Origin of the sequence: Streptomyces radicis, assembly GCF_003626575.1 — a bacterium.
Taxonomy (GTDB): domain Bacteria; phylum Actinomycetota; class Actinomycetes; order Streptomycetales; family Streptomycetaceae; genus Streptomyces; species Streptomyces radicis.
Genome location: NZ_RBDY01000014.1, coordinates 1 through 56,778 on the forward strand (window position 1 = coordinate 1; position 56,778 = coordinate 56,778).

At 72.7% G+C, this 56,778-nt stretch carries 50 protein-coding genes, 1 pseudogene and 1 riboswitch (1 of these 52 only partly in view); of the genes and pseudogenes, 28 read left to right on the forward strand and 23 right to left on the reverse strand.

The annotated features are described in order from the left end of the window. Nucleotides 1–123: 123 nt before the first annotated feature. Entirely contained in the window at nucleotides 124–915 is a 792-nt protein-coding gene (locus D7318_RS18815) for a 2-keto-4-pentenoate hydratase (RefSeq protein WP_120698282.1), read from the reverse strand. A 188-nt stretch (nucleotides 916–1,103) separates the two neighbouring features. Between D7318_RS18815 and D7318_RS32895 the strand changes: the two genes are divergently transcribed. Continuing rightward, nucleotides 1,104–2,477 (forward strand): hypothetical protein, encoded by a 1,374-nt coding sequence (locus D7318_RS32895; protein WP_183091548.1) that lies wholly within the window; start codon nucleotides 1,104–1,106, stop codon nucleotides 2,475–2,477. Nucleotides 2,478–2,479: 2 nt separating this feature from the next. Here the strand turns inward: D7318_RS32895 and D7318_RS18825 are convergent, their stop codons facing one another. Further along, the gene (locus D7318_RS18825; protein ID WP_230423876.1) at nucleotides 2,480–3,220 is read right to left on the reverse strand and encodes an NUDIX domain-containing protein; all 741 of its coding nucleotides are present in this window, start codon (nucleotides 3,218–3,220) and stop codon (nucleotides 2,480–2,482) included. Nucleotides 3,221–3,652: 432 nt separating this feature from the next. Between D7318_RS18825 and D7318_RS18830 the strand changes: the two genes are divergently transcribed. From D7318_RS18830 to D7318_RS18850, 5 genes are all read left to right on the forward strand, one after another. Beyond that, nucleotides 3,653–4,288 (forward strand): sigma-70 family RNA polymerase sigma factor, encoded by a 636-nt coding sequence (locus D7318_RS18830; protein WP_183091550.1) that lies wholly within the window; start codon nucleotides 3,653–3,655, stop codon nucleotides 4,286–4,288. After that, nucleotides 4,285–4,581 carry a mycothiol system anti-sigma-R factor gene (gene rsrA, locus D7318_RS18835; protein WP_120698286.1) on the forward strand — a complete coding sequence of 99 codons (297 nt, stop codon included), beginning with the start codon at nucleotides 4,285–4,287 and terminating at the stop codon, nucleotides 4,579–4,581. Before D7318_RS18830 ends, rsrA begins: the two co-directional genes overlap by 4 nt. Before the next feature lie 172 nt (nucleotides 4,582–4,753). After that, nucleotides 4,754–5,746: a tetratricopeptide repeat protein gene (locus D7318_RS18840; protein WP_120698287.1), complete on the forward strand. Its 993-nt coding sequence runs from the start codon at nucleotides 4,754–4,756 to the stop codon at nucleotides 5,744–5,746. A 138-nt stretch (nucleotides 5,747–5,884) separates the two neighbouring features. Next, entirely contained in the window at nucleotides 5,885–6,517 is a 633-nt protein-coding gene (gene def / locus D7318_RS18845) for a peptide deformylase (protein WP_120698288.1), read from the forward strand. 165 nt (nucleotides 6,518–6,682) lie between these two features. Next, nucleotides 6,683–7,417, forward strand: a complete 735-nt coding sequence (locus D7318_RS18850; RefSeq protein ID WP_120698289.1) for a M15 family metallopeptidase — start codon at nucleotides 6,683–6,685, stop codon at nucleotides 7,415–7,417. Nucleotides 7,418–7,517: 100 nt separating this feature from the next. Here the strand turns inward: D7318_RS18850 and D7318_RS18855 are convergent, their stop codons facing one another. The 7 genes from D7318_RS18855 to D7318_RS18885 all read right to left on the reverse strand — a co-directional run bounded on the left by D7318_RS18855 (nucleotide 7,518) and on the right by D7318_RS18885 (nucleotide 16,846). Beyond that, nucleotides 7,518–8,582, reverse strand: a complete 1,065-nt coding sequence (locus D7318_RS18855) for a ribonucleotide-diphosphate reductase subunit beta (RefSeq protein ID WP_408055508.1) — start codon at nucleotides 8,580–8,582, stop codon at nucleotides 7,518–7,520. Next, nucleotides 8,573–10,954, reverse strand: coding sequence for a ribonucleoside-diphosphate reductase subunit alpha (locus tag D7318_RS18860; RefSeq protein ID WP_120698290.1), 2,382 nt, complete (start codon nucleotides 10,952–10,954; stop codon nucleotides 8,573–8,575). The genes D7318_RS18855 and D7318_RS18860 overlap by 10 nt, the downstream gene beginning before the upstream one ends. Nucleotides 10,955–11,077: 123 nt before the next feature. Beyond that, nucleotides 11,078–11,208, reverse strand: a riboswitch (cobalamin riboswitch). A gap of 25 nt (nucleotides 11,209–11,233) precedes the next feature. Further along, the gene (locus D7318_RS18865; RefSeq protein ID WP_120698291.1) at nucleotides 11,234–11,761 is read right to left on the reverse strand and encodes a GNAT family N-acetyltransferase; all 528 of its coding nucleotides are present in this window, start codon (nucleotides 11,759–11,761) and stop codon (nucleotides 11,234–11,236) included. Nucleotides 11,762–11,920: 159 nt separating this feature from the next. Beyond that, nucleotides 11,921–13,384, reverse strand: coding sequence for a DUF2079 domain-containing protein (locus D7318_RS18870; RefSeq protein ID WP_408055509.1), 1,464 nt, complete (start codon nucleotides 13,382–13,384; stop codon nucleotides 11,921–11,923). 90 nt (nucleotides 13,385–13,474) lie between these two features. Continuing rightward, nucleotides 13,475–13,696 carry a YbdD/YjiX family protein gene (locus D7318_RS18875; RefSeq protein ID WP_120698293.1) on the reverse strand — a complete coding sequence of 74 codons (222 nt, stop codon included), beginning with the start codon at nucleotides 13,694–13,696 and terminating at the stop codon, nucleotides 13,475–13,477. Further along, the gene (locus D7318_RS18880; protein ID WP_120698294.1) at nucleotides 13,693–15,924 is read right to left on the reverse strand and encodes a carbon starvation CstA family protein; all 2,232 of its coding nucleotides are present in this window, start codon (nucleotides 15,922–15,924) and stop codon (nucleotides 13,693–13,695) included. The genes D7318_RS18875 and D7318_RS18880 overlap by 4 nt, the downstream gene beginning before the upstream one ends. A gap of 103 nt (nucleotides 15,925–16,027) precedes the next feature. Next, nucleotides 16,028–16,846, reverse strand: a complete 819-nt coding sequence (locus D7318_RS18885) for a GntR family transcriptional regulator (RefSeq protein ID WP_120698396.1) — start codon at nucleotides 16,844–16,846, stop codon at nucleotides 16,028–16,030. Nucleotides 16,847–17,119: 273 nt separating this feature from the next. Between D7318_RS18885 and D7318_RS18890 the strand changes: the two genes are divergently transcribed. The 5 genes from D7318_RS18890 to D7318_RS18910 all read left to right on the forward strand — a co-directional run bounded on the left by D7318_RS18890 (nucleotide 17,120) and on the right by D7318_RS18910 (nucleotide 22,897). Then, on the forward strand, nucleotides 17,120–18,382 hold the full coding sequence (locus D7318_RS18890; protein WP_120698295.1) for an extracellular solute-binding protein: 1,263 nt from the start codon (nucleotides 17,120–17,122) through the stop codon (nucleotides 18,380–18,382). A 66-nt stretch (nucleotides 18,383–18,448) separates the two neighbouring features. Beyond that, nucleotides 18,449–19,423, forward strand: a complete 975-nt coding sequence (locus tag D7318_RS18895) for a carbohydrate ABC transporter permease (protein ID WP_120698296.1) — start codon at nucleotides 18,449–18,451, stop codon at nucleotides 19,421–19,423. Next, on the forward strand, nucleotides 19,420–20,241 hold the full coding sequence (locus D7318_RS18900) for a carbohydrate ABC transporter permease (protein ID WP_183091547.1): 822 nt from the start codon (nucleotides 19,420–19,422) through the stop codon (nucleotides 20,239–20,241). Before D7318_RS18895 ends, D7318_RS18900 begins: the two co-directional genes overlap by 4 nt. Nucleotides 20,242–20,249: 8 nt before the next feature. After that, entirely contained in the window at nucleotides 20,250–21,800 is a 1,551-nt protein-coding gene (locus D7318_RS18905; protein WP_120698297.1) for a glycoside hydrolase family 3 protein, read from the forward strand. A gap of 35 nt (nucleotides 21,801–21,835) precedes the next feature. Further along, nucleotides 21,836–22,897, forward strand: a complete 1,062-nt coding sequence (locus D7318_RS18910; protein ID WP_120698298.1) for an SIS domain-containing protein — start codon at nucleotides 21,836–21,838, stop codon at nucleotides 22,895–22,897. Nucleotides 22,898–22,934: 37 nt separating this feature from the next. On the opposite strand, the gene D7318_RS18915 is transcribed toward D7318_RS18910, so the two are convergent. Then, nucleotides 22,935–23,693 (reverse strand): SDR family oxidoreductase, encoded by a 759-nt coding sequence (locus D7318_RS18915; RefSeq protein WP_120698299.1) that lies wholly within the window; start codon nucleotides 23,691–23,693, stop codon nucleotides 22,935–22,937. Between the two features lie 80 nt (nucleotides 23,694–23,773). On the opposite strand from D7318_RS18915, the gene D7318_RS18920 reads away from it, so the two are divergent. Further along, complete coding sequence (locus D7318_RS18920; RefSeq protein WP_120698300.1) at nucleotides 23,774–24,376, forward strand: TetR/AcrR family transcriptional regulator; 603 nt, start codon at nucleotides 23,774–23,776, stop codon at nucleotides 24,374–24,376. 290 nt (nucleotides 24,377–24,666) lie between these two features. Continuing rightward, on the forward strand, nucleotides 24,667–26,157 hold the full coding sequence (locus D7318_RS18925) for a sensor histidine kinase (protein ID WP_120698301.1): 1,491 nt from the start codon (nucleotides 24,667–24,669) through the stop codon (nucleotides 26,155–26,157). Between the two features lie 212 nt (nucleotides 26,158–26,369). On the opposite strand, the gene D7318_RS18930 is transcribed toward D7318_RS18925, so the two are convergent. Beyond that, nucleotides 26,370–26,627, reverse strand: coding sequence for a WhiB family transcriptional regulator (locus tag D7318_RS18930; RefSeq protein WP_062206726.1), 258 nt, complete (start codon nucleotides 26,625–26,627; stop codon nucleotides 26,370–26,372). Nucleotides 26,628–26,955: 328 nt separating this feature from the next. Continuing rightward, nucleotides 26,956–27,924: a diacylglycerol/lipid kinase family protein gene (locus D7318_RS18935; RefSeq protein ID WP_120698302.1), complete on the reverse strand. Its 969-nt coding sequence runs from the start codon at nucleotides 27,922–27,924 to the stop codon at nucleotides 26,956–26,958. A gap of 63 nt (nucleotides 27,925–27,987) precedes the next feature. Between D7318_RS18935 and D7318_RS18940 the strand changes: the two genes are divergently transcribed. Continuing rightward, nucleotides 27,988–28,431, forward strand: coding sequence for a hypothetical protein (locus D7318_RS18940; RefSeq protein WP_120698398.1), 444 nt, complete (start codon nucleotides 27,988–27,990; stop codon nucleotides 28,429–28,431). Between the two features lie 72 nt (nucleotides 28,432–28,503). On the opposite strand, the gene D7318_RS18945 is transcribed toward D7318_RS18940, so the two are convergent. From D7318_RS18945 to D7318_RS18955, 3 genes are all read right to left on the reverse strand, one after another. After that, nucleotides 28,504–29,517: an RNA polymerase sigma factor SigF gene (locus D7318_RS18945; RefSeq protein WP_120698399.1), complete on the reverse strand. Its 1,014-nt coding sequence runs from the start codon at nucleotides 29,515–29,517 to the stop codon at nucleotides 28,504–28,506. After that, the gene (locus D7318_RS18950) at nucleotides 29,406–29,819 is read right to left on the reverse strand and encodes an ATP-binding protein (protein WP_120698400.1); all 414 of its coding nucleotides are present in this window, start codon (nucleotides 29,817–29,819) and stop codon (nucleotides 29,406–29,408) included. The genes D7318_RS18945 and D7318_RS18950 overlap by 112 nt, the downstream gene beginning before the upstream one ends. A 290-nt stretch (nucleotides 29,820–30,109) precedes the next feature. Next, nucleotides 30,110–30,562, reverse strand: a complete 453-nt coding sequence (locus D7318_RS18955) for an NUDIX domain-containing protein (RefSeq protein WP_230423879.1) — start codon at nucleotides 30,560–30,562, stop codon at nucleotides 30,110–30,112. 124 nt (nucleotides 30,563–30,686) lie between these two features. Between D7318_RS18955 and D7318_RS18960 the strand changes: the two genes are divergently transcribed. After that, nucleotides 30,687–32,987, forward strand: a complete 2,301-nt coding sequence (locus tag D7318_RS18960; RefSeq protein ID WP_120698304.1) for a HelD family protein — start codon at nucleotides 30,687–30,689, stop codon at nucleotides 32,985–32,987. Between the two features lie 98 nt (nucleotides 32,988–33,085). On the opposite strand, the gene sodN is transcribed toward D7318_RS18960, so the two are convergent. Further along, on the reverse strand, nucleotides 33,086–33,481 hold the full coding sequence (gene sodN, locus D7318_RS18965; protein WP_120698305.1) for a superoxide dismutase, Ni: 396 nt from the start codon (nucleotides 33,479–33,481) through the stop codon (nucleotides 33,086–33,088). A gap of 172 nt (nucleotides 33,482–33,653) precedes the next feature. Between sodN and sodX the strand changes: the two genes are divergently transcribed. Next, nucleotides 33,654–34,055 (forward strand): nickel-type superoxide dismutase maturation protease, encoded by a 402-nt coding sequence (gene sodX / locus D7318_RS18970; protein WP_120698306.1) that lies wholly within the window; start codon nucleotides 33,654–33,656, stop codon nucleotides 34,053–34,055. Here the strand turns inward: sodX and D7318_RS18975 are convergent. Then, a complete protein-coding gene (locus D7318_RS18975; protein WP_120698307.1) occupies nucleotides 33,968–34,588 on the reverse strand; it encodes a CGNR zinc finger domain-containing protein in 621 nt (206 codons plus the stop codon). The two genes, sodX and D7318_RS18975, sit on opposite strands and share 88 nt — an antisense overlap. A 113-nt stretch (nucleotides 34,589–34,701) precedes the next feature. Here D7318_RS18975 and D7318_RS18980 point away from each other — a divergent pair, with 113 nt between their 5' ends. Then, nucleotides 34,702–35,460, forward strand: coding sequence for a class I SAM-dependent methyltransferase (locus tag D7318_RS18980; RefSeq protein WP_120698308.1), 759 nt, complete (start codon nucleotides 34,702–34,704; stop codon nucleotides 35,458–35,460). A 92-nt stretch (nucleotides 35,461–35,552) separates the two neighbouring features. On the opposite strand, the gene D7318_RS18985 is transcribed toward D7318_RS18980, so the two are convergent. Continuing rightward, nucleotides 35,553–36,749: an NAD(P)-dependent malic enzyme gene (locus D7318_RS18985; protein ID WP_329604618.1), complete on the reverse strand. Its 1,197-nt coding sequence runs from the start codon at nucleotides 36,747–36,749 to the stop codon at nucleotides 35,553–35,555. Nucleotides 36,750–37,255: 506 nt separating this feature from the next. Here D7318_RS18985 and D7318_RS18990 point away from each other — a divergent pair. Genes D7318_RS18990 through D7318_RS19000 form a run of 3 tightly spaced genes read left to right on the forward strand, consistent with a single transcriptional unit; the run spans nucleotide 37,256 to nucleotide 39,930 of the window. Continuing rightward, complete coding sequence (locus D7318_RS18990; protein ID WP_120698309.1) at nucleotides 37,256–38,206, forward strand: ABC transporter substrate-binding protein; 951 nt, start codon at nucleotides 37,256–37,258, stop codon at nucleotides 38,204–38,206. A gap of 6 nt (nucleotides 38,207–38,212) precedes the next feature. Next, nucleotides 38,213–39,166, forward strand: coding sequence for an amino acid ABC transporter permease (locus tag D7318_RS18995; RefSeq protein WP_183091546.1), 954 nt, complete (start codon nucleotides 38,213–38,215; stop codon nucleotides 39,164–39,166). 11 nt (nucleotides 39,167–39,177) lie between these two features. Continuing rightward, nucleotides 39,178–39,930: an amino acid ABC transporter ATP-binding protein gene (locus tag D7318_RS19000; protein WP_120698403.1), complete on the forward strand. Its 753-nt coding sequence runs from the start codon at nucleotides 39,178–39,180 to the stop codon at nucleotides 39,928–39,930. A gap of 79 nt (nucleotides 39,931–40,009) precedes the next feature. On the opposite strand, the gene D7318_RS19005 is transcribed toward D7318_RS19000, so the two are convergent. Beyond that, nucleotides 40,010–40,543, reverse strand: a complete 534-nt coding sequence (locus tag D7318_RS19005; RefSeq protein WP_120698310.1) for a hypothetical protein — start codon at nucleotides 40,541–40,543, stop codon at nucleotides 40,010–40,012. A gap of 86 nt (nucleotides 40,544–40,629) precedes the next feature. Here D7318_RS19005 and D7318_RS19010 point away from each other — a divergent pair, with 86 nt between their 5' ends. Continuing rightward, entirely contained in the window at nucleotides 40,630–41,598 is a 969-nt protein-coding gene (locus D7318_RS19010) for a zinc-binding dehydrogenase (RefSeq protein ID WP_120698311.1), read from the forward strand. 55 nt (nucleotides 41,599–41,653) lie between these two features. On the opposite strand, the gene D7318_RS19015 is transcribed toward D7318_RS19010, so the two are convergent. From D7318_RS19015 to D7318_RS19025, 3 genes and pseudogenes are all read right to left on the reverse strand, one after another. Beyond that, nucleotides 41,654–42,562, reverse strand: a complete 909-nt coding sequence (locus D7318_RS19015) for a PadR family transcriptional regulator (RefSeq protein ID WP_120698312.1) — start codon at nucleotides 42,560–42,562, stop codon at nucleotides 41,654–41,656. A 1-nt stretch (nucleotide 42,563) separates the two neighbouring features. Further along, entirely contained in the window at nucleotides 42,564–43,457 is an 894-nt protein-coding gene (locus D7318_RS19020; protein ID WP_120698313.1) for a DUF4097 family beta strand repeat-containing protein, read from the reverse strand. 141 nt (nucleotides 43,458–43,598) lie between these two features. Then, nucleotides 43,599–43,778 (reverse strand): annotated as a pseudogene (locus D7318_RS19025) (DUF6104 family protein); the annotation flags it as partial. Between the two features lie 133 nt (nucleotides 43,779–43,911). Between D7318_RS19025 and D7318_RS19030 the strand changes: the two are divergent. The 7 genes from D7318_RS19030 (at nucleotide 43,912) to fxsT (ending at nucleotide 56,493) form a co-directional block, all read left to right on the forward strand. Beyond that, complete coding sequence (locus tag D7318_RS19030) at nucleotides 43,912–45,981, forward strand: VMAP-C domain-containing protein (RefSeq protein ID WP_230423902.1); 2,070 nt, start codon at nucleotides 43,912–43,914, stop codon at nucleotides 45,979–45,981. Nucleotides 45,982–46,110: 129 nt separating this feature from the next. Beyond that, a complete protein-coding gene (locus D7318_RS19035) occupies nucleotides 46,111–47,175 on the forward strand; it encodes an AAA family ATPase (RefSeq protein WP_113685252.1) in 1,065 nt (354 codons plus the stop codon). Between the two features lie 6 nt (nucleotides 47,176–47,181). Continuing rightward, the gene (locus tag D7318_RS19040) at nucleotides 47,182–50,571 is read left to right on the forward strand and encodes an SAV_2336 N-terminal domain-related protein (RefSeq protein WP_120698316.1); all 3,390 of its coding nucleotides are present in this window, start codon (nucleotides 47,182–47,184) and stop codon (nucleotides 50,569–50,571) included. Nucleotides 50,572–50,682: 111 nt separating this feature from the next. Further along, nucleotides 50,683–50,850, forward strand: a complete 168-nt coding sequence (gene fxsA / locus D7318_RS19045; protein WP_120698317.1) for an FxSxx-COOH cyclophane-containing RiPP peptide — start codon at nucleotides 50,683–50,685, stop codon at nucleotides 50,848–50,850. A gap of 14 nt (nucleotides 50,851–50,864) precedes the next feature. Beyond that, the gene (locus D7318_RS19050; protein ID WP_329604617.1) at nucleotides 50,865–51,995 is read left to right on the forward strand and encodes an FxsB family cyclophane-forming radical SAM/SPASM peptide maturase; all 1,131 of its coding nucleotides are present in this window, start codon (nucleotides 50,865–50,867) and stop codon (nucleotides 51,993–51,995) included. Next, nucleotides 51,992–53,395 carry an aKG-HExxH-type peptide beta-hydroxylase gene (locus D7318_RS19055; protein WP_120698319.1) on the forward strand — a complete coding sequence of 468 codons (1,404 nt, stop codon included), beginning with the start codon at nucleotides 51,992–51,994 and terminating at the stop codon, nucleotides 53,393–53,395. The genes D7318_RS19050 and D7318_RS19055 overlap by 4 nt, the downstream gene beginning before the upstream one ends. A gap of 104 nt (nucleotides 53,396–53,499) precedes the next feature. Continuing rightward, nucleotides 53,500–56,493 (forward strand): FxSxx-COOH system tetratricopeptide repeat protein, encoded by a 2,994-nt coding sequence (gene fxsT / locus D7318_RS19060; RefSeq protein WP_120698320.1) that lies wholly within the window; start codon nucleotides 53,500–53,502, stop codon nucleotides 56,491–56,493. A gap of 80 nt (nucleotides 56,494–56,573) precedes the next feature. Here fxsT and D7318_RS19065 read toward each other — a convergent pair whose 3' ends face one another. After that, a protein-coding gene (locus D7318_RS19065; RefSeq protein ID WP_120698321.1) for a multifunctional oxoglutarate decarboxylase/oxoglutarate dehydrogenase thiamine pyrophosphate-binding subunit/dihydrolipoyllysine-residue succinyltransferase subunit crosses the window boundary here: on the reverse strand, nucleotides 56,574–56,778 show its 3' end. Its footprint extends 3,599 nt past the window's final position; 205 of the gene's 3,804 nt are visible here — the last part of the coding sequence; its start codon lies off the right edge, out of view — the gene reads right to left on this strand; its stop codon occupies nucleotides 56,574–56,576.

Sequence of the window (56,778 nt, forward strand, 5' to 3'; positions counted from 1 at the left end):
TACGGCCCGATGAACTCCCACTCGTCGTCCGTCAGTTGCACTCGCGTCACGCAAGAAGATCTACCGGTCCAGGCCCCACCGTGAGGGAGAATCCCGCAGATTGATCACGACTCGATACGCTCCCTAGCGCACGTGCAGCTCGACGGGCGGAAGATGCGGCGAGTGAGCGCGCACCGTGCTTCGAGCCTCGAGGGGGAGGCTGGCGTGCACGGCTCCGGCCAGGACCAGCTGCCCGGCGCGCAGGGCGTCGCCGGAGCGGTCGAGCCGTCCGGCGAGCCAGATCAGGGCACGGAGCGGGTCGCCGAGGACGGCGCGCCCTTCCCCAGTGGCGACGGCGGTGCCGTCGACGCTGACGACCAGATGCTCGGCGGCCAGGTCCAGGTCCGCGCTGAGCGGCACCATGGGCCCGGTGACGACCCAGGCGCAGGACGCGTTGTCGGCGATGCTGTCCGCGACCGTGATGCGCCAGCTGGTGAACCGGGTGTCGATCACCTCCAGAGCGAGGAACACCTCCTTGGTCGCCGCCCGTGCCTCGTCCACGCCCACGTTCGGACCCGCCACGTCGCATCCGAGCCGGAAAGCGATCTCGGCCTCCACCCGCGGCTGCATCAGCACGCACCGGGCCAGGGTGTTGCCCGTGGGCAGCACCCTGTCGTCCAGAAGGACGCCCGAGTCCGGCTCGTAGACGCCCATCTGTTCCTGCATGGCCTGAGAGGTCACCCCGGCCTTGTGGCCGACGACGCGGGCGCCGCCCACGATCCGCCGGGCCACCGCTTCCTTCTGCACCCGGTAGGCGGTCTCCACCGTGAGCCCCGCCGGCCGGACGGTCAGCGCGTCGATCGGGACGCACTCGTACTCCGCCGCCAGCAGAGCCGATGCCGTAGCGGCGATCCAGCGGTCATCCTGCTCGTCCATGACGATCCCTCCTCGGAGCACGGGGCATCACATGCGGTTCGCAGAAGCGGGCACGGGAGCAGATCCGGGGTGGCGCTGATGCCTGCCGCCGGGGCACGGACCTGATGAAGAGTCAACCGGTCAGCCCTTCACAGCGGTACGGTGGCGGGCAGGCCAAGCGGTATATCGCGTATATGGGGCAGGTGCTCATGACCGCGCGCACGCCGAACATCCAACTCCGCGCCCTTGTCGCCGAATCCGGCCTCACCTACGAGGCGCTGGCCACGTCGGTCCGCGCGGTCGCCGCCGAATGCGGCGCCCGCTTACGCACGAACAAGTCCAACGTCGAGCACTGGATCTCCGGATCCGTGCCTCGCGGCGACACATCCCGCTACCTCGCGGTCGCGCTCTCCCGGCGGCTGGGCCGCCTCCTGACTCCCGCTGACCTCGGCCTCCCCGCCCCGGCAAAGGCCGAGAGTGACACCATCGGACTGTCCCTCGGGAGCGACCCCCTGGACGTTCTGCTACCGATGTGGAGGTACGAGTTGGATCGCCGCCGTTTCCTGACGGCCTCCGCCTACTCCGTGGCAGCCGCAGCCTTACCTCTCAGCCACGTCCAGGACATCGCTGCCCGCACCGCGGCCGCCCGCACCGGCTACACCGTCGGCATGGCCGAGGTCGCCGCCGTCCGTGACATGATCCACGCGTTCTCCGAGCTGGACGAGCGCCACGGCGGACAGCACGGCCGCAGCGCCCTGGTCACCTACCTCCGCGACGATGTCGCCCCGCTGTGCCGGGCCCGGTTCCGTACCGACGAAGTCCGCCAGCACATGCTCTCCGCCGCTGGCCGAGGTGTTCACCTGCTGGGCTGGAAGAGCTACGACGCAGGTCAGCAGGGCCTGGCCCAGCGCTACTACCTCCAGTCCTACGCCTTGGCCGCCGAATCCGGCCTCCGCGGAAACGACGGATTCGTGATGCGTACGATGGCGATGCAGGGCCTCAGGCTCCACCGCCCCGAGCACTGCCTCGGCCTGGCCGAGACCGGCCTGAACCGGGCCAAGGGCCGGGTGGATGCCCAGACCGAAGCCCTCTTCCGCGCCGTTCACGCCCACACCCTGGCCAAGAGCGGCAAGCGCCGCGCGGCCCTCGCCGAGGCCGAACATGCCCGCACCCTGCTGACCAGTGCCCCCGGCGACGAGGTGCCGTTCTGGGCGCTGGCCTGGGGCCCACCAGCCGCGTCGGTGCACTCCCGCACCGCCAAGGTCCACGAGACCCTGGGAAACCATCGGGCCGCCGCCGAGCACTACGCGCTGGCTGCCGCGGCCCGCCCGGCAGACACCTATGCGCGCATCGTCGCCCTGGACCTGGTCGCGGGCGCGGAGATGCACCTCGAGCGCGGCAGCATCGAGCAGGCGTGCGCCACCTGGCACCAGGCCATCGACCACATGGGCGGAGTCCGTTCCGTCCGCATCCGGAAGGCGGTTTCCCGCATCCGCAGCGACCTCGCGCGATTCCGAGCCCGTGGCCTGCGGTGCGTGGCCGAACTCGACGAACGGGCACGCGACTTCCTCGCCGGCGCCTGACCTCAGCGGCACCCGGAGAAGCGACGGACGATCGGCTCCAGATAGTCGGCGTGTGGACCGGCCAGACCGACCAGTTCGTCCGGTGAGCGCACCAGAGCGATGGCGTCGAGTTCAGGTTCGCGGCCCTGAACGCGCTCGGCTGCCGCAGCAGCGGTGAAGTCCGCGCGCAGCGTTGCCTCGGGGAGGACCGGGGCGAGGTAGGTCAGGCCGATGCTGCCGTTCTCGCCGCGGGTGACGACCCACAGCTTCAGGTCCTCCGCGGCCGCGCCGATCCCCAACTCCTCGGCGAGCTCTCGCGCGGCCTGGCCGGCCAGTGCCGACTCGTCCAGCACCGCCCCGACCCGGGGAGGCTCCACGGACCCCCCTGGCAGCTGCCAGCGCCCCGGGGCGGCCGTGGAGGGCGACATCCTCGCCGCCAGCACACGGCCGTCGTCGGTCGGCTGGACGACGTTCACGAACAACGAGGGCAGCGCGGTCGCGCCGGGAACGCGACGCAAGGCGTAGTGCCGGTAGGTCACACGCACCCAGGAGAGGCGCACGATGCGCGGGCCCGTCCGCTCCAGTTCCCCACACGCCACCACGGGCCCGTCGAAGAGAGTGGGGTTGGCCCGGACCGCCATCTCCCACACCCGGTCCCGGGCCTCAGCGTCCTGGGGCGGCAGCGGCGGCTCGGCGGCTTCGGCCAGCAGGAGCCGTTCAACGTCGAAGAGGTCAATGCCCACAGGGGGCAGCGTCTCGGGCACCGGCCCATCGTAGGACCCGCTCCGGGCTCGACCGCCGCCGCCGCATCCGTTCATGGACGCCCGGCTGGCTGATGGTCAGCGGTGTCCGCTGCTGTTCGGCGACCCGGCAGGGCGGCCGCAGCGTGCCGGTGGATGAGCACTCCATTCGTTCAACGGCTTCCCGAACGGGCCTCCCCCGCGGGAATGCCGGGCGCCCGCGAGGTGTTCCCTCTCCGACACGCTCACGTGAGAGAGGGAGACCCCCCGATGGCTTCCATCGCCTGCCCGGCGAGCCCCGTCGAGACTCCGGTCCGCAGGGCCGCGGAGGTGGACTGGGCCACGCTCCGGCTGGCGGCCGAGCGGTCGCACCCGAAGGCGAACCTTCCGCGGGGTCGTCTATCCTCCGAAGCGGACGAGTCCGGCACCACCGGGCTCACGACGCTTTTCGAGGAGGTGGGTCAGGTCACCGGCACGGACGAGGGCACGCACGAGGAGACCGAGACCACGGCCGAGCGGAACGCCCGTTTCGAGCGCGACGCGCTCGGCTACCTGGACCAGATGTACTCCGCGGCGCTGCGCATGACGCGCAACCCCGCGGACGCCGAGGACCTGGTGCAGGAGACGTTCGCCAAGGCGTACGGCTCGTTCCACCAGTTCCGCGAGGGCACCAACCTCAAGGCGTGGATGTACCGCATCCTGACCAACACGTTCATCAACTCCTACCGCAAGAAGCAGCGGGAGCCGCAGCGCAGCGCGGCGGAGGACATCGAGGACTGGCAGCTGGCGCGCGCCGAGTCCCACATGTCCACCGGGCTGCGGTCGGCCGAGTCGCAGGCGCTCGACCACCTGCCCGACTCGGACGTGAAGCAGGCCCTCCAGGCGATCCCCGAGGAGTTCCGCATCGCGGTCTACCTCGCTGACGTCGAGGGCTTTGCGTACAAGGAGATCGCCGACATCATGGGAACACCCATCGGCACGGTGATGTCCCGGTTGCACCGCGGCCGCAGGCAGCTCCGCGACATGCTCGCGGACTACGCCCGGGAGCGCGGCCTCGTCCCGGCCGGGGTTCAGGAAGGCTCAGGATCATGAGTGGTGACCAGTCGCACCCCACGGACTGCTCCGAGGTCCTCGGCCGCCTCTACGAGTACCTCGACCGGGAGATGCCGGACGGCGAGTGCGCCAAGTTCCAGGAGCACATCGACGAGTGCTCTCCGTGTCTGGAGAAGTACGGCCTTGAGCAGTCGGTCAAGAAGCTCGTGAAGCGCTGCTGCGGCCATGACGAGGTCCCCTCCGACCTCAGGTCGAAGGTCATGGGCCGCATCGAGAGCATCCGCGAGGAGGAGGCGGGCGCCGCGAGCCCCGCCCCCCGGCGGATCGAGTAACGGAATCCTCACCGTCCGCGTTTCACCCCGCTGGTCTTCCACCGTCTCGCGAGCCGCGCGTGCCTGACCCATGCTGTGAGCAGGCGCCTGTCCGCCCATGGTTGGATGCGGCCCGGGACGGACAGGAGAACTGTGAAGTGCACGCTACGAAGCGGGAATCAGGCGGGACACCGTGAGGATCTTCGGCAGGGTCCGGCAGCGCCCTTCCACCGACTGGCGGCTGGCCACCAACCGGGCTTTCACCCTCATCGACGACGGCCGCTACGACGACGCCGACGCGCTGTTGACGCGCGCGGCCGATCTCGAGCCCTGGCTGTCGGAGTCCTGGTTCAACCTGGCGCTGCTGCACAAGTTCAGGCACGACTGGGAGCAGGCGCGCTCCGCCGGGCTGCGGGCCGTCGCCCTGCTGGAGAAGGACGCGGGCGCCCCGGACTGGTGGAACGTCGGCATCGCCGCGACCGCGCTCCAGGACTGGCCGCTGGCCCGCCGCGCGTGGCAGGCGTACGGCCTCCCGGTGCCGGGTGACCCCTCGGTCGCGGATGTCCCGGTGGCCATGGACCTCGGCGGGGCCGCGGTCCGCCTCTCGCCCGAGGGCGAGGCCGAGGTGGTGTGGGGGCGGCGGCTCGATCCGGCCAGGATCGAGGTGCAGAACATCCCGCTGCCGTCCTCGGGCCGCCGCTGGGGCGAGGTGGTCCTGCACGACGGGGTCCCGCGGGGCGAGCGGACGACCGCGACGGGCGGCGTCTCGTCGGTGTACCCGGTCTTCGACGAGATCGAGCTGTGGGCGCCCTCCGCGGTGCCGACGTGGGTCGTGCTGATCGAGGCCGCGGCCGAGTCCGACCGCGACGCCCTGGAGCGGCTGGCGGCGGACGCGGGCTACGCGGCGGAGGACTGGTCGTCGTCGGTGCGGCTGCTGTGCCGCGCCTGTTCGGAGAGCCGCATGCCGAGCGAGGAGGGCGACGGCCTGGCGCAGCACGACCCGCACGACCACAGCGTTCCCGGGCAGCCCGGGCCGCTCGGGCACACCGGCGCCGGCGGGATGTGGTCGCCCGAGCGCGAGTGCGGCGTGGCGGCGCCGGGGGCGCTGGTGCGGGGGCTGCTCGACGGCTGGGTCGCGGACAGCCCCGACTCCCGTGACTGGCGTGATCTCGAAGAGGTCTGCTGAGAGAAGGGGACGGGCGCCCCCGGCCGCCCTTTAAGCTGTGGGGATCAGCCGGACGGGCTGTTCAGCGACGGGGCTGTGTTGGAGTCCTGGGTTGGATCCCACGGGGACATGGCATGAGTGAAAGGCACACGGCCGACCATGGCGCAGCAGGACATCGATGAGCGGGTCAGCGACGAGTTCGTCGACGACACCAAGGACGCCGAGGAGCGGGAGCGGGAGCACCGGGAGCGGGGCACGGTGCGGCCCATCACCGTCGTCGGCCATCCGATGCTGCACCGGGAGTGCCGGGACGTCACGGAGTTCGGCGACGAGTTGGCGGCGTTGGTCGACGACATGTTCGCCAGCCAGCGCGCCGCCGAGGGCGTGGGCCTGGCCGCGAACCAGATCGGCGTGGACCTGAAGGTCTTCGTCTACGACTGCCCCGACGACGATGGCGCGCGGCATGTCGGGGTGGTGTGCAACCCCGTCCTCGACGAGCTGCCCGCCGAGTCCCGGGTCCTGGACGACAACAACGAGGGCTGCCTCTCGGTGCCCACCGCGTACGCCGAGCTGGCGCGCCCCGACTACGCGGTGGTCCGCGGGCAGGACGCCAAGGGGAACCCCATCGCGGTGCGCGGCACCGGGTACTTCGCGCGCTGCCTCCAGCACGAGACGGACCACCTCTACGGGCACCTCTACCTGGAGCGGCTCTCCAAGCGGGAGCGGAAGAAGGCGCTCACGATGATGGCCGAGGGCACGCCGCGCTACGAGACGGTGCCCAACGCCGAGTGATCCGGCGGGGGAGCGATCCGGCGGGGAGTGGACGGGGGAGTGATCCGGCGGTCGGCGGCGGGCGTCACTGGGCTGGTCCTGTGGCGAACGCCCTGATGGTTGACGCGCGTTGATCCCATGCGTCACGCTCGATACCGACCGGTATCTCTCCCCCACGGAGGCAGCATGTTGAGACGCGCGCTGCGTGTCCTGCTCACGTTTGTCATGATCGCATCAGCAGCCGTGGTCGGCACGGTGGCCACCGCCGGCACCGCCTACGCCGACGGCTGCTACACATGGAACCGCACCCTCAGCCAGGGTTCAACGGGCGAGGACGTGCGCCAGCTCCAGATCCGGGTGTCCGGCTACCCCGCCTACGGCGCGGTACTCGCCCTCGACGGCGTGTACGGCCCGGCCACGGCGGCGGCCGTGACGCGGTTCCAGCAGGCGTACGGCCTCAGCGCCGACGGCATCGCGGGGCAGCAGACGTTCGGCAAGATCTACGATCTCCAGGACAACGACTGCACCCCCGTCCACTTCACCTGGGGCGAGCTCAACCGGTGCAACAGCGACTGGTCGGGCGGCCAGGTCAGCGCCGCCCAGGCCCGTGCCAACGCCCTGGTGAACATGTGGAAGCTGGAGGCCCTGCGCCACGCCCTGGGTGACCGCGCCATCGTCACCAGCAGCGGCTTCCGCTCCGTGTCCTGCAACAACGCCGCGGGTGGCTCGCCCACCAGCCGCCACATGTACGGGGACGCCATCGACCTCGTCGGCACGCCGTCGTTCTGCCAGCTGGCGCAGCGGGCCAGGTATCACGGCTTCAACGAGATCCTCGGCCCTGGCTACCCCGGCCACAACGACCATGTGCACCTGGGGAACAGGTCGTCGCGCTACTGGTCCGCGCCCAACTGCGGTATCTGATCGGTGCTTTGATCGGTGCTCTGATCGGCGAGACCCCGTGAACGCCGGTCCGCCCCCGTGACCTCGCGGGGGCGGACCGGCGCCGGGCGCTCGGCGACCGTCAGAACTCGTCGTCGAACGACACGCTGCCCTCGACCGCCACCTGATAGGCGGAGGGGCGGCGCTCGAAGAAGTTCGTCAGCTCCTGGACGTTCTGCAACTCCATGAAGGAGAAGGGGTTCTTCGCGCCGTACACCGGCGCCAGGCCCAGGCGGACCAGGCGCTGGTCGGCCACCGCCTCCAGATACCGGCGCATGGACTCGGTGTTCATCCCGGGCAGCCCGTCGCCGCACAGGTCGCGCGCGAACTGCGTCTCCGCCTCGATGGCCTCGGCCAGCATGGCCGCCACCTCGCGCTCCATCTCGGCGTCGAAGAGGTCGGGCTCCTCCGAACGCACGGTGTCCACCACGGAGAACGCGAAATCCATGTGCATCGTCTCGTCGCGGAACACCCAGTTGGTCCCGGTGGCGAGCCCGTGCAGCAGCCCCCGCGAGCGGAACCAGTACACGTAGGCGAACGCGCCGTAGAAGAACAGCCCCTCGATGCAGGCGGCGAAGCAGATCAGGTTCAGCAGGAAACGCCGCCGGTCGGCCTTGGTCTCCAGCCGGTCGAGGCTCTCCACCGAGTCCATCCAGCGGAAGCAGAACTCCGCCTTCTCGCGGATCGACGGGATGTTCTCCACCGCGGCGAACGCCGCCACCCGCTCGTCCGGATCGGGCAGATAGGTGTCGAGCAGCGTCAGATAGAACTGGACGTGCACGGCCTCCTCGAACAGCTGCCGCGACAGATAAAGGCGCGCCTCGGGGGAGTTGATGTGCTTGTAGAGGGTCAGCACGAGGTTGTTCGCCACGATCGAGTCGCCCGTCGCGAAGAACGCCACGAGGCGCCCGATCATGTGCCGCTCGCCGGGCGAGAGCTTGGCCAGGTCCGCCACGTCGGAGTGGAGGTCGACCTCCTCGACGGTCCAGGTGTTCTTGATGGCGTCCCGGTAGCGCTCGTAGAAGTCCGGGTAGCGCATCGGGCGCAGGGTCAGCTCGAAGCCCGGGTCGAGCAGGTTCTTGTTCGTGGTGGCCGCCGAGGTCGTGGTGGTGGTCGTGGTGGGTGTCGTGGGGGCGGTCACTGGCATGCCTCGCAGGTCTCGGGGTTCTCCAGGGAGCAGGCCACCGCCTGCTCAGGGACGGCGGTCACGGGGGCGGTCGGCGCGGCGGCGTTCGGCGCGGCGGCGGTCGCGCTCGTGCTGGCCGCCTGTGCGATCCGGGTGGCCGGGCGCGACCGCAGGTAGTACGTGGTCTTCAGCCCGCGCTTCCAGGCGTAGGCGTACATCGAGCTGAGCTTGCCGATGGTCGGCGCCGCCATGAACAGGTTGAGCGACTGGCTCTGGTCCAGATAGGGCGTGCGGTCGGCGGCCATGTCGATCAGCGCCCGCTGCGGCAGCTCCCAGGCCGTCCGGTACAACTTCCTCACGTCGTCCGGCAGTCCAGGAACCGCGGCCACCGAGCCGTTGCCCTCGCGCAGCGCCTCCCTGGTGGCCTCGTCCCAGCGGCCCAGGCGCTTGAGCTCGGCCACGAGGTACGCGTTGACCTGGAGGAACTCCCCGCTGAGCGTCTCGCGCTTGAACAGGTTCGACACCTGCGGCTCGATGCACTCGTACGCGCCCGCGATGGAGGCGATGGTGGCCGTCGGGGCGATGGCGAGCAGCAGGGAGTTGCGCATGCCGGTGCGCGCGATCCGCGCGCGCAGGGCCGCCCACTCGTCGGGCCAGGCGGGGGAGGCGTCGGGGTAGTGGTCGGGGTGGAGCACGCCCCTGGCGGTGCGGGTGGCGCCCCAGGCGGGGTGCGCGCCGTGCCGCTCGGCCAGCTCGGCGGAGGTCCGGTAGGCGGCGAGCATGATCCGCTCGGCGATGCGCGTGGACAGCTCGCGCGCCTCGGCCGAGTCGAACGGCAGCCGCAGCCGGAACAGCACGTCCTGGAGGCCCATCACGCCCAGACCGACCGGGCGCCAGCGGGAGTTGGAGGCGGCGGCCTCGGCGGTGGGGTAGTAGTTGATGTCGACGACCCGGTCGAGGAACGTGACGGCGGTGCGGACCGTGGCGTCGAGGCGCTGCCAGTCGGGCGTGCCGTCGGGACGCAGATGGGCCGCGAGGTTGACCGAGCCGAGGTTGCACACCGCGGTCTGGCCGTCGTCGGTGACCTCGAGGATCTCGGTGCACAGGTTCGACGAGTGCACCACGGCGCCGGGCTCGGCGGTCTGGTTGGCCGTGCGGTTGGCGGCGTCCTTGAACGTCATCCAGCCGTTGCCGGTCTGGGCGAGGGTCCGCATCATCCGGGCGTAGAGCTGCCGCGCGGGCACGGTCCGCCGGGCGCGGCCCTCGGCCTCGGCCTCGCGGTAGGCGGCGTCGAACTCCTCGCCCCACAGGTCGGTCAGCTCGGGCACGTCCACCGGGGAGAAGAGCGACCAGTCGGCGTCCGCCTCGACCCGGCGCATGAACTCGTCGGGGATCCAGTGCGCGAGGTTCAGGTTGTGGGTGCGGCGGGCGTCCTCGCCGGTGTTGTCCCGCAGCTCGAGGAACTCCTCGATGTCCGCGTGCCACGTCTCCAGGTAGACGCAGGCGGCGCCCTTGCGGCGGCCGCCCTGGTTCACCGCGGCGACCGAGGAGTCGAGGGTGCGCAGGAACGGCACGATGCCGTTGGACGAGCCGTTGGTGCCGCGGATCAGCGAGCCCCTGGCCCTGATCCGGGTGTAGGAGAGCCCGATGCCGCCCGCGTGCTTGGAGAGCCTGGCGACCTGGTGGTACCGCTCGTAGATCGAGTCCAGCTCGTCCTTGGGGGAGTCGAGCAGGTAGCAGGAGGACATCTGCGGGTGGCGCGTCCCCGAGTTGAACAGCGTGGGGGAGGACGGCAGATAGGCCAGGCTGCTGGTCAGCCGGTAGAACGCGGCGACCTCGTCGATCGCCTCGTCGCCTTCACCGGCCGCGAGCCCGCACGCGACCCGCAGGAGGAAGTGCTGCGGGGTCTCGATGACCTTTCTGGTGGTGGGGTGGCGCAGCAGGTAGCGGGACTCGACCGTGCGAAGGCCGAAGAACTCGAACCGGTCGTCGGCGCCCTCGGCCACGCTCCGCTCCACCAGCGCGTCGAGGCGCTCGGCGTGCCGGGCGACCAGGGCGGCGGTGGCGTCCGCGATGAGCCCGACGCGGTGGCCCGTGGCCACGGAGGCGGAGAACGACACGGCGCCCTGGCCCGCGGCCTCCTCGCGGATGGCGAGGGTCAGCATCCTGGCGGCGAGCCGCGAGTACGCGGGGTCCTCGGCGATCAGCCCGGCCGCGGCCTCGATCGCCAGCTCCCGCATCGCTGCCTCGTCGGCTCCGGGAGGCGCGCCCCGCAACACGGCGGCGGCGACTGGTCGGAAGTCGACATCCGGCAGGTCGGCGGCGAGCTCGGACAGCGTGCGGGGCAGCGCGGCTGTTACCGGCTCCGCGGGTGCGACGGGTGCGATGGTCACTCGGTGCTCTCCCTCGAATCGCGGTGGCCCGCGGGCGGGACGAGGGACGAGCGCCGCTGTGCATGCGTGTGACAAGGCAAAGGCATGCCGGTGGCGTCCGCCGGCCCAGCCCACGAGGCCCGGACGTGAACGACGCTGTCAGCAGGTGGTCGGACTCACCACAGGCGGCACGAAGCAGCCCATCGCACACCGTTGCGGGACAGTTCCGGATTCGCACCGGATTCCCTGCGGCGACAGCGAGCACGAGCATACATCTTGTGCTGTGCCGAGCGGGCGCCCCTATATGTTGTGCTCGGCCAGGGGGTCGGGTGAAAAGGCCAGTGCGAACACCTGAAGCCGGAGCCCCGGCACCGGCTCCCAGTCGCGCTCAGGCGCCCGAACGAACCCCAGCCGCCCGTAGAGCCGATGCGCCGTGTGCATTCGCGACTGGCTGGAAATCGCCACACCGCCCTTCCCGAGTCGGCGCGCCCGCGCCACACATTCGCGCACCAACGCCTCCCCCGCCCCCCGCCCTCGCGCCTCGGGCCGCACGGCCAGCATCCTGAACTCCGCCTCGCCCTCCCGCGCCACCTCGGCCAACTCCCCGCCCCCGCCCGTGAAGGTGACCGTGCCGAGCACCACCCCGTCGGCGTCCACGGCGACCAGCACCGTCGCGAGCGCGGCCCGCCCCGCCGCGTCCCGCAGATCGGGCAGATAGGGGTCGTCGGCCCCGGAGTCCAGCAGCCCGCCGTGCAGATAGGCGTCCGCCGTCAGCCGCCCCGCCTCGTCCCACTCCTCCGGCCGCGCTTCCCTGATCACGATGTCCATGCCCCCAGTGTGACCGGGGGGTCTGACATCCCCCAGACTTCGTCCGGGGGGACCCCCATCGCTGCGCTCCCAGACTTCGTCCGGGGGGACCCCCATCGCTGCGCTCCCAGACTCCGTCCGGGGGGACCCCCATCGCTGCGCTCCCGCACCACCCGTTGATCAACGGCGTAGGACCCAGTAGCCGCCGCCCTCGGCCACCACCGACCAGGGGCCCGCGCCCGGGTAGAGCCCGCCCACGTAGTCGATCAGCTCCTTCGCGCCCCGCTCCCTGTCGTAGTACGCGACATAGCGCGGCGGTTCTTCCTCCTCGCCGCCGCCGATCCAGAACACCCGGCAGCGCTGGGTGAGATGGGAGATCGGCCGGACGTTGGCCGCCACCTCGGCGCCGTCCGGCACGGCCGCGAGCACCCGGGCGCCCTCGCGCGCCGACGCGTCGGGCCTGTAGGTCGCGGGCTCGGTCAGCGTCCCGGTGGGCAGCGTGGTCGCCAGCGCCGCCGCGGCGGCCAGGGCGGCGGCGGGCAGGTGGTGGGCGTAGGCGCGCAGCCAGGGCCGTTCCGACGTCCGCGCCCGCACCACGGCGTCGGTCAGGGCCAGCGCGGTCACCGGCATCAGCACGGCGTCGTAGTGCCAGTCGGTCGACCAGTAGTGCGGCTCCTGGGCCGCGAACCGCCAGGCCAGCGTGGGCAGCGCCACGAGCAGCAGCGGGGAGCGCAGCGCCAGCAGGCCCGTGGTGGGCACCAGGATCCACAGCAGGGTGCGGACCTTCTCCTCCGTGCCGTCGAACAGCCCCCCGAGCCGCCCGCCCCCGCTCTCGCCCATCTTGGTCCAGTAGTCGTAGCCGCCACCGGAGTTGAAGGACGGTATGACCACCGCGAGGGTCACCGCGCACGCCACCGCGGCGAGCAGGGCCGCGCCCAGGGCGAGCCGCAGCAGCTCGGGCCTGCGCCGCCGCACGCGCAGCGCGACCACGAGCGCGATCGCCGCCGCCGTGAGCCCCAGGTCCTCCTTGACCAGGACGAGCGGCAGCGCCCAGCACAGCGCCGCCCGCCAGCGTTCGCGCAGCAGCGCCTCGAGGGCGAACGCGATCAGCGGGACGGCGAAGGCTATCTCGTGGAAGTCGAAGTCGACCGCGCGCTGGATGCCGAACGACAGCCCGAACGCCGCCCCGACGGCAAGACCCGCGCCCCGTCCCAGCAGCGCAGCGGCGCCCCGCGTCACCGGCACGACGGCGAGGGCGAACAGCGCGGCCTGGGCCACGAGCAGCGTCACCGGCGTCGGGAACACCCGGTAGAACGGGGCGATCAGCGCGGTCACCGGGCTGAAGTGGTCGCCCAGGATGTGGAATCCGGGCCCCTTGAGGTCCGCGACCGGTGCCTCGAGGTGGGCGTAGGAGCGGACGACCTGCTCGAAGATCCCCAGGTCCCATGAGCGGTTCTGCCACCGCACCCAGCGGCTCACGGAGATCGCCGTGTAGACGGCGAAGAAGCCGAGCGCCAGCAGCCAGGGGTCGCGCCGGGAGCGGGGTCGGGCGGGCGGCGTCCGGGCCGCCTCCTCATCGGCTGGCTCTGGCAGGTCACTCGTCCGGATCGGCCGGCTCGGCCGGGTCCCGCGCTCCACGCTCACCGTGAAACGGTACGAGACCGCCCGCGCCGGCCCAAGGCCGGACCGGCCCCCCCGCCGCCCCGGAACGCGGGGCGGCGGGCCGTGACAACGTCAGCAGCAGCCCTTGAAGGACCCGCCGAGCCCGTCGGACGGTGCGGCGTAACGGCGGTCGGTGCGCCGCCGTTCGAACTCCCGGCGCCCGAGCACCGGCGCGCCGGGATCCGTTCGCATGGCGTGCTCGACATACCGGTCGTAGGCGTTCTCGCCGGTGAGCTCGGTCACATACCAGCGCAGCCAGGCGAACGCCCGGCGTGGGGCCGCGGTCGGGCTCATCGCTCGGACACCTCCTGCCGGGGCCCGGTGGACTGCTCGGGGATGCCGCCGCCGGGGCCGAGCCCGGCCGAGACCAGCTCGGCGCGCTCCTCCTTGGTGGCGATCAGCCCGGAGGGCGCGATGATCCGGGACGGCACGTGCGGCGTCTCGCGCAGCCTCACCGAGCCGGGGTGGCGCACGGCCTTCACGCACACCCGCAGCGCGTCGGCGAACACGATCAGGACGAGCAGCGCCAGCGCGGCCGAGAGCACCGCGTCGAGGGTCGCGGTGTTGACGATGGTCCGCATGTCGTCCATGTTCTGGGCGCCCGCGAGGAGTTGGTCGTTGTCGATGCCCTCCTGGTACTGGTCGCGGCGGGCCAGGAAGCCGACGGCCGGGTCGCCGGAGAAGACCTTCTGCCAGCTGGCGGTCAGGGTGACCACCGAGACCCAGGTCAGCGGGAGGAGCGTCACCCACACGTACTTCAGGCGCCCGGACTTCACCAGCAGCACGGTGCAGATCGCCAGGGCGACGGCGCCGAGCAGCTGGTTGGAGATACCGAAGATGGGATAGAGGGTGTTGATGCCGCCGAGCGGGTCGTTGACGCCGACCCACAGCAGATAGCCCCACAGCGCCACCACGATGCCGCTGATCAGCAGGATGCCGGGCCACCACGTGTTGTCGCGCAGCTTGCCCAGCCTCGGGTGGATGCTGGCCAGCGCGTCCTGGAGCACGAAACGGCCCACGCGCGTGCCCGCGTCTATGGCGGTCAGGATGAACAGCGCCTCAAACATGATCGCGAAGTGGTACCAGAAGCTCATCATCGTGTCGCCGCCGATGATCTCGGCGAGCACGACGGCCACCCCGAGCGCCAGCGTCGGCGCGCCACCGGTGCGGGAGAGGAGCGACTCCTCCTCGACCGCCTCGGCGGCCGACGCGAGTTGATCGGGTGTGACCGTGAAGCCCCACGATGTGATCGTGTCGGAGGCCGCTTGGACCGTGTCGCCGATGACGGCGGGTGGCGCGTTCATCGCGAAGTAGATGCCGGGGTCGAGCACGCACGCGGCCGTGATGGCCATCACGGCGACCGAGGACTCCATCAGCATGGCGCCGTAGCCGATCGTGCGGACCTGGGTCTCCTTCTGGATCATCTTGGGCGTGGTGCCCGAGGAGATCAGCGAGTGGAAGCCCGAGAGCGCGCCGCAGGCGATCGTGATGAAGACGAACGGGAAGAGCGACCCGGCGAACACCGGCCCGTCCCCGTTGGTCGCGAAGTCGGTCACGGCCTCCATCTGGAGGTTGGGCAGGGTCACCACGATGGCGACGGCGAGCAGCGCGATGGTGCCGATCTTCATGAACGTCGACAGATAGTCGCGCGGCACGAGCAGCAGCCACACCGGCATGACCGAGGCGGCGAAGCCGTAGAGCACCAGCGCGATCACGAGCGTGCGCGGATCGAGCGTGAACGCGTCCGCGAGGCCCGAGTTGGCCACCCAGCGCCCCGAGACGATGGCGAACAGCAGGAGCGCGACGCCGATCAGCGTGACCTCGGCGATCTTGCCGGGCCGCAGATAGCGCAGATAGATGCCCATGAACAGGGCGATCGGGATGGTCATGCCGACCGAGAAGGCGCCCCACGGCGACTCGGCGAGGGCGTTGACCACCACGAGCGCGAGCACCGCCAGGATGATGATCATGATCGAGAAGATCGCGATGACCGCGGCGACGCCGCCCACGGGGCCGATCTCCTCGCGCGCGATCTGGCCCAGGCTCTTGCCGTCCCTGCGGGTCGAGAAGAACAGCACGACCATGTCCTGGACGGCGCCCGCGAAGATCACGCCGACGATGATCCAGATGGTGCCCGGCAGATAGCCCATCTGCGCCGCGAGCACCGGGCCGACGAGCGGGCCCGCCCCCGAGATCCCGGCGAAGTGGTGGCCGAGCAGCACCCGGCGGTCGGTCGGGTGGTAGTCGTGGCCGTCCCCCATCCGCTCCGCGGGCGTGGCGCGGGTGGGGTCGGCCCGAAGCACCCGGTTCTGGATGAACTTGGCGTAGAACCGGTAGCCGATCGCGTACGTGCCGAGCGCCGCCGCGACCATCCACGCGGCCGAGACCTCCTCGCCGCGGGAGAGCGCGAGCACGGACCAGCCGACGGCTCCCACCACGGCGACGAGTGACCAGATCACGATCGATCGTGGTCGTAGCTGACGAGCGTTTCCTGTGGGGCGTGCCCGAGGTGGGGAATGCACGGTGTCCTCCCGCCGGTCCTCTCTGACTGACCTGCCGGAATCTAGGCCAGGACAGCCCCGTTGACCATGGGGCGGACGCGCTCCTGTCGCTCCCTTGTGCGGATCACCGCGATCCGTCGGGGCTCGGGCGCTCCAGATTGGCGACGAACTTGTACCGATCGCCCCGGTAGACCGAGCGCACCCACTCCACCGGCTCGCCCTGGGTGTCGCGCGAGTGCCGCGAGAGCATCAGCATCGGCAGCCCCACGTCCGTGCCGAGCAGCCCGGCCTCGCGGGGGTTGGCGAGCGAGGTCTCGATCGTCTCCTCGGCGCGCGCCAGATGGACGTCGTAGACCTCGGCGAGCGCCGTGTACAGGGACGCGTACCGCACCAGGCTGCGGCGCAGCGCGGGGAAGCGCTCCTGGGACAGATGCGTGGTCTCGATGGCCATCGGCTCGCCGCTGGCGAGCCGCAGCCGCTCGATGCGCAGCACCCGCCCGCCCTCGGGCAGGTCGAGCAGCCCGCTGAGCCGCTCGTCGGCCGTGATGTACCCGATCTCCAGCAGCTGGGACGTGGGTTCGAGGCCTTGGGCACGCATGTCCTCGGTGTACGAGGTCAGCTGGAGGGCCTGCGAGACCTTGGGCTTGGCGACGAACGTGCCCTTGCCCTGGATCCGTTCGAGGCGGCCCTCGACCACCAGCTCCTGGAGCGCCTGACGGACCGTTGTGCGAGAGGTGTCGAACTCGCTGGCGAGGGAACGCTCCGGGGGTACGGGGGTGCCGGGCGGAAGCGTCTCGGTCATCTGCTGGAGATGCCGCTTGAGGCGGTAGTACTTCGGCACCCGCGCCGTGCGTGTCCGGTCGGCGCCGTCGGGTCCCGCGCCGGCCGGGGCCGCTGCCGCCGGTCCGCCGGCGCTCGCGGTGCTCCCCCCGTCCCTCGCCATGACCCGCCCCTCCGACTGGTTCTGTTCTGCCGTCACCGGCTCCTCCGAGACATCGCAGCTCACATCGTGACACGGGCCCGTCAGGGACGACGCCCACGAGCAGATGTCGGTCCTGTAACGGACCGGGCCCGCAGCTCGTGGGCCCTTGACACCCGCCTTGGTCTAGTCCAGGCTCCCGTGCAACTGGTCTACACCTCTTACATACACCACTAACGTAACGGCCGTTACCGGGCCACATCGTGATGGGGTCCGGCCCTTTTGGAGGAGGGTGACGTGAAGCGCAAGCTGATCGCTGCCGTCGGCGCGGCGGCCCTGACGGCCACGATGGCCGCCTGTGGCTCCGACGACAGCAGCGACGGGGGCGGCGGCAGCGCCGACTCCATCACCGTTTGGTTGATGAGTGGCTCGGCACCGGATCCCTGGGTCGAGGAGCTCAACGCGGCTTTCGAGGAAGAGCACGGCGTCGAGGTCAACGTCGAGATCCAGCAGTGGGAGGGCATCCAGGACCGCCTGACCACGGCCCTGTCCGAGGACGGCACGGTCGATGTCCTGGAGCTGGGGAACACCCAGGCCGTCGGCTACGCCAACACCGGTGGCCTCGCCGACCTCAGCGAGCTCTCCGAGGAGCCCTGGACCGAGAGCATGCTCGAGTCCGCCGTGGTCGACGACACGTTCTACTCGATCCCGTGGTACGGCGCGAACCGAGTCGTCGTCTACGACCAGAGCATCTGGGCGGAGGCCGGGGCCGAGGTCCCGACCACGCGGGACGAGTGGATCGAGGCCCTCGAGCTGATCGACGAGAACACCGAGGCCGAGCCCATCTACCTGCCGGGCCAGACCTATTACGTCATGGGCGGCTTCGTCGCGGACGAGGGCGGCGCCTTCGCCGCGCAGAACGGCGACGAGTGGGAGGGCACCCTCAACTCCCCCGAGGTGGAGGCGGGCCTGGGCTTCTACGGCGAGCTCCAGGAGTTCTCCGACGCCCCGACCGACATCGACGAGGGCGAGCCGCAGCAGTCCACGGACGTCGTGCCGAACGGCGACGTGGCGAGCTGGGTCGGCCTGCCGTGGGAGGTCGTCAACGCCACGACCGCCATCGAGGAGGCCGGTGGCGAGGCCGACTGGGGCTTCTTCCCCGTGCCAGGCAAGACCGCCGACGAGCTCGGCCACGTCTTCCTCGGCGGCTCCAACCTCGCGGTCGCCGAGCGTGCCGGCGACCAGGAGCTGGCCCGTGCCTGGCTCGAGATGGCCACGTCGCAGGAGTGGTCGCAGAGGTTCAACGACGCGATGGACGGCACCGTCGTGCCCAACCGCTCGGACGTGACCGCCGAGCCGGCCGCCGGCACCTTCGCCGAGGCCATGGTCGCCTCCGCGGACGTCGGCTTCCTCCCGCCGCTCACCCCCGGGTGGGCCAACGTCGAGGTGGAGCCCAACCCGATCAAGGACCTGATGACCAAGGTCCTGAACGGCGAGGACTTCAGCTCGGTGGCCGAAGAGGCCGATACAGAGATGACCACCCGCCTCAACCGCGAATAGCCCGCGCGATCGGGGTGCCGCCGGCCACCGGCGGCACCCCTTCTCCGCCTGTGAGGGACGACACGCATGACCGTGCACATCGAGGACGCACCGCCCGACGTATCCGGTGCCACGTCCAAGGGCCCGCCCAAGCGGCGGACCGGCCGCCGGCTCCCCACCGGCTGGGTGCCGTACCTGCTGATCCTGCCGTCGATCGCCGCCCTGGTCGCCGTGCTCGGCTGGGCCCTCGTCCAGAACCTGATCATCTCGTTCCAGGAGTTCGGCCGACGTCAGCTGATCTCCAGAACCACCGAGTGGGCCGGGCTCGACAACTACCGGACCATCCTGGAGGACGAGCGGTTCTGGGACGCGGTCGTCCGTACGTTCTTCTTCATGGCGGCCAACGTCGTGCTGATCATGGGGCTCGGCACCCTGATCGGCCTCCTGCTCCACGCCCTGGGCAAGAAGATGCGGCTGGTCCTGGCGATCAGCCTCGTCGCGGCGTGGGCCATGCCGGTCACCGTCTCGACCACCGTCTTCCGCTGGCTGTTCGACCAGCAGCTCGGCGTCGTCAACTGGGCGCTGAGCAGCATCGGCTTCTCCTCCTACGAGGAGCACAACTGGTTCAGCAGCGGCGCGTCCACGCTGGCCATTGTGACGATCCTGATCGTCTGGGCCTCGGTGCCCTTCGTGGCCCTCAACCTCTACGCGGGCCTGACCACCATCAGCGGTGAGATCTTCGAGGCCGCGCGCATGGACGGCGCCTCCAACTGGCGCCTCTTCTGGTCCATCCTCGCGCCCATCATGAGGCCGTTCTTCATGATCACGACCTTCCTCGAGATCATCTGGGTCTTCAAGGCGTTCGCTCAGATCTACGCGCTGAACGCCGGCGGGCCCAACCGCGAGTCCGAGACGCTGCCGGTCATGGCCTATGTCGAGGGCATGAGCCAGAGCCAGTACGGAAGCGCCGCCGCCATCTCCGTGCTGACCCTCGTGATCCTCCTGGTCGCCATGTCGTTCTACTTCCGGCTGATCTTCAAGCAGGAGAGGGAGCAACTGTGAGGAACGCCCGGAAGCTCTGGCTCAACGGCACGGCGGTCATCCTGTCGGCGCTGTTCCTTTTCCCCGTGTACTGGATGTTCTCGACGTCCTTCAAGAGCAGCACCGATGTGCTCACCGACGACCCGGTCTTCCTGTTCACCCCGACGTTCGACCACTACGAGACGGCCACCGCCGTCGAGCTGTTCTGGACGTATGTCGGCAACAGCTTCATCGTCACCATCGGCGCCGTCCTGCTCGCCCTCCTGGTCGCGCTCGCCGCGAGCTACGCCATCGCCCGCATGCAGTTCCGTGGGCGGCGCGGCATGGTGCTCGCCGTGATGATGGCCCAGATGGCGCCCTGGGAAATCCTGATCATCGTGGTGTACCTCAACGCCCGCGACCTGGAGATGCTCAACAGCCTGCTCACCCTGACGCTCATCTACTTCGTCATGGCCCTGCCCTTCAGCATCTGGACCCTGCGCGGCTTCATCGCGGCGGTGCCCAAGGAGCTCGAGGAGTCCGCCATGATCGACGGCTGCAACCGCGCCCAGGCGTTCTTCCGCGTCATCTTCCCGCTGCTCGCCCCGGGCCTGATGGCCACCTCCCTCTTCGGCTTCATCGCCGCCTGGAACGAGTACGCCATGGTCCTCGTGCTCAACAAGGACCCCGAGGCGGCCACCCTTCCCCTGTGGCTCACTCAGTTCCAGACGAACTTCGGCAACGACTGGGGGGCCACCATGGCGGCCTCCACCATGTTCACCGTCCCCGTGCTGATCGTCTTCGTCCTCCTCCAGCGTCGGGTCACCGGCGGCCTCGCCGCGGGTGCCGTGAAGGGATAGCGCTCCGCATGACGACCGCCGTACGCGACTCGGACACCGTGACCAGGGACGCCCTCGCCGTCCTCCAGCCGACCTTCGACGGAACGACCTCCCTCCCCGCGTGGCTGCCGCGCCAGCTGGAGAACGGCATGACCGGCGTCGGCCTCTTCGGCCGCAACGTCGTCTCGCCCGAGCAGCTGGCCGTGCTCACCGGGCGGCTGCGCGCCGCCAAGCCCGATGTGCTCATCGCCATCGACGAGGAGGGCGGCGACGTCACCCGCCTCGAGGTGCACGGCGGCTCCTCCTTCCCCGGGAACCACGCCCTGGGCAGCGTCGACGACCCCGAGCTGACCCACGAGGTCGCCGCCGCGCTCGGCCGCCGCCTGGCCGCCTGCGGCATCAACCTCAACTGGGCGCCCTCCGCCGACATCAACACCGACCCCGACAACCCCGTCATCGGCGTCCGCTCCTTCGGCGACGACCCCGCGCTGGTCGCCCGCCACACCGTCGCCTATGTCGAGGGCCTCCAGAGCGCGGGCGTCGCCGCCTGCGTCAAGCACTTCCCCGGGCACGGCAACACCAACGTGGACTCCCACCACGCCCTGCCCCGCATCGACATCGACCTCGCGACCCTCCACAAGCGCGAACTCGTGCCGTTCAAGGCGGCGATAGCGGCGGGCACCCGCTGCGTGATGAGCGCGCACATCCTCCTTCCCGCGCTCGACGGCGAGCGCCCCGGCACCCTGAGCCCCGCCGTCCTCTCGGGGCTGCTGCGCGCCCCCGCCGCCGAGGGCGGCCTCGGCTACGAGGGCCTGATCTTCACCGACGCCATCGAGATGCGCGCCGTCGCCGACACCTACGGCCTCGACCACGGCTGCGTCCTGGCCATCGCCGCGGGCGCCGACGCCCTCTGCATCGGCGGCACCCCGTCCGACGAGGACGAGGTCCTCCGGCTGCGCGACGCCCTCGTGAACGCCGTCCACTCCGGCGAGCTCCCCGAGGAGCGCCTGCACGACGCCGCCGAGCGCATCAGGGCCCTGGCCCGCTGGACCGCCGAGTCCGCCGACCCCGGCGCGGCCTCCCCGGCCGACGGGGAGATCGGCCTCGCGGCCGCCCGCCGCGCCCTGGTGGTCAGCACCCCGCCCGGCGCCACCGCGCCCCGGCCGCTGCGCTCTCCCGCCTATGTCGCCTCCTTCCCTCCCGTCGCCAACATCGCCGTGGGCACCCAGACCCCCTGGGGCGTGGCCGCCGAGCTCGAACGGCTGCTGCCCGGCACCGAGGGCGGCAGCCACACCCGCGCCGACGCGGACCGCGCGGGCCCCGATGGCCTGGCCGCCGAGGTGCTCGCCGCCGCCGGGGACCGCCCGGTGGTCGCCGTGGTCCGCGACGTCCACCGCCACCCCTGGATGGCCGCGACCCTGGACGCGCTGCTCGCCGCCCGACCCACCACCGTCGTGGTGGAGATGGGCGTCCCGCACGCCCCGCCCTCGGGCGCCCGGCACATCGCGACCCATGGCGCCGCCCGTGTCTGCGGCCTGGCCGCCGCCGAGGTCATCGCCGGCGCCGCCCCCACCGACTGACCGAGCCACGCGACACCCCAGGGAGGGACCCCTCGATGTCCGCCACGTCCTCCGTGCGGCCCGGCCATGTGATGTCAGGAGAGATGGCGGAGCAGCCCGCGGTGCTGCGCCGCCTCCTGGCCGAGGGCGCGGCGCCGATCCGCGCCGTCGCCGAGCGGATCGCCGCCAGGCAGCCCCGCTTCGTCCTGCTGACGGGCCGCGGCACCTCGGACAACGCCGCGCTGTACGCCAAGTACCTGCTCGAGATCCAGCTGGGCAAGCCGTGCGGCCTCACCTCCATGTCCACCACCACCGCCTACGAGGCCAAGCCCGATCTGACGGACTGCCTGGTCATCGCCGTCAGCCAGTCGGGCGGCTCGCCCGACCTGGTGGCCTCCACCACCACCGCCCGCGAGGCCGGGGCGACCACGCTCGCCGTGACCAACAACCCCGAGTCGCCGCTGGCGCTGGCCAGTGAGTTCCACATCGACGTGCTCGCGGGTCCCGAGAAGGCGCTGCCCGCCACCAAGACCTACACCGCCGAACTCCTCGCGCTGTACCTCTTCGTGGAGGGCCTGCGCGGCGGCGACGGGGCCGGCGCGGCCCACCGGCTCCCCGAGCTGGCCGAGGGGATCCTGGCCCGCCACGAGGAGATCCGTCAGCTGGCGGCCCGGTACCGCTTCGCCGAGCGCATGGTCCTCACCTCCCGCGGCTACGGCTATCCCACGGCCAAGGAGGCCGCGCTCAAGCTGATGGAGACCAGCTACATCCCCGCCCTCTCCTACTCGGGCGCGGACCTGCTGCACGGCCCGCTCGCGATGGTCGACAACGTGTCACCGGTGATCGCGATCGTCACCGACGGGCGCGGCGGCAAGGCCCTCCAGCCGGTGCTCGACCGACTGCGCGACCGCGGCGCCGACCTCGTGGTCTTCGGCCCGAAGGCGCAGGTCGACGCGGCCTCCGCCGGCTTCGTCCTGCCCACCGACGGCGTGCCGGAGGAGCTTCAGCCGATCCTGGAGATCATCCCGCTCCAGCTGCTCGCCTACGAGGTCACCCTCGCCAGGGGCCAGGACCCGGACGCCCCCCGCGCGCTGGCCAAGGTCACCGAGACGCGCTGACCGGCCACCGCCGGGCGCGGCCCACCGGGGGTCGGCCTCACAGCAGGACGCCCCCGGTGGCGTCTATCCAGTCCCCGGTGACCCACCGGCTGTCGTCCGAGGCGAGGAACGCCGCCACATCGGCGATGTCCGCGGGCTGCCCCAGCCTCCCCAGGGGCGAGGAGGCGGCCGTGGCCTTCCTGGCCTCCTCGCTGCCGCGCAGCCACGAGGCGTTCATGTCGGTGTCGACGACGCCGGGCGCCACGGCGTTCACCGTGATGCCGCGCGGGCCCAGCCGCTTGGCCAGGCCGGTGGTGAGCTGGTCAAGGGCGCCCTTGGACATCGTGTACGGCAGGACGTCGGCCATGGCCCCGGCCCGGTGGGTAAGCCCCGTCGAGACGGTGATGACGCGCCCGCCGTCCCGCAGCCTGCTCAGGCCGTGCTGGACGATGAAGAAGGGCGCCCTGACGTTCACCGCGAAGATCGCGTCGAAGTCCTCACGCGAGGTGGCGTCGACGCCCGAACGAGGGCCTGTGACCCCGGCGTTCAGCACGAGGATGTCCACTCCCTCGGCCTCCGCGTCGAAGGCCGCCCACAGCGCCTCGGCGTCCCCCTCCGCGCCAAGCGGCGCCCGCAGCGCGAACGCGCTGCCCCCGGCCGCCTCGATGGCGGCCACCGTCTCCTTGGCCGCGGGCTCGTCATGCCCGTAGTGCACCCCGACCCGTGCGCCGTCGCGGCCAAGCCGCTCGGCGATCGCCCGGCCGAGCCCCCTGCCGCCGCCGGTGACCAGCGCCGTCTTGCCCGTGAGCGCGCTCATGCCCGCCCCCACCTTTCCCTAGTGATCGCTACAGAAACACCGTAGCACACCTTCTGGAGCGGCCGCTATAAAATAGGGGCATGTCGACGAAACCCCGTGGGAGACCTCGTTCCTTCGACCGCGAGACCGCGCTCGAGCAGGCCCTTCTGGCCTTCTGGGAGCGCGGGTACGACGCCACGTCCGTCGCCGACCTCACCCGGGTCATGGGCATCGGGGCGCCCAGCCTCTACGCCGCGTTCGGCGACAAGAAGACCCTCTTCGAAGAGGTCGTCGAGGCGTACCTCACGCGGTACGGCGGCTTCATCGGCCGCGCGCTCGCCGAGGAGCCCACCGCCGAGGCCGCCCTGGGCCGCGTGCTGCGCGAGGCCGCCGTCGAGTACACGGCGCCGGGCCAGCCGCACGGCTGCCTGATCATCTCAGGCGCGGCGAGCTGCCATGAGTCCGCCGCCGACGTGGCCGAGGGCCTGCGCGCCCGCCGCGCCGGGAACCTCAGGGCGATCGAGGGCCGCATCCGCGCCGACGTCGCCGCGGGCACGCTGCCGGCCGACACCGATGTCGCCGCGCTCGCGCGCTTCTTCGGGGCCGTCATCCAGGGCATGAGCCAGCAGTCGCGCGACGGCGCGAGCCGGGAGGAGCTCGAGGGGGTGGCCGAGACGGCGATGCGGGCCTGGCCCGCCGCTTGACGCCCGCCGCCTGAAGCCCGCCGCCACCGCGGGCGCTACCCACGGGCCGCGGCGCCGGGGAGGGACCCTCAACCCTCTCGGCACCGCAGCCCGGAGCACTGCGGGCCACCGGCGCCGTCAGGGCAGAGAGCGCCGTCGGCCGCGCTCCACCCGCCCGTCTCCGGGCGGGCAGAAGTCTGCGGGCCACCCATTCTGACCCCGGCCCCCGCCGCCTGTCCATGCGCAAGCGTCCCGGGAACGGGCCCGAGGCCCTGTCGGAGCGCGCCGGTAAGCTCGCACGTGTGCCCTCCATGAACGATCTCGTGCGCCAGCACACCAGCCTCGGGGAACGCGACCTCGAGTGGCTGCACCTGCTCGTCTCCGAGTGGCAGCTGCTCTCCGATCTGTCGTTCGCCGACCTCGTCCTCTGGCTGCCCACCAGCGACGGCACGCGCTATGTCTCGGTCGCCCAGATGCGGCCCAACACCGGCCCCACGTCATACCAGGACGACATGGTCGGCCACCTCGTCCCGCGCGGCCGCCGCCCCCTCCTCGACGTCGCCCTCGACGAGGGCCGCATCGTCCGCGAGGGCGACCCCGAGTGGCGCGAGGAGGTGCCCGTGCGCGTCGAGTCCATCCCGGTCCGCCGCGAGGGCCGCGTCCTCGGCGTCATCGCCCGCAACACCAACCTCCTGACCGTGCGCACCCCGAGCCGCCTCGAGCTGACCTATCTCCAGAGCGCCTCCGACCTGGCACAGATGATCGCGGGGGGCGCGTTCCCCTTCCCCGGGCAGCAGGTCGGCATGGACCGCGCGCCGCGCGTCGGCGACGGCTTCATCCGCCTGGACGCCGACGGCGTCGTGCAGTACGCCAGCCCCAACGCCCTGTCCGCGTATCACCGGTTGGGCCTGGCCGCCGACCTGGTGGGCCTGCCGCTCGGCCCCCTCACGGCCGAGCTCGCCCCGACCAGGGGCCCGGTGGACGAGTCGCTGGTCAAGCTGGCCAGCGGCTGGGCGCCACGGGAGGCCGAGATCGAGGGCACCGACTGCGTCATCCAGTTGCGCGCGATCCCGCTCAAGCCCAAGGGCCGACGCATCGGTTCGCTCATGCTGCTCCGCGACGTGACCGAGCTGCGGCGCAGGGAGCGGGAGTTGATGACGAAGGACGCCACCATCCGGGAGATCCACCACCGGGTGAAGAACAACCTCCAGACCGTCGCCGCCCTGTTGCGCCTCCAGTCCCGCCGCATCGGCGCGGCAGGCGACAGCAGCGCGCGGGCCGCGCTGGACGAGGCGGTGCGCCGCGTCGGCTCGATCGCCATCGTCCACGAGACCCTCTCCCAGAACCTGGACGAGCGCGTCGAGTTCGACGAGATCGCCGACCGCGTCATCGCCATGGTCACCGAGCTCTCCCCTGACGGCCGGGTCACCGGGCGCCGCGTCGGCAAGTTCGGCATCCTGGACGCCGAGACCGCCACCCCGCTCTCCATGGTGCTCACCGAGATCCTCCAGAACGCCCTGGAGCACGCCTTCCCCACCGGCGAGCGCGGCTCCATCGAGGTGGGCGCCGACCGCGCCGGGAGCGCCAGGCCCGATGACCGCCTGCTGGTCACCGTGCAGGACGACGGGCGCGGCCTGCCGCCCGACTTCGACCCGCACGTCGACGGCAGCCTGGGTCTCCAGATCGTGCGCACGCTCGTGGAGGGCGAGTTGGGGGGCCGTTTCGACATGGTCACAAGGGAGGAGGGCGGCACCCGCGTGGTGCTCGACGTCCCGCTGGCCCGGCACGGGCAGCAGCGCTGAGCCGGTCAACGCGCCCCAGCGGACCCCTGAAGCAGCTGAAGCAGCGGCCCCCTGAAGCAGCGGACACGCAAGAGCCCCGGGCCCGCGATGACATGATCGCGGGACCGGGGCTCGACGCTTTCGCGGTGGCACCGTGGGTGCTGCGCGTTGCTGCGGCTCGGGGGCAGCGGGGGCGGCGTCTTACGGGCGGGCGGGGGCGCTCCCTGAGGGGGTCAGGCAGTGGCCTTCCGCGCGCGGTTGCGGGCGGCGCGGCGCTTCATGGCACGGCGCTCGTCCTCGCTCATCCCGCCCCAGACGCCGGAGTCCTGACCGGACTCGAGAGCCCACTGCAAGCACTGCTCCATGACGGGGCAGCGGCGGCAGACGGCCTTGGCTTCCTCGATCTGCAGCAGCGCAGGACCGGTGTTGCCGATGGGGAAGAAGAGCTCGGGGTCCTCCTCGCGGCAAACGGCGCTGTGACGCCAGTCCATGTCTGCTCCATCTCCTGCACGATTGCTTGTGAATGTGAACGCTTTCACGAATCCTCCGACAGGTCGAGCCTGGAACACCTCCCCCGCCGGAGCGGGGAGGGTCCGTACTGCGAGCCCGCAGGGGAAAGATGGAGGATTCGGGCTCTCAAGGGGGCCGAGGTCTCAGCCGTCCCGATCGCCATGAAGAGACTCGCAAACCTCGGCTGCGGATACAACCCCTTCCGGAAAGTTTTTTTTGAATCCTTGGTGTCGCCTTGCTCACAGCCCTACTTCCGTCGGGTGGAGCCTGCGCTAAACGTTCGACTACAAGGACTTTCCGGGGTTCCGCTCACACAATCACACGCAGTGCACGCCGAACGCCTGTGAAGGTCACGCTCGTACGCAGTCCGAGGTGGTCACCATCAAGCTGAAACGGCAGTGGCACCTGCGATTGCAAGGTGAAGTCCGACACATCGTGCAGGGTCACCACACCCTTGCCACGGAGTCCGCGTTCCGGGGAGGAACGCAGCAGTTGAGTGGCGTAACGGGGCATCGCGGCGGAGGACAGGCGCGTGATCCCGACCAGGTCGAGCGCGGTGTCGAACGACGCCCTTGGCGCCGCGTACATCGGGCGGCTCCCGAGGAACGTCCAGGGCGCGGTGTTGCACACCATCGAGAGCGCGAGCCCCTCGATCGGCGAATGCCCGGGCCGCAGCAGGGAGATGGCGCCGTTCGTGCGCCGGGGGTCGCCCACGAACTGCCGCAGCGCCTGGCGTACGTAGAGCGCGTGGGTGGACCGCTTGCCGCGCTCGCGCTCGGACTCCACGCGGCCCACCACCCCGGCGTCGAAGCCGAGCCCCGCGCAGAACGTGAACCACCGCCGCGGCACCACCGCGTCCGGCGTCCCCGGCGTCCCCGCGGCCAGGCCGAGGCCCACCGCCCGCTCGGAGCCCGCGTGCAGCGCGTCGAGCAGCGCGCCCGTGGCCTCCACCGCGTCGTTGGGCAGCCCGAGGGCGCGGGCGAACACATTGGTCGAGCCGCCGGGCACCACCGCGAGGCGCGGGAGGTCACCCGTGTCGGGGCCTTCGGCGAGCAGCCCGTTGACCACCTCGTTGACCGTGCCGTCGCCGCCGAGCGCGATCACCAGGTCCACGCTGCCCCGCTCGGCCGCCTCCCTGGCCAGCTCCCGCGCGTGCCCGCGGGCCTCGGTCGCGGCGACCTCGAGCTTGAGGTCGCTCGCGAGCGCGTGCGTCAGCACCTCACGGGTCCGCGCGCTTGTGGTGGTGGCGACGGGATTGACCACGAGAAGTGCGCGCATGAGAGGCAGGGTACCCAGGCCGGGGCGCCGGACGCGGCGGTGGAGGCCCGCTACCCTGGCCACGTGAGTGAGAACACCACCGAGGAGCCAGGGGCCCCCGTCGACGAGCGCCCGCGCGCGGTGACCGTGGCGGCGGTGCTGTGCGGCGTTCAGGGGGCCGTGGCGGCGGCGTTCGGCGGCGTGATGCTGCTGCTCGCGGTGGCCGGCGACCCGGGGGACAGGACGCAGGCGCTGACCGGGGCGGTGACCGTACTGGTGCTGGCCGCGCTGCCGTTGGCGGCCGGGCATGGGCTGTGGCGGCTGCGTCGCTGGAGCCGCGCGCCCGGCGTGGTGGTGCAGTTGTTCGCGCTGCCGATCGCGTTCACGCTGGTGGGCAGCGGCGGGCTGTGGCCGGTGGCAGGGGCGGGGCTCGCCGTCTCCGCGGTGGCCGCCCTTGGATGCCTGGTCAACCCGACCGCGACCAGGGCGCTTGGCGCGGGTCCACGCCCCACGGGTCCTACGGCCTGAGCGCGCCCGCCGTGCGTCCGACCGGCATGCGCCCCACTCTCGCGCGCCCAACTCCCGGTCGGGCGCGGGGTGTCACTCCTCGACGAGCAGCTTCTCGCGCAGCTGCGCCAGCGTGCGGGCCAGCAGCCGGGAGACATGCATCTGGGAGATGCCGACCTCCTGCGCGATCTGGGACTGGGTCATGTTCCCGAAGAAGCGGAGCAGCAGGATCTTCTTCTCCCGCGGCGGCAGCTCCTCGAGCAGCGGCTTGAGCGACTCGCGGTACTCGACGCCCTCGAGCGCGTCGTCCTCGGCGCCGAGCGTGTCCGCGACGGCGGGCGACTCGTCGTCCGTGTCGGGGACGTCGAGGGAGAGCGTGCTGTACGCGTTCGCCGACTCGAGGCCCTCGAGCACGTCCTCCTCGGAGATGCTCAGCCGCTGGGCCAGCTCGGAGACGGTCGGGGCGCGGCCGTGCTGCTGGGACAGCTCGGCGGTGGCCTGGCTCAGCGAGAGCCGCAGCTCCTGGAGGCGGCGCGGCACGCGCACCGCCCAGCCCTTGTCCCTGAAGTGCCGCTTGATCTCGCCGACCACGGTCGGCGTGGCATAGGTGGAGAACTCGACGCCGCGCTCGGGGTCGAAGCGGTCCACCGACTTGATCAGCCCGATCGTGGCGACCTGGGTGAGGTCGTCGAGCGGCTCGCCGCGGTTCCTGAAGCGGCGGGCCAGGTGCTCCACCAGCGGCAGGTGCATCCTCACCAGGCTGTTGCGCAGCTCGGCGCGCTCGGGCGAGCCGTCGGGCAACGTCCGCAGCTCGACGAAGAGATCGCGTGCCGCGCCCCGGTCGTGCGGGCCCGATCCCACGCGCCGTGTCACGGGCTTCAGCACCTCGGGCTGTCCGGGAATGGCCGTCCCCGACGGCTCGCGGCTGGCTGTCGCCGCCTGTTCCACCTCGTTCACCTCGGCCCCCTCGTCCGGTGGCGGCCCCTGTGCGCCGGTCACGGCGCTCCGGGGGCGGCGCCGCGCTTCTTGTGCAGGCTGATGCTGACCGTCTTGTCCTCTCCGACGGCCGACTCGACCTCGCCCGCGAGCGCGGTGAGCACGGTCCAGGCGAAGGTGTCCCGCTCGGGCGCGTGGCCCTCCGTGGTGGGCGCCGAGACCGTGACCCGCAGGGCGTCGCCGACCAGCGTGAAGACGCACTCGAGCACGCTCCCCTCGGGAGCCTGCTGGAGCAGGATCGCGCACGCCTCGTCGACCGCGATGCGCAGATCCTCGATCTCGTCGAGGGTGAAGTCCAGCCGGGCGGCGAGTCCGGCCGTGGCCGTACGCAGCACGGAAAGATAGGCACCCGCGGCCGGCAGCCGGACTTCCACGAAGTCCTGCGATCCGGGCTCACCTGGGATGGGGGACACCCTCACCTCCACAGAGACTCACACCGATTGAGCGCTCCCGGGCACCGCCGAGGTGTCCTGGTCGCCCTGCGACGCTACCGCGATCCACGGCACGCTGTCGCCTGGCCCGGGATCCGATGAGCCGGGGCGACGCACTCGACGGTATTACTCATCGTAATGCATCCGGTGCGTACTGTGGCCGCGAGAAAGCGTCAATTCCTGGATTTCTTCGTGGCGTTGCCGAGGGGGCCACGCCATGATCGCCGATCGTACTGCCCTCGCGCGCCGCCGCGGATCGGGGCCGCCGCTGATCAGGGCCAGCCGCGCAGGGTGAGGCCCACCTCGCCCGTGAGGCACCGGTGGATGACGCGCTCGTCGCCGAACACCAGGTCGTCGGGCAGCGCGTCCTTCGCGAACCAGCGCGCCTCCGAGTGCTTGTGGGGCTCGGCGTTGCGCAGGGTGCCGCGCCAGCGGTGCGCGCGGAAGACGACCGTGAGGAAGCCGTGGTCCGCCGAGACGCCCGCCGCCCCGTGCAGCACATGGACGAGCCCGAGGTCGGCCGGGTCGACCAGCAGGCCCGTCTCCTCCTTCAACTCGCGCGCGGCGGTGGCGGTGATCGGCTCGCCCGGGGCGCACTTGCCCACCGGCAGGTCCCACAGGCCACGGCCGAAGGAGGCGCCGGGCGCGCGGCGCAGGAGAACGACGCGGTCGGTGTCCAGGTCGTGCACCAGGACGGCGGCGACCAGCTGTGTCATCGATTCCATAAAAAAATCCCGCCGCATCGCGTGCGGCGAGCTGAATTCCTCGCTAGGGTGGGTCCTTTGGAATGGCTCGGCCTCAACTGCCAAGCTTTTCCCGCAATTTATATTCTAGACCCCGAGGAGTTGTGTGTCAACCGGCGGCACATTTCCCGAACAGACCCATGTGACACGGCTCTACGACCGCCTGGACGAGCTGCGCGCCCAGGCCAGGACCAGGCTCGACGCCGTGCTCGCGACCACGGGGCTCGGTCATCAGGGCCTGATGGAAAGGGATGTGACGGCCGCCGAGCTCTCCCGCCGCGCGGCCCTTCTCGATTCCGTGGAGAACGGCCTGTGCTTCGGCCGTCTCGACATGCTCGCCCCCGGTCCCGATTCCGGTCCTGATTCCGGCCCCGATTCCGGTGCGGAAAGCGCGCGTTGGATCGGCCGCATCGGAATGCTCGACGGCGCGGGGGATTTCGAGCCGCTGCTCATCGACTGGCGCGCCCCCGCCGCCCGCCCGTTCTACGTGGCCACCGCGAGGGAGCCCGAGGGGGTCAGGCGCCGCCGCCACATCAGGACGAGCGGGCGGCGCGTGACCGGGGTGCTCGACGAGGACTTCGACGGCGCGGCCGAGCCGTTCGGCGACGCGGCCCTCCTCGCGGCCGTCACCGAGGCGAGGACAGGCCGCATGAACGACATCGTGGCGACCGTCCAGGCCGAGCAGGACGCCGTCATCCGCGCAGGGCACCGCGGGATCCTGGTGGTGCAGGGCGGACCCGGCACCGGCAAGACCGCCGTCGCGCTGCACCGCGCCGCCTACCTCCTCTACACCCGGCGCGAACGGCTCGCGCGCAGCGCGGTGCTGGTCGTGGGGCCCAACCCCACGTTCCTGCGCTACATCGGCGAGGTGCTGCCCTCGCTCGGCGAGACCGGCGTGCTGCTCGCCACCGTCGACCAGCTCTACCCAGGCGTCACCGCCGACGTGGCCGAGCCGCCGGGGACCGCCGAGGTCAAGGGGCGGCTCGCGATGGCCGAGGTGATCGCCGCGGCGGTGCGCGAGCGGCAGCGGGTGCCCGCTGAGCCGTGGCCGGTCGCGCACGACGGCGAGTCGATCACGCTCGATCCCGACGTCATGGCCCGCGCCCGCGCGCTGGCCAGGGAGGCCGGGCTCCCGCACAACCAGGCGCGTTCCGTCTTCCGCGCGCGGGCGCTCGACGGGCTCGCGGGGCGCGCGGCGGCGCGGTTCGGCGCGGATGTCCTCGACGGCGGCAGCCTGTTGACGGACCTGGACCTGGCCACCATCCGCGACGAGCTGGCCGCCGAGCCCGCCGTGCTGGCCGCGCTCGATGAGCTCTGGCCCGCCCTCACCCCGCAGCGGCTGCTCGCCGACCTGTGGTCATCGCCCGGACGACTGGCCGCCGCCGCCCCCGGGTTGACCGAGGAGGAGCGGGCCCTGCTGCTGCGGCCCGGCGGTCACAGGGGCTGGTCCGCCGCCGACATCCCGCTCCTCGACGAGGCCGCCGAGCTGCTCGGCGTGGACGAGGACGCGCGGCGCGGCGCCGAGGAGGCGGCCGCGGCCGAGCGGGCCGAGGCGCTGGCCCTGGCGCAGGAGGCGCTCGACATCGCGTACGGCTCGCGCACGTCGGACGTCGACGCGGAGGACGAGGAGGCGGAGACGCTCGGCGTGTTCGACCTCGTGGACGCCGAGCGGCTGGCCGAGCGGCACGCGGCGGTGGACCACCGCACCGCCGTGGAGCGGGCCGCGGCCGACCGCACGTGGGCGTTCGGCCATGTCGTGGTGGACGAGGCGCAGGAGCTTTCGCCCATGGCCTGGCGGGTGTTGATGCGCCGCTGCCCCGCCCGGTCGATGACGGTCGTGGGCGATATCGCCCAAACGGGTGAACGCGGGGGCGCCGCCTCGTGGGAACGCGTCCTCGCCCCGCACGTCGGGAGCCGCTGGGTCACGGCCGAGCTGACCGTCAACTACCGCCTGCCCGCCGAGATCGCCGCCGTCGCCGACGGCGTGCTGCGGCACATCGACCCCGGAAGGCGCGCGCCCCGCGCCGTGCGCGCCTCCTCCGTCGCGCCCTGGCACGCGGCCGTGGCGCCCGGGGAGTTGGCCCGGGCCGCGGCCCGGCTGGCGGGGGAGGAGCGCGCCCTGGTGCCGGGCGGCACGGTCGCGGTGCTGGCGCCCGAGCCGCTCGCCGCGGCCGTCTCCCGCTGGGCGCCCGACGGCGTCGAGGTGCTGGATCCCCGGCGGGCCAAGGGACTTGAGTTCGACGCTGTGGTGGTGGCCGACCCCGCGGGGATCGTGGCGGGCTCGCCGCGCGGCCTCAACGACCTCTATGTGTGCCTGACCCGGCCCACCCGGCGCCTCGGCGTGCTGCACACGGGCGCGCTGCCCGAGGCGTTGAACGGCACGGGCCTGGTGCCCAGGGAGGTGTGAACGGGGGCGCGCGCAGACGGCGGCCGCGCCGGGGCACAACGAACGACCGCACCCGGTGGCCGGGTGCGGTCGGTGGTCCGAAGGGGTGACGCCGGGGCTCAGCCCTTCTTGGTCTCCCAGAAGATCTTGTCGATCTGGGCGATGTGATCAAGGGCCTTCTGGCCGGTCTCCGGGTCGGTGGAGCCCTTGGCGGCGCTGAGCGCCTTGAGGGTGTCGTTCACCAGCTGGTGCAGCTCGGGGTACTTCTCGAAGTGCGGGGGCTTGAAGTAGTCGCTCCACAGCACCGAGACATGGTGCTTCGCCAGCTCGGCCCGCTCCTCCTTGATGACGATGGCGCGCGTGCGGTAGGCCGGGTCGTCGTTGGCCTGGTACTTCTCCTGGATGGCCTTCACCGACTCGGCTTCGATCCGGGCCTGGGCGGGGTCGTAGACGCCGCAGGGCAGATCGCAGTGCGCGCTGACCCTGACCGTGGGGGCAAACAGGCGGGAGAGCATGAGAGCCGTCCTTCCTCGTGATCGTCTTCTCCCGGGCGACATTACTCCGTGCAGGGCGCGTTTTCTCGGCGGACCCGGGGCACGCGGCGGGGCTAGGCCAAAAGTCCAATGCTTGACTGGGTCCGGTGGCGGACGATGGCCGTGAACGCGCGGGTGAACCGTGAGGAGAGCGATGAGGCTGGGGCTGGCCGAGGTCTACAACCCCTCGATGCTGCCCACGTTGCGACCGGGGGACCGGCTGCTGCTGAGCTATGGGGCGCGTGTGCGCCCCGGGGACGTCGTGGTGCTGTGCCATCCGTTCCAGCACGACCTGCTGATCGTCAAGCGCGCGGTGGAACGGCGCGGCGGCGGCTGGTGGGTGGTGGGGGACAACCCCGAGGTGACGAACGACAGCCGTGAGTTCGGCGCGGTGCCCGACGACCTGGTGCGGGCGCGGGCGCTGTTGCGGCTGCGGTCGCCGCGCGCGCCGAGGCCGGGCGGGGGGCCTCAGGGCTCGGAGGTCTCCGCGCTGCGGCGGCTCGCGTCGTCGGTCCGGCCGCTCGGCGCGCGCTCGCGGCGCTTGCGGGCGCGGTAGGCGGCGACGTTGGCGCGCGTGGCGCAGCGGTCGGAGCAGTAGCGCTTGGAGCGGTTGGTCGAGGTGTCGATGTAGGCGTTACGGCAGGGCGCGGCCTCGCAGACGCCGAGCCGGTCCACGCCCAGGTCGGTCAGCTGGAACGCCAGGCCCATGCACGCGATCGCGGCGTACCCCGCGGTCGCGCTCGACGGGTGCTCGGCCAGGTGCAGGTGCCAGCGCGGGCGGCCCGCCTCGTCGAGGTAATCGTGCCCCGAGATCTGCGGGCTCGCGGGGTACTCGAGCAGCAGGGCGTTGAGCAGGTCGACGGCCGCCACCTCGTCGCCGTCGGCGGCCGCGGTGAAGACCGCGCGCAGCCGCGACCTGACCCCGCGCAGCCGGGTCACATCGGCCTCCCCGGCCCGCCGCGCCGCGTGCCGCGCCTCACCGAACAGGCCGCGCACGGCGTCCACCGAGGTGAGGCTGTCGGTGCCACGCAGCGGCTCCTCGGTGTTCACCAGGCGCACGGCGAAGTCGGAGTAATAGGTGAGTTCCAATTGTGTTCCTTACCGGAGCGGGCTATGGTCAGCAGCGTACTAGTAAGGGGTGCGCTCGGAGGGTGTCTCTTACCGGGGGTCATGCCCCGGTGCTGCTCGAGGGAGGAGCGGGAATGACGGACTGGCAGGGGTGGCAGGAGAGTTGGGACCGGCAGCAGGAGTGGTACATGCCGGACCGGGAGGACCGTTTCCGGGTCATGCTCGACGCCGTCGAGGCGTTCGTGGGGGACAAGCCGCGCGTGCTCGACCTGGCATGCGGTACGGGCAGCATCACGCGGCGGCTGCTGCGCCGCTTCCCCGAGGCGCGCTCCACGGGCGTCGACCTCGACCCGGCGCTGCTCGCGATCGCGCGTGGCACGTTCGACGGCGATGAACGGGTCTCGTTCGTCTCGGCCGACCTGACAGAGCCCGACTGGGCGGACGCGCTGCCGCACGTCCCTTACGACGCCGTGCTCACCTCGACCGCGCTGCACTGGCTCGACGGGCGCGCCCTGGTGACGCTCTACGGGCAGCTCGCGGGCCTGGTGCGCCCCGGCGGCATCCTGCTCAACGCCGACCACATGCCGGATGACTCCACCCCGCTCATCACGGCGGCGGAGCGGGCGTTCACCAAGGCGCGGCAGGAGCGGGAGCGGGCCGGGGGCGTGGCGGACTGGGCCGAGTGGTGGCGTTCGGTGGCCGACTCGCCCGAGCTCGGGGAGCTGGCGCGCGAGCGGTTCCGCCTCATCGGCGACCCCACCGCGGGCGACCACAGCGAGGGCGAGGTCCACCCGGTGGGCTGGCACGCCGAGACGCTGCGCGCCGCGGGCTTCGCCGAGGCGCGCGCGGCGTGGGTGTCGCTGACGGACGCGGTGATCCTGGCGCTGCGCTGAGCCACCGGGCGTGGGCGTGCGCGAACGGCCCGCGCTTCCGCTCCGGGCGCTGGGGGCGCGAGGGGTGGAACGCGGGCCGTTCGCGCGCCGCGTCAGGCGCGGGCCACGCCCTCCGAACGGGCCGCCGCCGAGACGGCCTTGGCCACCGCGGGCGCCACGCGCTCGTCGAACGGCGACGGGATCACCGTCGACGGCGACAGCTCGTCCGCGACCACGGCCGCGAGCGCCTCGGCCGCCGCCAGCTTCATGCCCTCCGTGATCCGCGAGGCCCGCACGGCCAGCGCGCCCGCGAAGATGCCGGGGAACGCCAGCACGTTGTTGATCTGGTTCGGGTAGTCGCTGCGCCCGGTGGCCACGACCGACGCGTAGCGGGCCGCGACCTCGGGGTGGATCTCCGGGTCGGGGTTGGCCATGGCGAAGATGAACGCGCCTGGCGCCATCTTCGCGACGGCGGCCTCGGGCACCGTTCCGCCGCTGACGCCCACGAACACGTCGGCGCCGTCCAGCGCGTCGGCCAGCGAGCCGCTGAGCCCCTCGCGGTTGGTGAGCGAGGCCAACTCCCGCTTGACGTCGGTCAGATCGGTCCGGTCGTCGGAGACGATCCCCCGGCGGTCGCACACGACGACGTCGCCGACGCCCGCGCCCAGCAGGATCTTGGCGATGGCGACCCCGGCCGCGCCGGCGCCCGAGATGGTCACCCGCAGATCCGCGAGCGAACGGCCGCCGAGCAGTGCGGCGTTGCGCAGCGCGGCCAGCGTGACCACCGCGGTGCCGTGCTGGTCGTCGTGGAACACCGGGATGTCGAGGCGCTCCTGGAGCTTGCGCTCGATCTCGAAGCAGCGCGGCGCGGAGATGTCCTCCAGGTTCACGCCGCCGAAGGAGGGCGCGAGCCGCGCCACCGTCTCCACGATCTCGTCGGCGTCCCGGCAGTCCAGCGCGATCGGCACCGCGTCGACGCCGCCGAACTGCTTGAACAGGATCGCCTTGCCCTCCATCACGGGCAGGGACGCCTCGGGACCGATGTCCCCGAGGCCCAGGACGGCGCTGCCGTCCGTGACCACGGCGACCACCTGGGACTTCCAGGTGTACTCGTGCACCAGCTCGGGCTGCTCGGCGATCGCGCTGCACACGCGCGCGACGCCCGGCGTGTAGGCGAGGGACAGGTCGTCGCGGTTCCGCACGGGCACGGTGGCCTGGACGGCCATCTTGCCGCCCCGGTGCAGGGCGAACGCGGGATCGGGCCCCGCGTCCGCCAGGTCGTTACTCGGATTGACGATCTCCGATGCCACTGATTGAACCCCTTTGTCGCAATCTCGGGTTGAGGAATGGGACGCCCCCCGGTCGGAGGCGTGTGGGCACCACGTCCGCGCGGGTGGGCGGTGGACGCCGGACGCGTCGCACACGCGCCCTTGTCCCCGGGTGAGGGGTGTTCTGGGATCGTTCTACCTGATCGCGCGTTCCGGGGGCGCGCGCGTTCGGTAACCGGATCGTGAACGCGCGCGCCCGGGCGAGGGCCGGAACGCGACGAGGAAGGACTACCCAGCCCACCGCGGGGCCAGGGAGCGTGAGGCATCTCTCACCGTTGCCCAAGAGGGCCTTTAGATCCGGGGAGATGTTCACTCCCGGTCACCGGTGACGGGTGTCCGTTATCCGATCTTGACGTATTGGGTCACCGGAGGTGTGGGTTCGGGTGGCAGGATGCCCTCCATCGAAAATTGCACCCACTCGTGACACCCGAAGACGCGTGCCTCGATTCTCACTCCCCGATCTTCCGCCACCCCAGGAGGCTCACCCCATGATCGCCAGCACCACCCGCCGCTCCCGCCTCGCCGCGGTCGGCGCGTTCGCCGTGGGCGCCCTGCTGCTGAGCGCGTGCGGCGACCAGACCGACGACGCGGACAACGGGGACGAGAGCGCGGCGCCCGAGTCGTCCGCCGAGGAGAACGGGTCCACGGGGGCCGCGGCCGACCTGCTGCCGCAGGACATCAGGGACGCGGGGGAGGTCGTCGTCGGCTCCGACATCGCGTACGCCCCCATCGAGTTCATCGACGAGAACGACGAGATAGCGGGCGTCGACCCGGACATAGCCGCGGCGCTCGGCGAGGTCCTCGGCGTCGAGTTCACCTTCGAGAACGGCACGTTCGACGGCCTCGTGCTCGGCATGAACAACGGTCGCTACGACATCATCATGTCCGCGATGACCGACACCCGCGAGCGCCAGGAGGGCGCGAGCGCGGACGCCGAGGGCGGCGGCGCCGACTTCGTGAACTACTTCCAGGCGGGCTCCGCCATCCTCGTCGAGGCGGGCAACCCCGAGGGCATCCAGTCCGTCGACGACCTGTGCGGCCTCACGGTCGCCGCCCAGCGCGGCACGGCCAACGAGACCCTCATCGAGGAGCAGCAGGCGTCCTGCGACGAGGAGATCGACCCGCTCATCAGCGACGTCGACTCCGAGTCGATCACCAACCTCCAGAACGGCCGCGCCCAGGCCGTCATCACCGACTACCCGGTGGCGCTCTACAACGAGCTGACCGCGGGCGGCGGCGAGCTGTTCGAGGTCACGGGCGACCAGATCGACGCCGCGCCCTACGGCATCGCGGTCCCCAAGGAGGAGACGGAGCTGCGCGACGCGCTCCAGGCCGCGCTCCAGGAGATCATCGACAACGGCACCTACGGCGAGATCCTGGCCGAGTGGAACGCCGAGGCCGGGGCCATCGAAGAGGCGACCGTCAACGCGGGCGAGTGACGCGACGTGCCCGATCCGGAGAAGACTCCCACGTCGGCGCCCGTTCCCGCGCCGCGTGACGCGGTGCCGCCCGAGGCCATCAAGGCGGTCCCGGTGCGGCACTACGGCCGCTGGGTCAGCGCCGTCGGCGTGCTGGTCCTGCTCGGGCTGCTCGTCCAGGCGTTCGCGGGCGCCGACATCCGCTGGGAGGTGGTCGGCGACCACCTCACGTACGACACCGTGCTGCGCGGCGCGTGGGAGACGCTGTGGATCACGCTGCTCTCCATGCTGATCGGCGTGGTGCTCGGCATGCTCCTCGCGGTGATGCGCCTTTCGTCCAACCCGGTGCTCTCCAGCGTCGCGTGGGGCTACATCTGGTTCTTCCGCGGCACCCCGGTGCTGGTGCAGCTCTATCTGTGGTTCAACCTGTCGCTCATCTTCGAGGTCCTCAACGTGGGCTTCTACAAGGACGAGATGAACCAGGTCATCACGTCCTTCGTGGCCGCGCTGCTCGGCCTCGGCCTCAACGAGGCCGCCTACATGGCGGAGATCGGCCGCGCCGGGATCCTGTCCGTCGACCCGGGCCAGACGGAGGCCGCGCACGCGCTCGGCATGAACAGTGCCAAGACCACGCGCCGGATCGTGCTGCCGCAGGCGATGCGCGTGATCATCCCGCCGACGGGCAACGAGTTCATCAACATGCTCAAGACCTCGTCGCTGGTCTCCGCGATCAGCCATGAGGAGCTGTTTCTCGCGAGTACCAACGTCAGCTCCCGCAACCTCGCGGTGATGGAGATGCTGATCGTCGCGACGGTCTGGTATCTCATCCTGACCACGGTCTTCAGCATCGGCCAGTACTACCTGGAACGGCACTACTCGAAGGGTTCGGGACGGGGGCTGCCGCCCACCCCGCTCCAGCGGATACGGGCCCAGCTCACCAGCTTCAGGACCAGGAGCCAGGTGGGAGGCGAGCGGATATGAGCGGCCACCCGATGGTCAAGTCCGAACAGGTCCACAAGTCGTTCGGCCCGATCGAGGTGCTCAAGGGCATCGACCTCGAGGTCCGCGCGGGCGAGGTGTTCTGCATCGTCGGCCCCTCGGGCTCGGGCAAGTCCACGTTCCTGCGCTGCATCAACCACCTGGAGAAGATCAACGCGGGCCGCCTGTACGTCGACGGGCACCTGGTCGGCTACCGGCAGCGGGGCAACAAGCTCTACGAGATGCGCGAGCGCGAGGTCGCCACGCAGCGCCGCGACATCGGCATGGTGTTCCAGCGCTTCAACCTCTTCCCGCACATGACCGCCGCCGAGAACGTCATGGAGGCCCCGGTCCAGGTCAAGGGCCTGCGCAGGGCCGAGGCGCGCGAGCGGGCCGAGCGGCTGCTGGCCCGCGTCGGGCTCGCCGACCGCGTGGACTCCTACCCCTCGCAGCTCTCGGGGGGGCAGCAGCAGCGGGTGGCCATCGCCAGGGCGCTGGCCATGGAGCCCAAGCTGATGCTGTTCGACGAGCCCACGTCGGCGCTCGACCCCGAGCTGGTCGGCGAGGTGCTCGACGTGATGCGGGCGCTGGCCGAGGACGGGATGACCATGATCGTGGTCACCCATGAGATGGGGTTCGCGCGTGAGGTCGGCGACTCGCTGGTCTTCATGGACGGCGGCGTGGTGGTCGAGTCGGGCCACCCCCGCGAGGTCCTGGCCAACCCCCGCCACGAGCGCACGAAGGCGTTCCTCTCGAAGGTGCTGTGAACGCGGACGCGCACGGCCTCTGAACGCGCGAACGCCCCGGCCGCCGCGGGCTGATCCCGGAGGCCCGCCCGGGCAGGGCCTAGCGTTGTTTGGCCCAGATCTCGAGCGGGTCCCCGGCGCGCGGTGTGAGCCGCCCCGGACCCGACCAGCCCCAGGAGCGGAACGCCTCGTGCGCGGGCGCGCTCCCCGAAGGGAAGGCCGCCAGGGCCAGCGGCGCGGTGCTGCGCGCGAGCAGCTGGGCCACCAGGCGGGTGGCCACGTGCTGGTTCCTTCGGCGCTTGACCACCATGAGGCCCGCGAGCACGAAGACCTGCCGGGGCACGGCCAACTCGCCGACGAGGGTCGGCGGGTCGTCGAACCCGTCCCACCAACGGCCCCCGCGTTCGGCCCTGAAGCCGTACGCGCAGCCGACCAGCGCCGGATCGCCCGCCACCACCAGGTCGAACTCCGGCTGCTGCACGTCGTGGTCGACGAAGTGCCGGATGAACGCCTCCCGGGTCGACGCCTCCGCTCCCTGGGCGTCCCGGTGGGCCTCCGCGTACAGGTCCCCCAGGTCCTCGCGCTCCGTCTCGGCCTGCCACCTGCTCAGCCGTCGGAGAAACACCGTGCTCATGGCCACATCCTCCCCGCGCCCTCATATCGTGGCACCTGACAGAGCGTTGTGGAATGTGCGAACCCCCGGCGGTTAGCGTGGGGGGTATGTTCGCAGCCTACGCAGCACGTTTCAGTCAGGAGCACCCGCTCGACGGCCTGGAGCTCGGCGACCGGCCCGAGCCGGCGGACCTGCCGGACGACTGGACGGTGATCGACGTCCGCGCCGCCTCCCTCAACCACCACGACCTGTGGACGCTGCGCGGCGTGGGCATCACCGAGCAGGCGCTCCCGATGATCCTGGGCTGCGACGCCGCGGGCGTGGACCCCCAGGGCAACGAGGTGGTGATCCACTCCGTCATCGGCGCCACGGGCCACGGCGTCGGGCCCACCGAGCGCCGCAGCCTGCTGACCGAGCGGTACCAGGGGACATTCGCCCAACGGGTCGCCGTCCCCGCGTGGAACGTCCTGCCCAAGCCGCCCGCGCTCTCCTTCGAGGAGGCGGCCTGCCTGCCCACCGCGTGGCTGACGGCGTACCGCATGCTGTTCGGCCAGGCCGGGGTCGGGCCCGGCGACAGCGTGCTGGTGCAGGGCGCGGGGGGAGGGGTGGCCACCGCGGCGATCGCGCTCGGGGCCGCGGCCGGGCTGCGGATCTTCGTCACCAGCAGGGACGAGGCCAAGCGCAAGCGGGCCCTGGATCTGGGCGCCGAGGGGGCGTTCCCCTCGGGGGCGCGGCTGCCGCACCGGATGGATGCCGTGCTCGAGACGGTGGGCGCCGCCACGTGGTCGCACTCGATCAAGTCCCTGCGCCCCGGCGGCACCGTGGTGATCTCGGGCGCGACCTCGGGCCAGGCCCCGCCCTCCGCCGAGCTGAACCGGATCTTCTTCCTCGAGCTCAAGGTCGTCGGCTCGACCATGGGCTCCAAGGAGGAGCTGGCCTCGCTGCTCTCCTTCTGCGCCACCACCGGGATCCGGCCCCTGATCGACGAGGCGCTTCCGTTGGAGCGCGCCGTCGAGGGCTTCACGCGGCTCGCGCACGGCGACGTCTTCGGCAAGATCGTCTTCACCGTTGAATGAGTGGCGCAGCGTGAGCGCCGCGGGGAGTGAGCGGCGCGGAGCGGGCCGCGGGGCGTCAGCTCCCGGACGAGCGCAGCATCGCGATCACATGGGCCGCCGCCGTGGACAGCTGGCGGCGGGCCTCGCGCAGGCTCTCCTGGCTGACCCCGTGGTCCCGCGCCGCGTCCCGCACGTCGTCGCGGAACTTGTCGAGCAGCCGCCCCAGCTCGCGCTCCGGGTCGTCCACCGGCTCGGACGGCTCATCGGTGGCGGCCGCGTGCCACCAGGGCGCGCCCTGCTGCTCGGGGTGCTCGACGAACCGGCTCCAACCGCCTATCTCCTGGCCGATCCCGTCGAGTCCGCCCCACACCGCGTCCATCCAGCCCTCGGCGCCCCCGCCGCCGCGCGCCGCCTGCTCGCGCAGGCGCCTGGCGGCCTCCTCGAAGTGCCGCTTGGCCGACGCCGTCGCCTCCTGCGCCTGCCTGGCGTCCCGGCGGGCCCTGCGGCTCTCCTCCTTCGCCCGGCGCGCCTCCTCCTTGGCCTGCCGCGCCCGCGCCTGCCAGGCCGCGCGCCCCGCCGCCGTGTCGGTGCCCTCGGCGTACGCCGCGGCGGTGGCCTGCCTGACCTCGTCGCGCAGGTGCTGGGCCGAGCCGCTGACGTCCTCCCTGATGTCCGCGGCGAGCGCGGCCAGCGAGTCCCTGATCTCCCGCTCGAGCGCGGTCAGCTCCTCCTCCCGTGAGGCCAACTCGCGCCGCCCTTCGGGGGTCAGCGTGTACACCTTGCGGCCGCCCTCGTCGGAGTGGGTGACAAGGCCCTCGGCCGCCAGCTTGGCCAGCCGGGGGTAGACCGTGCCGGCCGAGGGCGCGTAGAGCCCCTGGAAGCGCTCCTCGAGCAGCCGGATCACCTCGTATCCGTGCCGGGGCGCCTCCCCGAGCAGCTTCAACAGGTAGAGGCGGAGGCGGCCATGGCCGAAGACGGGGGGCATCTCACAGATCCTTACGCAGAGACGAGGCGACCGGGGGCTCCTGGGCGTCCGGCGGACGGCGCAGCACGGCTATCGCGCCCGAGACCGAGTGGCATGTCACGGATCCGGCGCCCGAGCCCAGGGTGCCGGAGAGGTGCCGGGCGCCCCACAGGCCCGAGACGCCGAGCTCGGTGAACGACGACGAGATCGCGCCGCTCGCGGTGCTCGCCTCCACCTTGGCGTCGAGCGGCTCCGCGAGCCGCAGCGCCATCTCGCCCGACACGGTGCTCAGCGCGATGTCGGCCGGGCGCCCCGCCGGGGCCAGGTCCACCACCATGCCGCCGCTCACCGTGTCGGCGCGCAGCACCGGGCTGCGGGCGTCGATCACGGTGAGCTGTCCCGACACGGAGTTGAAACGGAGGTCGCCGCCGAGGGCCTGGGCCTCCACATCGCCCGAGACGGTGTCGGCGCGGACCGGGCCCCGCAGCCCGACCAGGGTGGTGCCGCCGCTGATGCCGCGCACATCGGCCCGGCCCGTGATGCCGCTGACGACCGCGGAGGCGCCGACCACCCCGACGCTCACCCTGACCGCGGCGGGGACCGAGACGGAGACGACCGCGCTGCGCCGCCACCCCTTGCGGTCGAGCCACGTGAGCCAGCCCTTCCACGGCAGGTCGTCGTACGCGATGGTGAGCTTGCGCCCCGAGCGCCTGACGATCACCGGCGGGCCCGCGACCTCGCTGATCTCGGCGCGCGTCGCGGGGCCCTCGGTGCCCACCACATTCACCGCGCCGTTGACCAGGCGCACCTCGAGCTCGTCGAAGCGCTCGTCGTCGAACGTGAGCGTCCGCGCCCCGGCGACGGACCATGTCGCGTCGGCGGCGGACCCGGACTCGGATGTGGACCTGGCCGTCATCGGACCTCCCCTGGCTGCGGACACACAGATATATCGCGTCCTCAAGGACACGATATATCGCGTGACGCGGAAGTCAAGTCACGGTGTCGCGAGCGGCCCCTCGCCCTCGCCGCCGTCACCCTCGCCCTCGCCGCCGTCACCCTCGTCGTCCTCCTCGTCGTCGAGGCGGGCCAGCCACGTGGCCAGGCGCTCGACCGGCACCTCGAAGTCGGGGTTGAGATCGACGAACGTCCGCAGCTGGTCGGCCAGCCACTCGAGCGTGACCTCCTCATCGCCGCGCCGCCGCGCGAGCTCCTCGATACCGCGGTCCGTGAAGTACACGACGTGCTCCCGTGCGCCGTTGGGGAAGGAAAAGCCCAGGATAGGCACGTGCGCGTACCGGCGGTTAACCTGCAAGCACACCGCGACGACGGGGGGTCGGATGGCATGGACGGACAACGGGGGCGCACAGCCGATGGATGTGAACCCCTTCGAGATCCTCGCGCCTCTCGCCGCTGACGCCACGGTACGCATCCATGAGCCGCCCACCGGGTATGACGGGGGCGAGCCGGTGACACGGCCCTGGGGCAGCGGCTTCTTCATCGCCCCAGGCTGGGTCCTCACCTGCGCCCATGTAGCACTCCACGGGGGAACGAACGGGGGAACGGACGGACGGCAAGGCCAGGGAGGAGCGCGCGAAGTGGGCCTGAGCTTCCGGGGAGCGCGCCGGCCGGTCACCGGCCGGGTCGAGTGGGCGCGCCCCGAGGAGAACGCCACCGGCGGCCCCTGGCCCGCGCCCGACCTGGCGCTGATCCGCCTCATCGAGCCCGTGGCCCACCCGTGCGTCTGGCTCAGCGAGCGGACCGCGAGCGTCTTCACGCGCAGCGAGGTCGCGTTCTTCGGCTGCCAGGAGACCGCGGACGGCGTCCAGGACGTCAACGGACGCTGCACGATCCGGGGGGAGTTGGGCACCGACGGGCTCATGAAGCTGGGCGGCGAGGACGAGTTCCCCGAGGCCGTCTCCGGCGGCCCCGTGGTGGACCTGCGCCGCGGCGAGGTGATCGGCGTGCTCAAGGCCCGCCGCACCGCGGGGCGCGACGGCGGACTGGCCACGTCCGTCGTCCAGTTGCGCAGGATGCCGGGGTCGGGCGAGGACGGCGACGACCTCTACCAGCGCGTCCTGCACGCCCACGACCGCTACCACGCCGCGCGCCACCTCGACGTCGGCGACGCCGCCCTGCGCACGTGGACCGACGCGCAGAGCGAGCTGCGGGCCGGGCACGGGCGCGCCCTGACCCCGGGGCAGCGCGTCGAACTGCTGGGCCTGCTCTCCGAGTTGCCTCCGCCGGTCTCCACCAGGCGCCTCGACGACCTGGTCACCCCGTTGATCGGCCGCCCCTACCAGGGCACCGTCCCCGCCCCGCGCGGCTGGCGCGACGGCCTGGGCAGGCTCTACACCGCGGAGCCGGGGACCGACGAGCTCAAGACCGTGCTGCGGTACGCCGTCCACGCCGCGACCGCCGACCGCCCCTACCCGGCCGCGGGCGACGCCGAGAGCCGCCTGCTGCGTTGGGCCGCGAGCACCGCGGCCAGCGCCGAGCTGCCCCGCTGGTTCCGCACCTCGCTCCACCTGGAGGAGGCCGAGCGCGTCCGCGTCCGCGCCGCCGCCACCCGCCCTGGGCCCGATCCCTGGGACTTCGAGCCCCGCCCCGGCGAGGACAGCGCCGAGGTGTGGCAGAGCCCGTACGTGCTCCTGGAGATCACCCCGCACAGCTGGGAACGCGGCCGCTACGACTGGCGCGTGTGCGTGGGCCGCGGCGCCGAGGAGCTGGTCTCGATCGACGAGGACCACCGCGAGCGGGGCCCCGCCGCCCTGCCGAGGCGGCTGCGCGCCGCGCTCGAGGAGGCGTTCCGCCGCGTCGACGAGCCCGAGCAGCCGGTGCCGCTCCAGGTCGGCCTGCCCTACTCGCTCCTCGGCTTCCCCGTCGAGGAGTGGCGCCTGGTCCCCGGCGGCCCGAGGCTCGGCGAGCAGCGGCCCGTCGTCATCCGCTGCACCACCCCGGTCCCCGAGGCGGAGGACAACGACGAGGTGCGGGCCCTGCGCCTGGCCCGCTGGACCAAGGTCCATGTGGGCCGCGTGACCCCCGACATACTCGACTGCCTCGACGCCACCGCGAGGTCGCTGCCCGAGCCCGCGGTGCTCATCAGCCGCGACCCCGCGACCGTTCCGATCCTGTGCCACACCCCGTCGACGGGAGGCGAGCCCGCGGCGCTGCTTCGGGTCATGACGAGTGGGTACAACGTCATCCTGTGGCGCCGCGAGATCACCGACCGGGAGCGGAGCTGCGCGGACTTCCACCGGGGCGTGGACCGCGCGGTCACCGGCGCGGGCCACGCGGGTCGGCTGCCCGACGCGGTGCGGAGGCTGCGCGCGGACATGGCGGACGAGGCGCCAGGTTCCCACTGGGCCAAGGGACTCGCGCTGCTCTACTCCGATCCGAACCGCCCCATGCCCGGCATGGACGAGCCGCTGGTGACGCTGTGAGGGGCGGCGCCGCCCGCGGCCCCACGAGGGCTTGCCGAAGCGAGGTACGGACCCGGCGATTCCCCGGTACGGTCGGGGCACGTTCAGCTGCCCGGACGGTGGACGAGCGACGAGGAGCACACTGTGGCAGTGTCTGAGACGAACCCCGGCCCCCCCGACGGCGCTGCCCCCGGTGAGCCGCCGGACCGGGAGTGGCTCATCTACCGAGGCGCGGGCGAGCCGCACGACGGCATCCGCTCGCTGCCCAAGCCGCCGCCCTGGCGGGACTTCGACGGCCAGCCGCTCGTCGCCCCGGGACCCGCGGCCGACAGCGCCTCGACGCGGCGGCTCGGCGCGTACCGGCACCTGGCCGAGATGCACCGGCCGAGCGCCGACGAGCTGGAGATCATCAACGCCGCGCTCTATCTGCGCCGCCCCCTGCTGGTCACCGGCAGCCCGGGCACGGGGAAGAGCACGCTGGCCCACGCGGTCGCGTACGAGCTGGGCCTGGGGCGTGTGCTGCACTGGCCCATCGTCAGCCGCACCACGCTGGTCGACGGCCTGTACCACTACGACGCGATCGCCCGCCTCCAGGACATGCAGATCGCCGCGACCAGCAGGGCCGCGGGCAGCCCCGCCGCCGTCCCCGGCGGCATCGGCAGCTATCTGCGCCTCGGCCCGCTCGGCACCGCGCTGCTCCCCACGGCCGCCCCCCGCGTGCTGCTGATCGACGAGCTCGACAAGAGCGACATCGACCTGCCGAACGACCTGCTGAACGTGCTGGAGGAGGGCGAGTTCGCGATACCGGAGCTCGAGCGCCTCGCCGAGCGCGAGCCCGAGGTCGAGGTGCTGACCGACGACGGCGCCAAGGTGACCGTGCGGGACGGCCGGATCCGCTGCCACGCGTTCCCCTTCGTCGTCCTGACGAGCAACGGCGAGCGCGACTTCCCCGCGCCCCTGCTGCGCCGCTGCATCCACCTCGAGCTCGGCCAGCCCGACCACGAGCGCCTGGCCACCGTGGTCCGCGCCCACCTGGGGGACGAGCTGACCCGGGTGGGGGAGGACCTGATCGCCCGCTTCCTCGAGCGTTCCCGCACCGAGCAGCTGGCCACCGACCAGCTGCTGAACGCCATATACCTCACCCACTACGCCGAGCCGCCCACCAGGGACCGGCTGGCCGACACCCTGATCCAGCGACTCGACCGGCCGAGGTAGGCCGCCATGTCCGCACCGGCCGACCGGCCAGGCGAGCACTGGCCAGGGGACCGGCCGGAAGACCGGCCGGGGGAGGAGCTGACGACGCTGATCCGCGCCCTGCGCCGCGCGGGTCTCGATCCTGACTGGTCGGGTCTTGCCGACGCGCTGTGGCTCGCGCAGTTCTCGCGGCCGACCGCCGCCCCTGGGGACGGCGGCCCCGGCGGTGCGGCGGGCGCCGAGCCGCCGGGGGACCGCGCGGGGCTCCCGCCCCGGCGCCCAGGACGGGACGGCGGCGCGGGCGACGAGGACGATCCGGCGCGCACCACGACGCGCCCCCTCGGACGGCCGCCGCGCGCGGAGGACGAGACCGTCAGGCTGTACGCGGACCCCGTAGGCTCGGGGCACCGGAGCCCAGGGCTGCCCGACGACGCGCTGCGCGTGGGGGTTCCGGCGGCCAGGGCACTGCCCAGCCTGCTCGACCTGGAGCGCGCCCTGCGCCCGCTCCAGCGCTACCGCCCGCCCGTCAGGCCGCCGCGCCGCGCCTCGGCGCGGGCCCTGGACGAACGGGAGACCGTGGAGCTGACCGCCCGCGCCGGCGGCCTGCTGACCCCCGCGTTCCGCGAGGAGTCACGGGCCCAGACGGAGATCCAGCTGCTGATGGACGCCGCGCCCGCCATGCGGGTGTGGCAGGGCATGCTGATGGAGCTCTCCCAGGTGTTCGGCCGGTTGGGGGCCTTCCGCGACATCCAGCTGCACTACCTCCACGAGTCGCCCGACGGCTCGCCCGCCGTCAGCCGCGGCTTCGACCCCGCGACGGCGCCGCTCCGCCCCGCCACCCAGCTCCAGGACCCGACGGGGCGGCGGCTCACCGTCGTGGTGAGCGACTGCACCGGGCCGCTGTGGCGGGAGGGCATCGCGCACCGGCTGCTGCACCGGCTGGCCGCGCACGGCCCGGTCGCCGTGGTCCAGCCGCTGCCGGGTCGGCTGTGGCCGCGCACCCGGCTGCCCGTGGCGCACGGCCTGCTGCGCCGTGAGGAGGGGCCCGCGGGCTCCGCCAGGCTGCGGTTCACCTCGGAGGGCCCCGACTGGTCCGAGCCGCGCCCCGGCGCCGTCGCCATCCCGGTGCTGCCGCCCACCCCGGCCGCGCTCGGCGCGTGGGCCGGGCTGCTGTCCCGCCCCGGCGCGGGCGCCGTGCCCGCCGCCGTCGGCTGGGTGCGCGCCGACCAGCCGCCCGCCGCGGCGCCGAGGGCCGGTGGACCGCCGCGCACGCCCGGCGCGTTGATCGGCCGGTTCCGCGCGACGGCCTCGCCCACGGCGGGGCAGCTGGCCGTCCACCTGGCCGCCGCCCCGCTCTACCTGCCGGTGATGCAGCTGGTCCAGCGCACCATGCTGCCGGGATCGGGCCCGGCCGAGCTGTCCGAGGTGCTGCTCAGCGGGCTGCTGCGCAGGCGCGACGGCTCGTCGGGCGACGGCTGGTGGTACGAGTTCGTCGACGGCGTCCACGACGAGCTGCTGCGCGAGCTGGGGCACGACGAGGCGCTGCTCGTGCTCAAGCACTGCTCGGGCTATGTCGAGCAGCGGTTCGGCAAGACCGGGCCCAACTTCCCCGCCCTCGCGCTCGCCCAGCTCTCGGGCGAGGGCGACCGCTCCGCGTTCGACCCGGACGCCGCGGACCCCGACGAGGGCGAGGGGCCGGACGACGAGGAGCGGCGCGCGGCGCGCCCTTTCGCCGAGGTGGCCGCCAAGCTGCTGCGCCGCTTCCTGCCCGAGGAGCCGCTGCCGTTCGCCGGGCCGAGGACGGCGGGCGACGGCGGCTCGTCCGCGGTGATCGCCCAGGCGCGGGCGCTGGCCGAGCGGTTCGACGCGGACGGCAAGGTCGCGCACCAGCTCGACGCCGTGCGGCTGCTGCGCGGCGCCACCGAGGCGCAGCGCGCCGAAGGCCATGGCACCGACCCCGAGCTGTGGAGCGAGCTGGCCGAGCAGCTGCTGCGGCTGTGGCGCGCGCAGCGCGACGGCGACCTGCTGACCGAGGCGGACAACGCCGCGCGCACGGCCGTCGCGCACCCCGGGTCGCTCGCCGCGAGGACCGCGCTCGCCCGCGTCCACCACGCGGCGGCGGGGGAGCGCAGGGCGGCGGGGGACACCAAGCAGGCGCTCGAGCTGTGGGGGCGCGCCGACCGGGAGTTCGCGGCGGTCTGGGCCACGCCTGGGCTCGACCACCGGCTGGCCGTCGACCTCACCCTGGAGCGCATCCAGGTGCTCTACGAGCAGTGGCGGCTCACGCGTGACTCCGCGCTCCTCCAGGAGAGCATCGGCGTCCTCGAGGCCGTCGCCGAGTCCTGGCCGCCCGACGACCCGCAGCCCAGCGGGCTGCCGCTCGCCCACGGCCGCGCGCTGCTGCGCCTGGCCGCCACCGCCGCCGGTACCGAGCAGGCCACGGTGTACGCGGGGCAGGCGGTCGAGCTGCTGCGGCAGGGCTGCTGGACGCTCGAATCGGAGAACGCGCCGGGCGCACGCCGGGTGCGCGCGCTGCTCGACCTGGTCGACGCGCTGCTGCTGACCGAGGACGACTGGCTGTGGGCCGAGGAGGTCGTCGCCCAGGCCCACAGGCTGGCGGAGGAGCGCGGCCAGATCGCCGCGTGCCACGTGCGCGCCGGGCGCCTGCGGGTGCGCAGGTACGAGGCCGACGGCGACCCTGCCGATCTCGAGGCGGCGGCCCGCAGGTTCGAGGAGGCGGGGCGCGCGGCGTCGCGGGACCGCGCCGACTACAGCGACCTGATCGCGGAGTGGGGCGCCACGCTGCTGCGGCGGGCCACCATCCCCGGTGGGGGCGCGTTCATCTCACGGGCCGTGCGCGTGCTGCGCGACTGCCGGATGGAGACCCCCGCGGGCGACCCGCGGCTGCCGCACCGGCTGCTGATGCTCGGCCAGGCCCTCATCGCCCGCTACCGCGAGGACGAGAGCCTGGTGGACCTGCGCGAGGCCGAGCACCTCTTCGGCCGCGCGGCCCACGACGCCGAGACCGAACTGACCGCGGCCCGCGCCTGGTTCGCGCTCGCCGAGACCCACCGCAGGGCCTACCGCCACATCCTGCGGCCCGAGCGGCTCGACCAGGCGGCGCAGGCGTACACGAGCACCGCGCGCGCCGCCAGGGACGCCACCGCCGACCCGGCCGACCCCGACGAGCCGCTGCGCCTCGCGGCGCGGGCGTTCCACCGCAGGGGCCTGGTCCTCGAGGTCGCGCGGCGCCCGCTCGCCGCCGGGGAGGCGTACGAGGCGGCGCGGCGGCTCTGGACGCGCCTCGGCGCCCCCGGCGGCCACTCCGACCCCGAGGGCAACAGGATCCACGGTGAGTACGCGGAGGAGGCACGGGAGACGGACGCGCGCCTGGAAGCGCTTCGACGCGACCGTTGAATACCCTTGCGCCCCTTGCGCCCCCTCACGCGCAGAGGAGGGTTTCTCGCACGCCCCTGGCGGGAATCTCCGGTTGGCCCCATTGGCGCGCCGTTCCCCGGAGAGGACACCATGAGCGACGCACGCGAGCCGCTGCCTGATCTGCTCGGGCTCAGCCTTGCCGAGCTGCGCGACCTGGACCACCCGGTGCTCACCGAAGTGCTCGATGACCTGAGGGATCGCGTGGTCGGCCGGCGGGACGGGCTGTGGGGGTTCACGCAGTTCGACGACATCGCCTGAGAACGCCTGATCCTGTGGAGCCGTTCCGGCAGTTCATCGTCAAGGTCAACAGCCGGTGCAACCTCGCCTGCCGCTACTGCTACATGTACTTCGCCGCCGACGAGGGCTGGCGCCGCCAGCCGGTGACCGCGAGCGCCGCGACCCTGGGCGCCACCGCGCGCCGCATCGGCGAGCACGCCACCGCGCACCGGCTGCCCGCCCTGTCCCTCGTGCTGCACGGCGGCGAGCCGCTGCTGACCGACCCGGCCGTGCTCGGCGCGTTCGTCGACGACGTCCGCGCCGCCGTCCCCGACGGCTGCGCCGTCCACCCCGCCGTGCAGACCAACGGCGTGCTGCTGACCGAGGACAGGCTCGCCGTCCTCGCCGCCCACGGCATCACCGTGGGCCTCAGCCTCGACGGCGGCCTCGCCCGGCACAACGCCCTCCGCGTCGACCACGCGGGGCGCCCCTCCTGGCCCGGGGTGTTACGCGCGGCCAGGCTCCTCGCCCGCCCGGCGCACCGCGCGTCCTGGGCGGGCGTGCTTTCGGTCATCGACCTGGCCACCGACCCGCTCGAGGCGTACCGCTCGCTGCTCGCGCTCGACCCGCCCGCCATCGACTTCCTCCTCCCGCACGGCAACTGGACCCGCCCGCCCCCCGGCCTCCCCGCCCCGGCCGACGCGCCCGCGCCCTACGCGGACTGGCTCATCGCCGTCTTCGACGACTGGTGGAACGCCGACCGCCGCCGGGTGCGGATCCGTCTCTTCCAGGAGTGCGTCGCCCTGCTGCTCGGACTGCCCGCCGCCACCGAGGCCCTCGGCCTCCAGCCGTTCACCGCCGTCGTGGTCGAGACCGACGGCAGCGTCGAACAGGTCGACTCGCTCAAGTCCGCCTACGAGGGCGCCGCCGCCACCGGACTCGACGTCCACCGCCACCCGTTCGACGCGGCCCTCGACCACCCGGGGGTCGCCGCCCGCCAGGCCGGGAGGGCCGCCCTCGCCGACACGTGCCTGGCCTGCCCCCTGCTCACCGTGTGCGGCGGCGGCCACTACGCGCACCGCTTCCGCGCGGAGAACGGCTTCCGCAACCCCTCGGTCTACTGCGCCGACCTCACCCGCCTCATACGCCACATCGCCGCGGCCCTGCGCCGGGTGGCGGCGCCATGACGCCCGCCGCCGCGCCCGCCCCCGCGCTCACCGCCGACGAGCTGCGCGACCTCGGCCACACCGACGGCAGCGGCGCGACCCTCGCCCGCCTCGCCGCGGGGCAGCACACGCGCCGCCTGCTGCTGATGCGCGTACTCCTCGACGCCATCGACGAGTTGGACGCCGAGGGCGCGGGCACCCGGCTCGGCGCCGCCCTGGCCCACGACCACGCGGGGCTGCTCGAGGCCACCGAGCGCGCCGCGCCCGCCGCCGCGCGCCGCGTGCTGTTCTACCCGCTGACCGGGCCATGGGCCGAGCGCTGCGTGCAGTGGCTCGGCACCGGCAGCCACCCGGGCAACGGGCCCGGCGCCGCCCGCGACCTGGCCCACCTCGGCTCCCTCGCCGTCGCCGCCGCGGCCCGCTCGGGCGTCGGCTTCGCCACCCGCGTCCCCGTGCACGGCGGCCGCATCACCCTGCCGACGCTGGGCGCCCTGTGCTGCCAGGACCCCGACGGGTCGGTCGTCGACGTGGCGGGCGGCGGCGACGCGTTCACCATCCGCGCCGGCGCCGGGGCGCGCGCCGAGGTGCGGCGTGACGCCACCGGCGCGTGGCGCTCGCGCGACCCCCGCTGGCTGCCCCTGCACACCCTGGACGGCGGGCCGAGGCCCGTGCTGCTCGACGACCTCGACCCCGGCCCCTTCACCGGGGGCGACCGCAGGGCGCTGCCCCCCGAGGAACGCGCCCGCTGGAGCGCCCTCTGGCACGAGGCGCTGCCCCTGCTCGGCCTCGGCGGCGCCGCCCGCTCCGCCGAACTCGCCCTGCTCGACTGCATCGTGCCCACCCTTGACCCGGCCGCCGCGCCGACCGGCGGCCCGCCGCCGAGCGGCCCGCAGACCAGCGGCGCGCACACCAGCGGGACGACGCCGACCGCGTTCGGCGCCGTGATGGCCAGCACCCCGCCGGGGCCCGCCCAGCTCGCGGCCGGGCTCGCCCACGAGCTCCAGCACGCCAAGCTCGCCGCCGTCAGCGAGCTGAACCCCCTGCACACCGCGGGCCCCGAGCGCCGCCACTGGGCGCCGTGGCGGCCCGAACCCCGCCCGTTCCACGCCCTGTTGCACGGCACCTACGCCCATCTCGCGCTCGCGGGCTTCTGGCAGCGCCTCGCCATCGCGCTCGACGACCCCGCGGGGCGCGACCGCGCGTGGGCCGGGCACGCCCGCTGCTTGACCCAGGTCGGCGCCGTGCTGCCCACGCTCGCCGGGGCCCGTGGACTCACCGACGCGGGGCGGGTGTTCGTGGGCGCGATGGCCGAACGGCACGCCCGCCTCCGCGACCCCGCGCCCCCCGATGGCCACCTGGTCCGCGCGGCCGCCTATGTCGAGACCGCGCGCACCGAGTGGCTCCGGAGGCACCCGCGGTAGACGGTTACGTGTCAGGGACGCGGTGTATGTTCCCAGGGAGGACATCTGACGGGCCGTCCGCAGCCGGGCCCGCCGCAGGCAGCATGCACGAGGGAGTCGGTCGGATGACCGCTGAGGAGAGCGCGGTGCGCGGCCCACGGGTCACCGTCAGCTTCGCCGGGTACAACCGCGCGTGGGCCGCCTGGATCGGCGACCGCCTGGAGCGCCAGGGCTGGCAGGTGGTCTTCCAACGCTGGGACCCGCCCGCCGAGGTGCCGCTCGACGTGGCGCTGCGCGACCTGCTGTTGGTCGAGGGCCGCATCCTGGTGGTGCTCAGCGACTGGTACTTCAAGCTGGGGCCGCGCACCGACGCCGAGTGGAACGCCGCGCTGCGCGCCGTGGTCGCGCCCAACGCCCAGCGTTTCGCCGCCGTTTCGGTCGGCTCGCAGCCGATGCCGTCCGCCACCGCCGCGTTCGGCGGCACCACCGAGCTGTGGGGGATCGGCGCCCGCGAGGCCGAGCGGCGGCTGACCCATGTGCTGGGCGCGAGCCCCGGCGGCGCCTCGTCGAGCAGCACCCTCGGCGGCCGCGGCGGCCCCCGCTATCCGCACGACCAGCCGCTGGTGTGGGGCGGCGTCCCCCGGAGGAACACCCGGTTCACGGGCCGCGAGGTGACCCTCCAGCAGGTGTACGACCTGCTCCAGGCCAGCGAGCCGGGCGCGGGCGTGATCACCCTGCTCGGGATGTCCGGCGTCGGCAAGACGCAGGTCGCCGCCGAGTACGTGTACCGCTTCGGCTCCGAGTACGACGTGGTGTGGTGGGTCCCCGCCGACCAGCGCGGCACCCTGCGCCAGCGGCTCGCCGAGCTGGCCCCCGCGCTCGGCCTCACCACGGGGCCCGAGTACGGCGAGCGGCTGCGCGCCGTCGGCGACGCGCTGCGCCGCGGCGACCCCTACAGCCGCTGGCTGCTGGTCCTCGACGGCGCCGACGACCCCGAGCCCATCGCCGACCTGGTGCCCACCGGATCGGGGCACGTCATCATCACGTCCCAGAACCGCGAGTGGGCCGAGCACAACGCCCAGGTGCGGGAGGTCCCGGTCTACGACCGCGAGGAGTCGATCGCGTTCACCCGCCGCCGCGCCCCCCGCATCGCGCCCGACGAGGCCGACCGGCTGGCCGAGGCGCTCGGCGACCTGCCGCTGGCGCTCGACCAGACCGCGGGCTGGCTCAGCGACTCGACGATGTCCGTCGACGAGTACATCGCCCTCCTGGGGAACGGCGCGGACCTCGAGGTGGGCCTGCGCGTGGCGGCCGACTTCCCGATGACGTACTACACCGCGTTCTCGATACTGCTGAACCGCCTGCGGGAGACCGTCCCCGAGGCGGTCGAGCTGCTGCGCCTCTGCGCGTTCTTCGCGCCCGGCGCCATCCCGGTCCAGCTGGTCCGCGGCGTCCCCGCGGCCAGCCTGCCCGAGCGCCTGGCGGGCCTGATGGACGACACCCTGCGGTGGAACGCCGCGATCGGCAAGCTCGTCCAGTACTCCGTGATCCGCTGGGAGGCCACCGAGGAGGAGGGCGACCCCGAGAGCACCGGCACCATCCATCTGCACCGCATGGTCCACGCGACGGTCCGCGAGGGCATGTCGCGCTCCGACCAGGAGGTGTTCTCGCGCGCGGTGCGCCGCTCGCTCTCCGCGGCGAACCCAGGGCGCCCCTCCGACACCCGCCGCTGGTCCCGCTTCGCCAAGGTCGTCCCGCACCTGGACGCCTCGGGCGCGCTCAGCAGCCGCGACGCCGAGATGCACCGGCTCATCTTCAGCTGCCTCAGCTATCTCTACCTCGCGGGCGAGTATGTCGCCGGGGTCCAGCTCGCCACGCGCGCCGAGCAGGCCTGGAAGACCGTCTTCGGCGAGGACGACCCGCTCGTGTGGGACCTGGCGTCGCAGATGGCCACGCTGATGCGCGCCACCGGCGACTACGCCGCCACCGAGCGGATCGACCGCAGGGTCATCGAGCGGCTCTCCGTCCACCGCGGCCCCCGCGACCTCACCGTGCTGCGCGCCGAGGAGGGCCTGAGCGCCGACCTCAGCGGGCTCGCGCGCTACGACGAGGCGCTCGGCGTGTGCCAGGACGTGCTGGACAGCTATCTGGAGCTGGTCGGCGAGCAGCACCCCCGCACGCTCAACGCCCGGCACAACCTCGCCGCCGCCATGCGCATGCTCGGCCGCTACGCCGAGGCGCTCGAGGTCGACCGGCGGAACCTCCAGGCCCGCAGGGACCTGCACCGCCCCCGGCACAACCTCTCGCTCACCTCGGAGAACGCCTTCGCGCTCGACCTGCGCCTGCTCGGCCGCTACGGCGAGGCGCTGTCCGTGCTCGAGCAGAGCGTCGAGACCCACCGGTACACGCTGGGCCCCGACAACCCCCAGACGCTCACCGCCGAGCTGAACCTCGCCCTGTGCCACCTGCGCACGGGCGACCGCGGCTCCGCGCACGCCCGCCTCGGCTCCCTGCTGGAGCGGGCCGAGCGCGTCCTCGGGGACACCTCGCCGCTGACGCTGCCGATCGCGACGTGCTACGCGTTCGTCCTGCGCGCCCACGGGAGCCTCGACCAGGCGCGCGCGATCGGCGAGCGCACCGTGAAGCACTACCGCGCGCGGCTCGGCGACGCGCACCCGTTCACGATCGGGACGCTGGGGAACCACGCCCTGGTGCTGCGGGCGGCGGGGGAGCGGCAGCAGGCCCTGCTGCTCAACGAGGAGTGCCTCGCCGACATGACCGCGGCGCTCGGCCCCGACCACCCCTGGACGCTCGGCATCGCGCTCAACGCCAGCGCGGGGCGGAATCTCGAGGGCGACCTGGAGGGCGCGGCCGAGCTGAGCCGGGACACCGGGCGGCGGGCCGCCGCGTTCCTCGGGCCGCGGCACCCGATGCATCTGTCCTGCCAGATCGCGCTGGCCACCGATCTACGCGGGCTGCGCCAGCGGCAGGAGGCGGACAAGATCGAGGAGGAGGCGCTGGCCGGGCTCATCGCGACCCTGGGCTCCCAGCACGTCCACACGGTCACCGCCCGCTCGCGGGTCCGCCCGTACTGGGACTTCGAGCCGCTGCTCGGGTAGGGCCACCCGCACCGGCGAAGGGCCGGTGCCCACCGCGCGAGGCGGCGGGCACCGGCCCTTGGGTCATGCCGGGGCGGCCGTCACAGCGTGAACACCTCGTCGAGCAGCGCCTGCTGCTCGCTCTGGTGCCGCTTCGCCGAGCCGACCGCGGGCGAGGACGACGCGGGGCGCGTCACCCCGCGCAGCGCGTCCACGCCGTCGAGGCGCTCGCCGAGGTTGAGCGCGATGAACGGCCAGGCGCCCTGGTTCGCCGGCTCCTCCTGGGTCCAGACGAACGTCTCGGCC

Coding starts and splice junctions, on each gene's coding strand:
- D7318_RS18925 (WP_120698301.1), top strand. CDS start 24,667: ATGAACGATCTCGTGCGCCAGCACACCAGCCTCGGGGAACGCGACCTC.
- D7318_RS32895 (WP_183091548.1), top strand. CDS start 1,104: ATGACCGCGCGCACGCCGAACATCCAACTCCGCGCCCTTGTCGCCGAA.
- D7318_RS18875 (WP_120698293.1), bottom strand. CDS start 13,696: ATGAGCCCGACCGCGGCCCCACGCCGGGCGTTCGCCTGGCTGCGCTGG.
- D7318_RS18885 (WP_120698396.1), bottom strand. CDS start 16,846: ATGGCGAGGGACGGGGGGAGCACCGCGAGCGCCGGCGGACCGGCGGCA.
- D7318_RS18905 (WP_120698297.1), top strand. CDS start 20,250: ATGACGACCGCCGTACGCGACTCGGACACCGTGACCAGGGACGCCCTC.
- D7318_RS19005 (WP_120698310.1), bottom strand. CDS start 40,543: ATGAGCACGGTGTTTCTCCGACGGCTGAGCAGGTGGCAGGCCGAGACG.
- D7318_RS18990 (WP_120698309.1), top strand. CDS start 37,256: ATGATCGCCAGCACCACCCGCCGCTCCCGCCTCGCCGCGGTCGGCGCG.
- fxsT (WP_120698320.1), top strand. CDS start 53,500: ATGACCGCTGAGGAGAGCGCGGTGCGCGGCCCACGGGTCACCGTCAGC.
- D7318_RS19000 (WP_120698403.1), top strand. CDS start 39,178: ATGGTCAAGTCCGAACAGGTCCACAAGTCGTTCGGCCCGATCGAGGTG.
- D7318_RS18815 (WP_120698282.1), bottom strand. CDS start 915: ATGGACGAGCAGGATGACCGCTGGATCGCCGCTACGGCATCGGCTCTG.
- D7318_RS19015 (WP_120698312.1), bottom strand. CDS start 42,562: ATGCCCCCCGTCTTCGGCCATGGCCGCCTCCGCCTCTACCTGTTGAAG.
- sodX (WP_120698306.1), top strand. CDS start 33,654: ATGAGGCTGGGGCTGGCCGAGGTCTACAACCCCTCGATGCTGCCCACG.
- D7318_RS18915 (WP_120698299.1), bottom strand. CDS start 23,693: ATGAGCGCGCTCACGGGCAAGACGGCGCTGGTCACCGGCGGCGGCAGG.
- D7318_RS18980 (WP_120698308.1), top strand. CDS start 34,702: ATGACGGACTGGCAGGGGTGGCAGGAGAGTTGGGACCGGCAGCAGGAG.
- D7318_RS18930 (WP_062206726.1), bottom strand. CDS start 26,627: ATGGACTGGCGTCACAGCGCCGTTTGCCGCGAGGAGGACCCCGAGCTC.
- D7318_RS18920 (WP_120698300.1), top strand. CDS start 23,774: ATGTCGACGAAACCCCGTGGGAGACCTCGTTCCTTCGACCGCGAGACC.
- D7318_RS19020 (WP_120698313.1), bottom strand. CDS start 43,457: ATGACGGCCAGGTCCACATCCGAGTCCGGGTCCGCCGCCGACGCGACA.
- D7318_RS18850 (WP_120698289.1), top strand. CDS start 6,683: ATGTTGAGACGCGCGCTGCGTGTCCTGCTCACGTTTGTCATGATCGCA.
- D7318_RS19040 (WP_120698316.1), top strand. CDS start 47,182: ATGTCCGCACCGGCCGACCGGCCAGGCGAGCACTGGCCAGGGGACCGG.
- D7318_RS18855 (WP_408055508.1), bottom strand. CDS start 8,582: ATGCCAGTGACCGCCCCCACGACACCCACCACGACCACCACCACGACC.
- D7318_RS18865 (WP_120698291.1), bottom strand. CDS start 11,761: ATGGACATCGTGATCAGGGAAGCGCGGCCGGAGGAGTGGGACGAGGCG.
- rsrA (WP_120698286.1), top strand. CDS start 4,285: ATGAGTGGTGACCAGTCGCACCCCACGGACTGCTCCGAGGTCCTCGGC.
- D7318_RS18910 (WP_120698298.1), top strand. CDS start 21,836: ATGTCCGCCACGTCCTCCGTGCGGCCCGGCCATGTGATGTCAGGAGAG.
- fxsA (WP_120698317.1), top strand. CDS start 50,683: ATGAGCGACGCACGCGAGCCGCTGCCTGATCTGCTCGGGCTCAGCCTT.
- D7318_RS19010 (WP_120698311.1), top strand. CDS start 40,630: ATGTTCGCAGCCTACGCAGCACGTTTCAGTCAGGAGCACCCGCTCGAC.
- def (WP_120698288.1), top strand. CDS start 5,885: ATGGCGCAGCAGGACATCGATGAGCGGGTCAGCGACGAGTTCGTCGAC.
- D7318_RS19055 (WP_120698319.1), top strand. CDS start 51,992: ATGACGCCCGCCGCCGCGCCCGCCCCCGCGCTCACCGCCGACGAGCTG.
- D7318_RS18895 (WP_120698296.1), top strand. CDS start 18,449: ATGACCGTGCACATCGAGGACGCACCGCCCGACGTATCCGGTGCCACG.
- D7318_RS18935 (WP_120698302.1), bottom strand. CDS start 27,924: ATGCGCGCACTTCTCGTGGTCAATCCCGTCGCCACCACCACAAGCGCG.
- D7318_RS18955 (WP_230423879.1), bottom strand. CDS start 30,562: ATGGAATCGATGACACAGCTGGTCGCCGCCGTCCTGGTGCACGACCTG.
- D7318_RS19030 (WP_230423902.1), top strand. CDS start 43,912: ATGGATGTGAACCCCTTCGAGATCCTCGCGCCTCTCGCCGCTGACGCC.
- sodN (WP_120698305.1), bottom strand. CDS start 33,481: ATGCTCTCCCGCCTGTTTGCCCCCACGGTCAGGGTCAGCGCGCACTGC.